The organism is Cytobacillus gottheilii, assembly GCF_900166665.1.
GTDB lineage: Bacteria > Bacillota > Bacilli > Bacillales > Cytobacillaceae > Cytobacillus > Cytobacillus gottheilii_A.
Genome location: NZ_LT800494.1, coordinates 456,739 through 514,409 on the forward strand (window position 1 = coordinate 456,739; position 57,671 = coordinate 514,409).

Here is a 57,671-nt window from a genome sequence, read left to right on the forward strand (position 1 = left end):
CCAGCTAATAAAATAAAAACAAATAAAAAGGATAAAGCCAGTAATACGGGTTTCGCCAACTTGTTCAACATAATCTCCTCATTTCTATTAAAATAATCTGTCATAATAGTTAGACGATTAGGAGATGGAAATGTTTCATAATTTTTACAAAAATATTTTATTTATATTACAAAATGTCTATTTCGCTCCCAACTAAAATAAACATATAGGTTAAGCAGTCAAAAATGATCTCGTTCCATTGCGCTGCGGACCTCGCTTTCTGTGGGGAGGAAGCGGGGTCTCAACCTTTCTTCTATGGCTCACAGGAGTCGAGTGCCTCCGCTCTTTTCTAGAATTTAAATAACAAATTAAAACCCGAATAATGAAGCAGATCATAATCTGTTCATTATTCGGGTTGATCGTAGATGGATACATGAGCAACTTTGGGAGAATAGCAAATTAGTTGCTCGTTTAGACAAAGGTATAAATGGAACTAAGCCAACTCTTTTTAGCTAATATCCGTATTTCCTATAGGCTCATTTTAGCGTTTCGATTAGGCAGGAAATTTACATATTCAGAGAAGATCCAGCCAGCACCGACGTTATACCAGCCGCCCTGATAATCGTACACCTTGTACTCACCGCCGGCTTCAATGCGCCCGATGATCGGTGTTGTGTACACAGGGCCCTCGCGGAGAATAGTGCCTTCTAGAACTTTTAATACACCCAAGTTTCCAACTTCAGGCTTTGCAGCGAGTCGTCCAGCTTCCAGTCCCATATCTTCAGCTCCCTTCACTGGCGCAGAAGCGCTTTGTTTCCTCGTTAAACCAAACGCACGTACCAGTCCATTGACATGTCCTCTGGCAACGGCATCTAAAAAAGTATTGTTTTTGAGCAGGTTCGCATCTGCTGCACGGTCAATAAATAGGTTTTCCGTTAGAATTGCCGGCATTGCTGATTCTCTCAGCATATGAAAATTGGCTGCTTTTGCACCACGGTCAACGACATTATAGGATCTGATTTCGCCCATGACACTGCGATGAATGGTAGATTGGATCATACCGGTAGAGCTGGATGCAGGCAGCGTATTGTACCGAAAATCTTCATAGCCTGTGCCGCCTCCAGCATTAATATGAACCGACAATAAAAAGTCGGCACCCCAAGCATTCGCCATGTCTGTACGCTGTTTGAGGGTTAAAAGCTGATCTCCCTCACGGCTTAATCGAACTTGAGTATTGTTGTATTGTAAAAGGAGGTCTCGGATTTTTTTTGAAATGGTAAGCGTGAGGTTTTTTTCTTGTAGCCCATTGCCGACGGCTCCTGGGTCTGTACCGCCATGTCCCGGATCAATAAAGAATTTTACCATGATAATCACCTCGTACTTTATTTATATGCAGCTTCATAAAAAGGGCTTGGATGGATAACTAAAAAAACGCCCATTTTTCATCTGAAAAATAAAGCGTTCTCCTTTAAAATGTAAAAAAGCGCAGAAGCTCATAAAAAATGAGCATTTCTGCGCTTTTGTCATGTTATCTTGTTGCTAATCAGTTTTCATAAACAGGTACATCATAATACAAAGTATATTCATCAATTAGATCATATAAGTTTTTAATGCTGCTGACTTGCTTGGCAGCCCAGCCTACATCGGTTGCATATTGATGTGATGCAGGAGAATCCGGATTCCAGCGCATTTTATACAAAGTATCTTGGCCGCGGCTAACATACTTGCTGCTGATGAATTCCGCTCCGCCGATGATCGCAGCTTCAGGGCTAAACCAGCCTTGCTTATAGGCATATTCTGCACCGCATGTGTCAGGACAGCGATCAAAAGCATTAATGCCATACATATTATAGACCACGCGAGGAGTTACCGCTTGTCCATCAACAGAAGAGACGGTAACGCCGCGAGCCAATGTTGAATTTCCGTGACCTGTTTCAAGCAATGCGTGTGAAATAAGATAGATCTCATTCACATTGTATTTTTGACTAGCTTGAATAAATGCTGCTCCTTGATTTGTCAGCGTTCCTTTGTTTGCCAGCACCTTGCTGTTTAACTCCGCAGCGCCAATTCCTGCACCTTTCGATAAAAGGAGGAATTGGAAATACTCTTTGCTGGAAGGATCGACATTTGCTGGATTCACGTAATAATGTACATCGTCTCTTTTGGCATTTCGCCAAGCAGAAAAGTTAATATCATACCAGCCTGAATGAGCCTGATTGATGTGAACCTGACTATTGTACTTCAGTGAGCCATAGATCCAGGAAGATGTATTCATCTGCTCACGCACATTTAAAGAGGTTGCATTTACTGTGCCTGAATTAGCTGTTTGCAGCGTCACATAGGTGCTGCTGACATATGCTTTTTCATTTCGATATTTATCTGTTTGCGGAGCTACATTCATCTGCTTATTGACCATTTCCTCTAAGGTAAGCCGATAGCTGGAATAAGTTATTTTAGGTCCATTGCTAAGTGCACCGCTTGGAAGGAAATAATAGGTAGTGCCATCAATAACCCATTCGCCAGTGACCATTTTGCCATCACTCTTAAGATAATAGGTTGCTCCATCGACAGTCAGCCATCCGGAATGACGATCTCCATAATAATTCAGATAATACCAATCGCCATTTTCATAATGCCAGCCTGTTAACATAAGGCCATTGTCATTCATGTAATACCATTTAGAATTTACAAGGATCCAGCCGGTTGCTAAAGTATCATCTGGGTTGATGTAGTACCATTGGTATCCATCTTTAATCCAGCCATATGTCTTTAACCCATTTTCATTAAAATAATAGGACTTTCCACCTTCTGAGTGCCAGCCGACATGAAGAGCTCCTTCTTCATTAAATAAGTAGTGGTCTGCTCCAATCTGAACCCATCCGGTTTGTTTGATCCCATATTGATTGAAATAATACTTTTTCCCATCAAGGGTGAGCCAGCCTGTGTGCATTACACCGTCAGCCTGCAGATAATAGATATTGCCATTGTCGTTAAGCCAGCCAGTTTGCATGACTCCATCTGCATTGAAATAATAGGACTTTCCATCAAGAGTCAGCCAGCCTTTTGTTGAATTTCCGTTAGCATCGTAGTAAAAGGTCTGTCCATTAATCGTTGCCCATCCTTGAACATTCTTTTCCATTATCCCTGAAGGAGCAAAATGATAAGCTTGTCCATCGATCACCATATCGCCAACTGCCATTGCGCCGCTGGATGTTAAATAATAGGTGTCGCTGTTTAAGGTGAGCCAGCCGGTGGCCATCTTTCCGCTTGGGAATAGATAGTACCATCTGCTATTATTCAGCAGCCATCCCTTAGCCATGGCACCTGATGGGTGGAGATAATAGTAAGTCCCTCGATCATTAAACCAGCCAGTTGCCATCGACCCTGATGGATGGAAGTAATACCAGGTTCCTCTTTCGTAAAGCCATCCAGTAGCCATGGCTCCCGATGGGTGGAAATAGTACCATGTGCCCCGATCGAGAAGCCAGCCGGTATCCATCGCTCCTGATGGATGGAAATAATACCAGGTGCTGTTAACCTTGAGCCACCCAGTAGCCATTTTCCCTGATGGGTGGAAATAATACCAAGTCCCTCTATCCAGCAGCCATCCTGTTTTCATGGTGCCTGAAGCGTCCATGTAGTACCATGTGCCCCGATCAAGCAGCCACCCCGTTTTATAAGATCCATTGGCTTGTGTGTAATACCAGTTGTTTCCCTTTACGGTCCAGCCTTGTGCTGCGGCGTAGGCTGGTGCAGAAACAGTCAGTAGCAGGGTAAGAGCGATCATTACAATGACTTGTTTCTTCAAAATGCCAGAAGCCTCCTTCAATTATATGATTCTTAAAAGCTATTACTATTATCGGGTGCAATTAAGACTATTTTAGTATTTTTTACTCTATTAAGATGAATTTGGTTCTTTAGTACCACTAATCATCTGGTATGATCTACCGATATATGGAGTATGAACGCACAGGGTGCCATTACATAAAGGAGGAGAGAGTGTGCTAAAAAAAGTCACCATCATGTTGATCCTGTTATCTCTATTAACTGCTTGTTCAAATCACTTTGAAGAGTATAAGGATGAGGGGATGCAATATCTGCAAGAGCAAAACTATGAAGCGGCTATTCAAGCCTTTGAAAAAGCCTTAGAAGAGGAAGAGTCCAAAGAAATAGAAGCGTTAAAAGAAGCAACGGAACTGCTGGTTAAAGCGATTGCTGCATACAAGTCAGGAGACTTTGCGAAGGCAGCAGAACTTGCAGATCAGCTGCAAAGCTTAAGCATTGATGAAGAAGGACAGGTTTGGCAGGAAGCACAAACATTAAAAGAAGAAGCCGATATAGCACTGCAGAAAATCAATGAGATGAAAGATAAAATCAGCCAAGGTAAAAAGCTGATGGAGGAAAGCGATTGGGATCAGGCTGCTGAGGCATTGAAGGAAGCAGAACAATTAGCTTCCAATACAGCTCTGAAAGAAATGGAAGATTTAAAGAAAGAAGCGGAAGCATTAGGGCAAGAGATCACAAAGCAGAAGTCGGCGGAATCGGCACAAACAGAACAGACAGAACAAACAGAAGAAACAAAACCGCCTGCACAGGAACAAAGTGAACAAAACGACACTGCTGCTGAACAGCCAAATGAGAAGGAAGACAAAGCTTCATTCCAAGAGACAGATGCAGAAGAGCTGCTGATGGGTTATTTAAATATAGAAGAAGGAACCAATGTGCATGTTCGTTATGACCATATGGACGACAATGGAAATTTCGTTCTGCAGGTATACGAGCGCATCATTGATAATCCGCAAACAAATGAAGGACATACCGCTACGATTGGATGGTATACAGTCAATCCGACTACGCAGGAAATAAAAGATTTATATTAATCTAACATTTTTAAGTACTTAATAAAGATAATTACAATAAAAACCCGATCAAGGAACAGCACTAGTTTAGCTGTCTGCTTGATCGGGTTCTTTTTATTACCTATTGAATGGCTCTTAATACCAACAGCGTTGATTTATTCAGACGGCTCACCAATAAAGAAATGGTTGATATATTCACTCCACACGATTTGTCCTTCGCTGTTAGGCGAATTTTCTTCGGTTAAATAATCAAGGAGTGCTGCATCCTGTGTTTCAGGCCAAGCTGTCCAGTGATCAAGATAGAGAAGCTCGTTCTGCTCAGCGTATTTCTTCAGTTCTTCCAGCTGTGTCAGGTAGAAGTTGGCCTGATAAATCGGCTGCGGCGGCTGTAAGACAAAGACGGTTTCAGGCTGAACTGCATGAACTTGCTCTATCCACGCTGATAGATGTGCGAGCGAATCTTCAATTCGAACTACACCATTATCTTTTAAGGTAAATGGCTCGAGCAGGATCATATCTGCTTCTGCATCTATTAAAGCTTGCACTTGGTTTTCAGTCGTGAAGTCAGCAGATGTACCATCAAAGATGCTAATTTCCACTTCTACGTGATCTGGTCCAAAGGCTTCTTCAATCGCAGCTTTTGTCATGGAAGCCCAGCCTTCTTCTTCGGTGCCAAGATATTTTGACCCAGCAATTAAGATCTTATAAGGGATCTGTTCTAGCAGTGTTACCTCAAATCGGTGTCGAGCTGTTTCTGGCCAATTTTGCGCTTTCGCCAGCAGCTCCTCAGCAGCAGCTTCAGATGAAGAGACTGTTTCTGTCTCGGTTTCTTGTGCGGCAGAATTGGATGGCTGCTGATCCGTAATCTGAACACTAGTACTTTCTTTCCAGTGATTATTTCCTAGAAACAGGACTACTGCACAGCTGATGGCAAGCAGGGTGATAAATAAATTTTTCATGACGTCCTCCAGTGATTGATTTAGAAAATTATTTCCAATTAAGAAATTGATCTTCCTTTATGACTAATTCTAGTATTAAATAGATAGAGTAATGTTTCGGAGATTACAATTTTATTTAAATTATGACAATAAATCACAATGTTAGCAATATCTTATGTTATAATACTTTTGCTTTTAGCATTTTATTAGGAGGATATTATGGAAGAAACGATTAGTCTAAAAGAACTATTTCAAACGCTAAAAAAGAGAATGGCTCTTATCATAGTCATCACATTAGTAGCCGTTATGGCGAGTGGTGCCGTAAGTTACTTTGTCTTAACCCCGGTTTACCAATCTTCAACCCAAATCCTTGTTAACCAGGCATCTGAAGAAGGTCAATACAGCACGAGTGAAGTTCAGACGAATTTGCAGCTGATTAACACATACAACGTTATTATTAAAAGTCCAGCGATATTAGAACTTGTAAACAAAGAATTAAATCTAGGTATGACTTCAGGTCAATTAAATTCAAAGATCTCTGTGCAAAGTGAGCAAAACTCTCAAGTCGTAACAATCTCTGTTCAGGATGAGAATGCCAGCACAGCAGCGAATATTGCCAATAAAACAGCAGAAGTATTTCAGCGTGAAATTGTTGAAATTATGAACATTAATAACGTTACAATACTAGCGCAAGCAGAAGTAACAGAGAACCAATCTCCTGTTAAACCGCAGCCGGTATTAAACATTGCAATTGCCCTAGTAGTGGGAGCTATGGCCGGTGTTGGTCTGGCATTTCTATTAGAATATATGGATAACACTGTGAAAACCGAGCAGGATATCGAAAAGATCGCCGAATTGCCAGTCATTGGTGTGATTGCGACGATTGACAAATCAGCTGAAACAGCAAATCGTGCCGAGCGAAATACAAGATTAAGAGGTGAGACGATTGGCTCTTAGAAAACGAGATAAAAAGATGTTACTGGATAGTAAGAGAAAGCTTATTACTAAACAGGATCCGAAGTCACCAATTGCAGAACAATACCGTACGATTCGTACAAATATTCAATTCTCAGCCATCGATGAAGAAATTCGCACCATTCTTGTTACTTCTTCTGGTCCTGGCGAAGGAAAATCGACAACAGTTGCCAATTTAGCCGTTGTCTTTGCACAGCAGGGCAAAAGAGTTCTCCTTGTGGATGCAGACTTAAGAAAGCCGACGGTTCATTATACGTTTAATACGCTGAACACAACCGGCTTAACCAATGTCTTAACGAATCAAATGCCTCTGATGGAGGCTGTAAAGGCAAACGACGAAAAGAATCTTTATATTCTTCCTAGCGGACCGATCCCGCCAAATCCATCTGAATTGCTTGGCTCAAAGGCAATGAGCCGCGTCATGCAGGAAGCATTACATGAATTCGACATCATCCTGTTTGATACACCACCGGTACTAGCGGTAACAGATGCACAGATTCTTGCCAACAAATGTGAAGGTACGATCATTGTTGTTGGAAGCGGCAAGACAGAAAAAGAACAGCTGCTGAAATCAAAAGAGATGCTGACAGCAGCGCAGGCAAAGATCTTAGGTGTTGTATTAAACAACAAAAAGATGAAAGACACCGACAATTATTATTATTACGGTGCAAACTGACAAGTTTCGACAAATTCTACTCTTTACCAGACAAAAGCGAGATGTTAGTATGACAATAGATTTGTATTTTGGGAACTTACTGGGAGCTGATGAATAGAATGATAGACATTCATTGTCATATTCTAGCGGATGTAGATGATGGAGCGAAAACAATGGAAGATAGCATCGAGATGGCGAAAGCTGCGGTTAAAGAAGGGCTAAAGACCATTATTGCGACTCCGCATCTAAATCAATCCTATCAAAACTATCGGGTAGACATTACAACCAAAGTACGGGAACTAAATGACGTTTTGGCAAAAGAGCAGATTCCGTTAACGATTCTCCCTGGCCAAGAGGTCAGAATATACGGCGAACTTCTTGAAGACCTGCAGGAAGGCAAGATTCTGCCATTGAATCATACGCAATACCTCTTTGTGGAGCTGCCTTCAAACCATGTTCCAAGATATACGGAGAGACTGCTATACGATATTCAGATGGAAGAACTCACGCCGATCATTGTTCACCCAGAACGGAACAAGCAGCTTCTCGAGCAGCCGGATCTGCTATACCAGTTTGTGAAAAATGGGGCATTAACACAAGTAACCGCCTCAAGTCTTAATGGACATTTCGGGAAAAACATCCAAAAGTTCTCCACTCAGCTGCTTGATTCAAACTTAACGCATTTTGTCGCATCTGATGCCCATAACACGATTAACCGCAATTTCCAGATGGCAGACGCATTTGCGAAGGTACAATCGGAATATGGATCGGATATGGTATACCTGCTAACAGAAAATGCGCAGCTGCTATTGAGCGGACACAACGTTTACAAAGAGATCCCAGAAAAGGTCAGAAGGAAAAAGCTATTTGGCATCTTCTAAGGTTGGACTCTCGTGATAACCACTGTCAGAAATTAAGTATCTAATGAAATCAGCTTAGGTTCTTCTTAGATACTCTTTTTTCTAACAAAAAATAGGTCAAAAAGCATAAGGAATTTCTAAAAATTCACTTGCAATTTCAGTTTGGGGGCTTACAAGTTGTCGTATCAAAAAAGAATGACCTTATTAATTTTGCTCGATTCATTAATCGTTTTATCCGCTATTTATGTAAGCTACCTCACCCTGCACCCGACACTCAAAATATTTACATTAGAAACGCTGCTTGTACTTTCAATCACCTTACTGCTTAGCCATCATATTTTTGCCTCTGTTTATCGACTGTATAGTAAGGCATGGGAGTATGCAAGCGTAGGAGAGCTAATCGTGATCGTTAAAGCGGTGAGTTTATCCATTCTAATGACAGCGATTGTTCAGCAATTCGCATTCCAGGATATATACTTCCGGGCGTTAATGCTGACATGGATGATGCATGTATTGCTGATCGGAGGGTCCCGCTTTTCCTGGCGGATGTATCGCGATCGAATCATCAAACCAGAGGTTGAACCCGAGCGGGCGCTCATTATTGGGGCCGGTGCGGCCGGTACCATGCTGGCGCGTCAGCTGCTGAACAACCCTGATGCCGGAATGAAGCCGGTGGCGTTTATCGATGATGACCGTTCGAAATACCGTCTGCAAATTCATGGCGTTTCCGTTGTAGGCGGAAGTGACGCGATCAAAGAAACAGTGGAAAGCTTAGAAGTGCAAAAGATCATTATCGCCATTCCGTCACTGAACAAAGTCGAAATGCAGCGGATCTTCGAGAAATGCGCGGGCTTAAAAGCAAAAACCGTGATCATGCCGATGATCGAAGACGTGATGCTTGGCAGAGTATCTGTGAACCAATTCCGCGATGTCCAGGTAGAGGACCTGCTTGGCCGTGATCCGGTCGTACTCGATACAGAGAGCATTTCCAAAAAACTGACTGGAAAAACGATTCTCATCACAGGAGCAGGCGGTTCGATCGGTTCAGAAATATGCCGCCAAGTATACAAGTTCAAACCGAAAAAAATGATTCTGCTTGGACACGGAGAAAACTCCATTTATACCATTGATATGGAACTCCGGAACTTAAAGAAAAATGACATTGACATTATACCTGTTATTGCCGATGTGCAAGACCGTAACCGCATCTTTGAGGTAATGGAATTACATAGTCCAGATGTTGTTTACCATGCGGCGGCACATAAACATGTTCCGCTTATGGAATACAATCCAAAAGAAGCGGTTAAAAACAATGTACTCGGCACCAAAAATGTTGCTGAAGCAGCAGATATGTTCTCTGTTGGCACATTCGTGCTTGTATCAACCGACAAAGCCGTGAATCCAACGAACGTGATGGGCTCGACGAAACGGATTGCCGAAATGGTCATTCAAGAGCTAGATAAGCATAGTACAACCAAGTATGTCGCTGTGCGATTCGGAAATGTTCTTGGCAGCCGCGGCAGTGTCATTCCGCTGTTCAAAAAGCAAATTCAAGCGGGCGGTCCAGTAACCGTTACACACCCAGAAATGACACGCTATTTCATGACGATCCCGGAAGCATCAAGACTTGTCATGCAGGCAGGAGCTCTTGCGGGTGGCGGGGAAATCTTTGTACTGGACATGGGTGAACCAGTCAAGATCGTCGACCTAGCGAAAAACTTAATTCAACTATCAGGTTATTCTATAGAAGAAATCGGTATTAAATATGCGGGCATTCGTCCAGGAGAAAAGATGTTTGAAGAGCTTCTTGGTGAAAACGAAGTGCATCCAGAAGCCATCTATCCAAAAATCTTTATTGGAAAAACCGCTAATTTGCATATCGATGAAGTGACAGAACTCATCAATCATCTTGATATGGATGAAGTAGAGCTCAGCAAAACGGTACTTGATATTGCCAATAACCGAGTAAAATCCAAGGAAGCCGTACTAGTAGCTAACTAAGGAGGCCACTAACCATGAAAGTAAGAAAAGCAATCATCCCAGCAGCAGGACTTGGAACAAGATTCCTGCCAGCTACAAAAGCAATGCCAAAGGAAATGCTGCCAATCGTTGACAAACCAACAATTCAATATATTGTTGAAGAAGCGATCGAAGCAGGAATTGAAGACATCATCATTGTAACAGGCAAAGGCAAAAGAGCGATTGAAGATCACTTCGATAACTCTTTTGAACTAGAGCAAAACCTTATCGAAAAAGGCAAGCTTGATCTGCTGAACGAGGTTCAAAAATCATCCAAAGTAGACATTCACTATATCCGTCAAAAAGAACCAAAAGGATTAGGACATGCGGTCTGGTGTGCCCGTAAATTCATTGGTGACGAGCCATTTGCTGTACTGCTTGGAGATGATATCGTTCAAGCAGAAACACCATGCTTAAAGCAATTAATGAACGAATATGATCAAACATTCTCTTCTGTCATCGGAGTCCAAACCGTGCCAGAAAACGAAACACATCGCTATGGTATTATTGACCCTTCTAGTCAAAATGGGCGACGCTACCAAGTGAACCAGTTCGTTGAAAAACCAAAGCAAGGAACAGCACCATCTAACCTGGCAATCATGGGCCGTTACGTCTTAACACCTGAAATCTTTATGTTCCTAGACAAGCAGGAAAAAGGCGCAGGCGGAGAAATCCAGCTTACTGACGCGATCCAGCAGCTAAACGAAATCCAACGCGTATTTGCCTACGACTTCGAAGGTACACGCTACGACGTCGGTGAAAAGTTCGGCTTCATCAAAACAACACTCGAATTCGCCCTGCAAAACGAAGAAATCAAGGACGATCTAGTGGAATACATGGAAACGAAACTAAATGAATTAAAAGCATTAAAAGTATAGACACTGACATTCTAGATAAGCTGTTCCTCAACACAAACAGTTTATCTAGATCTTTTTTTGTCCAAAACATGTCTCAATATGTAACAAATTGTTGAAAGAACCAATGGTGATGTCTCCTGACCACTATCAATGGAGGCACTCGGCTGCGCTGTGGGTGGGAACCTTAGACATTTTTGTCGGTGGTGTGGTGTGAGGTGGGGTTGGATGCCCTTTATTATTTAAATTTTTGATAATGTGTAAGTTTGGACTTTTTTCCACGAGAATGAGGTGCTCTGATGAGTGTATACAATAGTAAGAAAAAATAAAAAGGGTTTGACCTTAATTGAATTAATAGTTGTAACAGCTATTTTGTTAATAATAGCAGCGATTGCAATTCCGTCTATTGTAAATATTAAGAGCAATGCAAAAAGGGATGTTTTTCTTGTTAATCAGGAAGAGCTTGAGAAAAAGTATGAGGCTCATTTAGCTTTACATGAAGTTGGTCATTCAGACGTCTTGTTTGCGGATTTTCTCCATGATAATGATAGTGAAGTATGTCTTGATGATGGAGAGTTTCGATATGTTGATGGTGAGGTTAAATGTAGCATTCACTCGGATGAGGAGAATGATGAGGAAGAAAATGAAGGTGGAGTGCCGTTTTTGTGATTGGGTGGTGATGGGGAACTGAGTATCGTAGTTAGATTTGGTGCTAGAAACCATGCGGGATAAGGGTTTGAGGTGTTTTTAGTGAGAATTATAGATTGATTGAATTGTATATGTAATAGGAAGAAACTTGTTTTAGGGTGATAAATGAAAGAATATCTATTTCGTATTTGCTTGGTAGATTGAATAGATATTACGAGATGGTTTTTAACAGTTAAACATAATATATGTTGATATTTTTATCTATTTCTCATATATATTGCATATTAAATGCGAGGTGGCTACAGTAGTAGATAACAATTTTAGTGGTTTAGTAGTTGTTTAGAGGAAAAGAGCCTCTAATTAAGTCCTAATCTACTAAAGAACAAATTTTAAGGAGTGTAGCTAGATGTATATGAAGGTTAAAAGGTTAATAGATATCATTCTTTCTTTAATTGGAATTATTGTTCTATCTCCAATTTTTTTAATTCTAATTATTGCTATTAAGATTGATTCAAGAGGGCCGGTTCTGTTTAAGCAAAAACGTGTAGGAATAAACAAGACACATTTCAACATTTTAAAATTCCGTACCATGAGAATAGATACACCGAAGGACACTCCAACTCACTTATTAAGTAATCCAGAACAGTATATCACAAAGATGGGTAAATTTCTGAGAAAGACTTCACTTGATGAGCTACCGCAGATTTGGAATATCTTTGTTGGCCAGATGAGTATTATTGGGCCAAGACCAGCACTATGGAATCAGTACGATCTAATAGCTGAACGAGATAAATATGGCGCTAATGATGTACCACCTGGATTGACAGGTTGGGCACAGATTAATGGTAGAGATGAGCTTCCTATCGAAATTAAGGCTAAGTTGGATGGGGAGTATGTTGAAATGATTAACCCTTGGATGGATGTAAAGTGCTTCTTTGGGACCATCGTAAGTGTTGTGAAGAGTGATGGCGTTGTTGAAGGTGGGACTGGAGAAATATATAAAGAGAAAAGAGAAAAAATGACAAGTAAAAAACTGTAGTTGGAGACTATGTTCACCAATATAGAAATATGACTGTTATATTCCGATAATAGCCGAATGTGAAGAATGAACTTAATTTTTGTTTTGTGGAGGATAGTATGAACTTTTCTGTATTAATGTCTGTATATAAAAATGACAACCCTGAATTTTTTAAAATTGCTTTAAATAGCATTTTCGATGAACAAACATTGAAGCCAAATCAGATAGTATTAGTTTTGGATGGCCCGGTCACAAAAGAAATTTCTAATATTATAGATGATTTCGCTATGAGGAATCCTGAAACTTTAACATTGGTTCCTTTAAAAGAAAATGTTGGACTTGGAGAGGCTTTGAGGATTGGAACTACTTACTGTAAATATCAATATATTTGCCGCATGGATTCTGATGACGTTAGTGATGGTAAACGTTTTGAAAAGCAAATATCGTTTATGGAGTGTCATCCTAAGATTGATGTTCTTGGCTCAAATATTATGGAGTTTGCTAATAGTATAGATGAAAAAGAAATGATGATTAGAGAGGTTCCCCAAAGCATGGGGGATATATCAAGGTTTTCCAAGAAGAGAAACCCAATGAATCATGTAACTGTATGTATGAAGAAATCAGCACTAGAAAAGTGTGGCGGATATGAGACATGTTTACTTCTGGAAGATTATTATCTTTGGCTTAAAATGATTGCGAATGGATGTAAATTGGAAAATATGGCTGAACCATTAGTATATGTTCGTGTTGGGAATGGCTTTATATCAAAAAGGGGTTCAAAAACTCGGATAGTAGGGTGGAAGAAACTTCAGGAATACATGCTTGAACATAATATGATTACTCGTTTTGAAGCAATAATGAATATGATTTATATTTGTGCATTTGTTTTGACACCTAATGTAATTAAAGGTTCCTTGTATAAGAGGTTTCTTCGTAAATGACTGTATGTTTTATTAAATACTGAATTATAATTATACCAGTGTAAAGAATAGGAGGGATAATTATGCCGTTATTCTCAGTTATTATTCCATGCTATAATGCTAAGAAAAGTATAGTGAGATGTATAGATTCCCTGGTTAACCAGACTTTCCAAGATTTCGATGTAATATTAATTGATGATTGCTCGCAGGATGATACATTTAATTTCTTAAAGCAATATATCCAGAACGTACCCTTAGATATAAAATTATTAAAGAATATAGAAAATTCAGGGCCGGCTTTTTCACGCAATGTGGGTATTGCTGCTTCTGAATCAATATATATAGCGTTTTGCGATAGTGATGACTGGTATGAAAATAATTATCTTCAACTCATGTATGATATTGCCTCAACCCAAAATGCAGATATTGTGTTTTGCAATAGTCGTCGTGTTTTTAGCAATGGAAAGTATATGTTGTTAAATAATATATCAGGAATTCCGAAAGACGGATCAATGAAAGATGTTTTAGTAACGGGAGTGGATTCACTTGGATCAATGGTTGTAAAACGTAGTATTATTTCAAAATGCCATATTCCTAATTTGAGGAATGGTGAGGATATGGCGGTAATTCCAGTTCTAATAGCCAATTCTAAAAAGTTCGGATTCACTGAAGGTTTTATCTATAATTATTACTATACTGGAAACTCTCTTTCAACAAGAGTTTCACAAAAAGTAGTCGATTCGCTTCTTGAATCCTTTGCCTTTATTGAAAATCACTTATCAGATGACTTACGTAAAGAATGTGAATTTTTGGGCGTTCGTAATGTGCTGTATGGTGCATTATTGAATGCATTTAAAGTAAAATATCAGCCTGCTGTGGCTAAAGAAATCATTCAAAATTTTGAAAGGAAATATCCAGATTGGAACAACAATCAATATTTATACTTACTTCCAAGATATAAAAGATTATTTTTGAAGTTGATAAAAAAACGTATATACTTTGGCGTTTGGTGTATGGCTTTAATGCATACATTATTACTTAAGCTAGGGTTGGTGTAAAGGAAGGAGACAGTCCTTGAAAAATATTCAATATTTAGGAGCGAAGCTTAAGAGTAAATTATTCCGCAGCGATGAGATGATTAACAAGTATTTCCGTAAACAGGGAATTACTATCGGGAATAACTGTCACATATATTCCAATATTTTATCATCTGAGCCATATCTAATTTCAATTGGCGATAATGTTACCTTTTCCAATGATGTACAGTTAATTAATCATGATAATAGTATATGTAAAATATCCCCTGATAAGACTGATATTTTTGGTCGAATTGAAATTGGTAATAATTGCTTTATTGGTGCTAGAACTATTCTATTATATGGTGTGACTTTAGCAGACGATATTATTGTTGCAGCAGGTAGTGTAGTTACTCGCTCGTTTAGCGAATCTGGGATTATTATAGGGGGTAATCCAGCCAAAAAAATCGGAGATTGGGATACTTTTGAAAAAAAAGTAAGTCCTTATGCTTTAAATATTGAAGGTTTATCACCAAGTGAAAAAAAACAACTCATTCTAAATGATCAAACATTAATAAAAAAGTAAGAAGATAGGTGCCTATGAAAAAAATTAGTGTAATTATTCCAGTTTATAATATGGAGCAATCATTAGAGTATTGTATGCAATCAATACTGAATCAAACTTATAAAAACTTTGAAATCATTTTGGTAGATGATGGGTCAAAGGACAATAGCTACAAAGTTTGTTGTCAGTTGGCAAAAAAAGATTCTCGTATTAAAGTGGTTCACACTGAGAATCGAGGTTCGGGTCCTGCTCGAAATACGGGTATTGATTTGGCTAGTGGTGATTATGTGTACTTCCCAGACGCTGATGATATATTAGCTAGTAATACTTTGGAGAAGTTAACGAAGATTATTGAAAAGGAATCACATGATCTTATTGTATTTGGATACAAGAGTGTAAATTCCGATGGTAAGTTAATGAGTGAAAAATCATATCCATATAAGGTGGTAGATGGGGATAAGATTCGTTCATCTTATTTTTCTTATATTACAATGACATCCCCATTTGGTATTCAAGGTGCCCCATGGAATAAGTTATTTAACTTGAAACTTATAAAGGAGCACGGACTATATTTTCCAGCACTTCGTCGACACCAAGATGATGCGTTTATTGGAAAATATATGTGTTTCGCATCTAGTGTTTGTTTTATCGAGGATGTATTTTACACTTACTATACAAATGATTTATCAAAAGAGTGGGACAAGTATCCAGTTACATATTTGGATGCTGTTATTGGACTAAATCAAATTCGAAAAGAAACAATATGGTTATGGAATAAGGAAGATATGGCTACTCATAACGTGTTAAAATGCGAATTTATTTGCAATGCAATAAAGGCCCTTGAATTATCATTTTCATCAAAGATGAATTTGACAATTTCTACTAGAAAAAAGTGGATTGTACAATCCATAAAAAAGGCGCAGCTAGATGATTATACATTTCCTGATGTTTCGGGGTACAGGTATCAAAAATGGATTATGAGGCACATTTCTCATAAAAATTATTATCAATTGTATTTAGTTCTTGCTACAAAAGTATTTCTTCAAAAAAATCTGTTTTCTTTCTACATGACAATTAAGAAGCAACTAAAAAGCAGCCAATAAAATAATTTAATTTTAGTGTTTAAAGTGTTGTTGCATGAAAGGATAAAAAATATGTGTTTTGCTGATCGTCGGAATCGTATGCTTATTAATATTCTATTATTTATACTATTTCTTAATATATTTCTAAATTTTATTTCTCCTTTTATTCAAATATTTATGGGAGTATCAAGTACATCGAATATAACATTGGTTATATATACAATAACCTTACTCGTATGCTTGTATAGAATAATTCAATATAGACTTTTTACTATTAATAAAGTTCTTTTCTATATCTCTATAATGATCTTTTTTATGTTTCATTATTTTCTATTTGCAAACTCAAGATTATATCTTCTTTCTGATAATATGATATTAATATATGTATTCTTTTTGCCGTTATGTATATTTATGGTATCGAGTATAAAAGAATGGGATGAATTTATTAAAATTTCTTATAAATATTCTGTATGGGCAATTATTCTTTCAATGTTTATTCTAACACTAGGGTTAAATAGGTCATTGAACTATATGGAATTTTCATATGGACTTTTACCATTTTTGTGTTTTTTATTGTTTAATTGTTTAGAGAATTATAGGATAACAAAATTACTATATCTAGTCGTTGGAGTAATAGTTTTACTGCTATTTGGAGCAAGGTCACCTTTGTTATTTTTAATTGTACTGCTACTTTATTGGATGATAACTAACCTATCAAGAATAAAAGGGATATTTGTGACTATCGTAGTTGGATTGTGCCTTTTCTTAGTTTCCTTAAACATGGAATTTATATTTCGATATTTAAGTGGAGTTAATTCCAAAATGAATTCATATGTTTTGAGTAATTTACTCGCTGGTGAATTCTTTTCCTCTAGTAGCAGAATTCATATTTATGAAGAAAGTAGAGCAATAATTGGAAACATGGGACTAAGCATGTATGGTTTATTTGGGGATCGTAATATGTCAAGTGGTGTTTATTCGCATAACATCATATATGAAATATTAATTTCTTTTGGCTGGTTTTTTGGTGTTATTGTACTTACTGCACTATTAACAATTATTCTGAAAGCTTATTTCAGCAGCAGTAAGAACGGCAAATTGTTGGTAGTGACATTTTCACTTGCATTGTTTGCTAGGTATTTCATATCTGGTAGTTTTGTTATGGAACAAATGTTTTATATATATGTTGCAATCATGATTTCGATAATTATAGGAAATAAAAAGAAAAGGGTAGTTTAGATGATAAATTTTATAAAAAGATTTATTAAATATTTGTGGGGGCTTTGGGTATTGAAATTGCACCCAATTAAAGCTCAGATTTTGACTATAGACGAAACCATTGATTTTATAGCTGTTGAAGGAAATTCTATGGTTAGGTTTGGGGATGGAGAATTTTCGTTGATGGAAGGAAAGGACATTGAAGGCTACCAAAAATCTAATGAACGGTTATCTGAAGAATTAGCAAAAGTAATAAAGGATGTAAATAATTCAAGATTATTAATTTGTCTTCCAGAACCAATTAATGGTGTTTCGGAGTATGTATATACATCTCGATGGCATTGGGTAGCACACCTAGCACAAAATTGGAAAAGGTACAATAAAGTTTGCAAAACTGATATAGACTATGGGAACGCTTTTATTTCTCGTCCTTATATGATTTATAAGAATAAAGAACAGAGCAGTAGATGGTTTGAAAGGATTATTAGTATATGGGAAGGCCGTGATGTAGTCCTAGTTGAAGGTAAGTTTAGCCGTTCTGGTGTAGGCAATGATCTATTTTCAAATGTGAGAAGTTTGAGGAGAATCCTTTGCCCACCAAAAAATTCATTTGAACATTATGATGAAATACTTGAGGCGGTGTTAAAACTTGATAAGAAGTCTCTCATATTACTTTCAGTGGGACCAACAAGTAAACCACTTGCAAAGGTTTTGGCTGATAGTGGTTATTGGACTTTGGATATCGGACATTTAGATTCTGAATATGAATGGTATAGAGCACAAACACGTTCGAAAATTCCTTTAGTAAATAAGCATTCAGCAGAAATTACAGATGAGGGAATTGGGGAATGTGATGATGAGGAATACTTGAAATCAATAATATTAACAATTGGAAAGCGATTAGATTAAGGAGTTATATAATGTTGCCACTGATAAGTGTAATTGTACCAGTATATAATGTTGAAAAGTTCCTTGATAGATGTATTGATAGTATATTAAATCAGACTTATACAAATTTGGAAGTTATCTTAGTTGATGACGGCTCCACAGATAGGTCACTAGAAATTTGTAAAAACTATCAGGCATGTGATGGGAGAATAAAGGTTATTCATAAGACTAATGGTGGGGTTAGTAGTGCTCGTAATGTTGGATTACTTTCAACAAATGGTAAATATATCAGTTTTGTTGACAGTGATGACTACCTTGAGCCCAATTGCTTAAGTATTCTTTACGAAGCGTTAATTAATAATAATTGTGATATAGCTTGTTCAAATATTATTTGTGAATCCGTTAATGGTAAGGAGCTTAATATACTTAAGTATAATGAATCAAATGTGATTTTTGATGTAAATCATTATGATATGTATAATCGTTCAGTTTATAATAAATTATTTAGTAGTAACTGCCTCAAAACACAATATGGTCCACTTTTGTTTGATGAGTCACTATATTATGGAGAAGATGCATTATTTACTATCAGCGCTTTTTCGAACGCAAAAAACATAATAAGACTTTCAAATCCTCTATACCATTATGTAATACACGAGAACAGTGCTATGCAAAAATTTTCAATTAAATCATTAACCGAAATAGATGCTTGGAGCAAAATTGTTAATATATTGAAACCCTTTCCCGAAGCACAAAATGAGGCGCGAGCCCAATACAGTTTGAATTCACAGCGCATTTTAATAAATATCTTCAGACATCAAAGCAAAGATATTAAACTTCAGAAGAAGGTTTTAAAAAAAGTGAAAAAATATAGAAATGAAGTTTTAAATAGTAATTATATACCGTTAAACAATAAAATTTCATATTTTATATTTACTGTATGCCCAAGGACTTATACACACTTGTTAGATATTAGTAAAATTATATTAAAGCGATAAGAATAGGAGATACTTCATCATGAAAAAGATAGGAATCGTACCATTAGAATATCACAGTTATAATTATGGTGGCACGCTACAGAATTATGCTTTACAGCAAGCCTTTTTAAAAACAGGTTGCAAAGTAGAAGTATTAAATTTTGACGATAGTAAAGAAAAGAAATTATTTTCTATATCACAAAACAAGAATAAGCCAACAGTAAAAACAAATATAAAAAAAAGAATTCAAAGAGTATTAAATTTTTTGTATTACAAAAAAATAAATTCTAAAAGAACTAAGTTTGAAGAGTTCAGGGAGAAACATTTTTCAGATATGCATGATGCGACTTCATTAAATTTAGCTAAGATCGCTGATGAATTTGACTGTTTTGTTTGTGGTAGTGATCAGGTTTGGAATCCGTACTGGTGCAATTCAACCCATTTTTTGTCATTTGTCCCTAATAATATTCCAAAAGTTTCATATGCTGCAAGCATTGGTGTGGATGATTTAACAGATGAACAAAAAGTGGTTTATAAGCCATTAATTGATGATTTTACTTTAGTTTCTGTAAGAGAAACGCGAGGTAAAGAAATACTTCAGTCATTTGTTGATGCAAATGTAGAAGTGGTACTTGATCCCACAATGCTATTAACCTCAAATGAATGGAATATAATCCTGCCAAACAAAAAAATAAAAGAAAAATATATATTTACTTATTTTTTGGGTGAAGATGCCGCGCTGCGAGAATATGCAGAATCACTTGCTGAGAAACTGGGATATAAGATTGTTAATATTCCATTTTTATATGGAGAAGTTCGTAAGGCAGACCTATTATTTGGTCATATTAAATACGCTTCTGCTGGCCCAGAAGATTTTATTAGTCTTATAACAAATGCAGAAATTATCCTTACCGATTCATTTCACGCCTGCGTATTTTCAATGATATTCCACAAAAATTTCTATGCATTTGATAGAAAGGTTTATGGTAAGAGTATGTCATCCAGAATTACCGGATTACTAGATAGTGTGGGAATTGTAGGTCACATAATTGGAACTGATTATCCTATTGATAATATCTTATCCTCGAGCATCAACTATGATGAGGTAGAGGCCAATCTTAACGCTTTGCGTGAAAATTCACTTGCATTCATTAAAAAGACAGTCGAACTCGAATTAGATAGGTAGTTGTAGGTTGAAAATAAATTAATTATTATTGGAAATATTCCTATAATTATGTGTGAGTTACCTTGAAATGTTTAGTTACATCTGCAGTTTCTTCTACTAATGTATTCTTTTTATTTATTCTTAATAACTTTTGGGAACTATAGTATATTTTAATATTCCGGTTAGCATTAAATTGGTATAGCAGTTTAATAAACTGGGAATTTAAAGGAAGTTGTTCAAGTTGAATCAATTAAAATCTGGAGCAATATTATCTTATGTATCAATTTTTATTACTACTATAATTGCTCTTTTATATACACCAATAATGATTAGACTCTTGGGACAATCAGAATATGGGTTATACTCAATGATTGGTTCAATTTCAGCGTACCTTAGCATCATGGATTTAGGGTTAGGAAATGCTATTGTAAGGTATACTGCTAGGAACAGAGCCATTGGAAATAAAGAAGCAGAGTCAAGGCTTAATGGAATGTTTTTATTATTATATTCTGTAATTGGTCTTTTGACTATCTTAGTAGGCTTTGTTGTTTATAATACTGTAGACAATGTGTTTGGAGCCGGATTAACCTTAATGGAATTAGAAAAGGCAAAAATAATGGTTATAATAATAATCATAAACTTTTCTTTATCTTTTCCATTGGCAATTTTTGGTTCTGTTATGCAGGCTTATGAAAGATTTGTATTTGTAAAAGTTGTTGCAATTATCCGTTCTTTATTAGTGCCGTTAATTACGTTGCCATTTTTATTTATAGGTTTTGGTTCAGTAACTATGGTTATTGTATCTACATTAGTAAATATAATTTGCTTGCTTTTTAATGTATTTTACTGTTTTAGATACTTGAAAATTAAATTTCATTTTGGGAAACCAGACTATCGGTTAATGAGAGAAATATTAGGATACTCATTTTTTATTTTTTTGGGAATTATAGTTGATCAAATTAATTGGAATACAGGACAAATCATATTAGGAGCTGTGGCAGGGACAACTGCAGTTGCTGTTTTTGCTATCGCTATCCAATTTATTAGATTGTACTTACAATTTTCAACTTCACTCAGTGGTTTATTTTTACCAAGAGTATCTATGATGGTAGCAAACAATGCAAGCTCATTTGAATTAACAAATATGATGATTAAGTACGGTAGAGTTCAGTATATTATCTTAGCATATATTTTAAGCGGCTTTATTTTATACGGACGTCCATTTATTGATATATGGGCCGGTACAAGTTACTCGGGCGCTTACTATATGGTTATAATTATTATGATTCCTATAACAATTCCATTAATACAAAATATTGGTTTATCGGTCTTACAGGCTAAAAATTTACAAGGTTTTAGATCTGTTGTTTTAATTATGATAGCTATATTAAATGTAATAATTTCAGTACTTTTAGCAAAAAGTTATGGCGGTGTAGGAGTAGCTCTTGGTACCGGGATTTCCTATATAATTGGTAATGGAATTATAATGAATTTTTATTACCATTATAAAATTGGGATTAATATACTTCTATTTTGGAAAAATATACTGTTAATGTCTATCCCAGTTTTGACTTCTTTAACTCTGGGAATTGGTATGGATTTCGTAATAACAAAAGATAGTTTGTTATTTTTAATTAGTAAAATAGTTTTGTTTTCAATTGGCTATTTTTTATTAATGTGGTTTTACGGATTTAATAATTATGAAAGAAGTTTATTTAAGTCTTTTACAAAAGCATTAAAGCGTTTTTTATTAAAGTTAAATATTCGAAATAGAAACAACGATTGTTAATATAAATTAGAATAATATGTTTCTTAACAAGGTAGGTGTGGATTGTAACATGAGTGAAATTGAGGAGTTATATAACACTGTAATTAAAAATGATTACTCCTATGGCACAGGGGCATGTGCTGTTTTAAACAAGAAGATAACAATGGAGTTAAATGAATATGGAGAATACAAACCTAATATACAACACGCATTAATGGATGATGCAGACACTCCTTTACAACTGGTCTGTCCTAATTCAAACACCAGTCCAAATGAGGATGAAATAAGTAGAGAATTATATGGAAGAATACCAGGTATTAAATATGACAATAGAATTGGCTATTATAAAGAGCTATATGCTGGGCATGTTTTAGAGGGTGATTACCGTAAGAATGCTAGTTCGGGAGGATTTGGTACATGGATTTTTAAAGAATTATTTGATAGGGATTTAATTGACGGTGTAATTCATGTAAAGGAAAATAATGACAAGGAAGATCCGATACTTTTCAAATATGATATTTCTAGAACTATTGAAGAAATAAAAGCTGGTGCTAAAACAAGATATTATCCTGTAGAATTTTCACAGGTAATTAATAAAGTAAAAGAAATACCAGGTAGGTATGCAATTATAGGAATTCCTAGTTTTATAATGTCAATTAGGCTATTAGCTCAACAAGATTCGATTGTTAATGATAGGATAAAATATACAGTTGGCTTAATTTGTGGACATCAAAAAAGTGCAAAATTTGCAGATTGTTTAGCTTGGCAGGTTGGAATTGAACCAGGAAATTTAAAGTCTATCAATTTCAGAAAAAAGTTACCTAATGTTCCCGCAAATCGTTATGGTGTAGAAATGACGGGTATTGTGAATGGAAAAGAGGTTACAATTACTAAAAGTATGAGTGAACTGCTAGGACATAATTGGGGACAAGGTTTCTTTAAGAGTAATGCATCTGACTTCACAGATGATGTAATGAATGAAACCGCTGATGTTACACTAGGTGATGCGTGGTTACCTGAATATTCATTTGATAGTAATGGTAACAATGTTATTCTTGTTAGAAATGAAACAATAGCAAATATTCTTGAAGAAGGAATAACAACTAAGAAAGTAAAACTAGATACAATAAGCGTAGAAACTATAGTAAAGTCACAGGCTAGTCATTTTCAACACACACAAAAAGAGCTTGGATATAGATTATATAAAAAAGATAAACTGGGAAAGTGGCGTCCTAAAAAAAGGGTTCCTGCTTCAAAAGACATCCCCTTTTTTAGAAGAAAAATTCAAGATTTAAGAATAGAGATTTCAAAACAAAGTCATATTAGTTTCCTTAAGGCGGTAGAGTTAAGGGATTTGAATTACTTTATTAACGATATGGAAAAATATACAAAAAGGTATGATAGAATTTATTATCTCAGTATTGCTTTCAAGAAAGGCCCTAAAGAAATATTAATGAAAGTATTTAATAAAATATCGAGAAGTTTAAAAGGTAGGTAACAAATAAATTTAGGCTGAATTTTATGCATTCTAATGATGTGAATAAATTATTAGTGAGGATAAGTTGATTATTTAAGAGCAATTAACATGTAGATAGGCTAATTTTTAATAAAATACCTACATATAAGGAGAGAGCATTTCAAAAATGAAAATTACAATTGTTGGTACAGGTTATGTAGGATTATCTAATGCAATTTTACTTGCTCAAAATAATGAAGTTATTGCCCTTGATATAATTCAAGAAAAAGTTGATATGATTAATAATAAGAGATCTCCAATTATTGATAATGAAATTGAAGAATATTTAGCAACAAAAGAACTAAATCTAACTGCTACTACAGATAATTATAAAGCTCATAAAGATGCAGACTATGTAATCATTTCTACGCCGACAAATTATGATCCAGAGAAAAACTACTTTAATACTAGGACTGTTGAAGCGGTTATTGCTAATGTACTATCTATTAATCCAGAAGCGATAATGGTAATTAAATCTACAGTTCCAGTTGGTTATACGGAAAAAGTAAAAGAAAAGTTCGAAACCGAAAATATTATCTTTTCGCCTGAATTTTTACGTGAAGGAAAGGCTTTGTATGATAACTTGTACCCTTCGCGTATTATTGTTGGTGAACAGTCTAATAGAGCCGGAGTGTTTGCTAACTTGTTAGCTGAAGGAGCGATAAAGGAAAAGATTCCCGTATTATTTACAAATTCAACAGAAGCAGAAGCTATTAAACTATTTGCCAATACTTACCTTGCGATGAGAGTCGCATTTTTTAATGAGCTGGATTCTTATGCAGAGGTAAGAGGATTAGACAGTAAGCAAATTATTGATGGCGTGGGTTTGGATCCGCGAATTGGTAATCATTATAATAATCCTTCCTTTGGTTATGGTGGTTATTGCCTGCCTAAAGATACAAAGCAGTTATTAGCTAATTACGAGGATGTTCCTAATAATATTATGACAGCTATCGTTGATGCAAATAGAACAAGAAAAGATCATGTTGCTGAAATGATTATTAAAAAGAATCCTAAGATTGTTGGTATTTATAGGCTTACTATGAAAATGGATTCAGATAACTTTAGACAATCAGCTATTCAAGGAGTTATGAAGCGCATTAAGGCTAAAGGTATTGAAGTTGTTGTATACGAGCCAGCACTTTATGAAGAAACATTCTATAATTCGAGAGTAATAAATGATTTTGAAGAGTTTAAAAGCGTATCAGATGTAATAGTTGCAAATCGATTGTCTGATGATTTACGTGATGTAGAGGATAAGGTGTATACTCGGGATTTGTTTAGTAGGGACTAGTATATTTTAAAAGGATTATTACCCAGAAGAAATAGGAAAGGAGGTTTTTATTCTGAACATACTAGTAACCGGGGGTGCTGGATATATAGGCTCACATACCTGTATTGCTCTTTTGGAAGCAGGACATTCAGTCATTATTGCGGATAATCTTTCGAACAGTAAGCGTGAGACTGTTATGAAAATCATGGATATAGCTGATAAAGAAGTTACTTTTTACGAGATTGATGTAACAGATGCAGAAGCTGTTGATATTATTTACAGAAATTATAATATAGATGGTGTTATTCATTTTGCTGGTCTTAAAGCAGTTGGCGAATCAGTAGAAAAGCCATTAGATTATTATTACAATAACATTGTGAGCACGCTGGTTCTTACAAAGGCTTGTCAGAAATATGGTGTCAATCGATTTGTATTTAGCTCATCAGCAACCGTGTACGGCGATAATAAAGTACCTTTTGTAGAAACAATGGATCTCTTACCAACGACTAATCCTTACGGTGAAACGAAAGCCATGAGTGAGCGGATACTTACTGATATTGCAAATGCAAACCCTGCTTTTTCATTTTCAATTCTTCGATATTTCAATCCAGTAGGTGCCCATGAGAGTGGACAAATAGGTGAGGCTCCTAACGGAATTCCAAATAACCTTATGCCATATGTAACTCAAGTAGCAAAAGGTAAACTTGAGAAATTACGAGTGTTTGGAAATGACTACCCTACGGTGGATGGTACTGGAGTTCGCGATTACATTCATGTAGTCGATCTTGCTGAAGGACATGTTGCTGCATTGGAAAATCTAACTGAAGGTGTCCGTGTTTATAATTTAGGAACCGGTAAAGGAACTAGTGTACTAGAATTAGTAAAAGCCTTTGAAGAAGCTAACGATATTGAAGTTCCTTATGAAATCGTAGATCGGAGGCCTGGGGATATCGCTTCATGCTATGCCGATGCTTCAAAAGCAAAGCAAGAACTAGGTTGGGCAGCCAAACGTGATCTCATTGCTATGTGCCGGGATGCTTGGCGATTTGAGAAGAAGTATAAAGAATAGTGTGATTTAGTAAATTACCCGCTGGGCTTAATGGCTCGGCGGGCATATTTGTCGTGCTATTTATTATTCATTTAGAATTTGGGTGCCTGTCACCACCCAGATTTTGTCAAATAAAAAGTGTTGTATATGGGCAAAGTGATAGCGGTTTAGTTCCCCTATTTGAAAAGTTTCTGTTATACAAGATTGTTTATGGTTAGGGGCAGGTGCCTGGATTGTTTTAAAATGCTAATTTCTATCAAAAGGATGAAATGGCTGTTTTTGTACTAATGTTTTTTTATTTTCGTATAAGAAAAATTTGATTTTCGTTATTAATTAGGCTTTGAGATTTAAATTTTGTCCTTTCGTCTTTTTCGATCCATTCTGCTATACTATCAGAAATTTACTGAATAACGAGTAGAGATGAAAAAGGAAAGGATTATGTGTAATGGCTACTGTAGTATCTAGTATTGGGCTTAAAGGGATGGAAGGGTACAAAGTTCAGGTGGAGGTGCAGTTGCTTCCTGGTGTGGAGAGTGTGAGTATTGTTGGTTTGCCGGATGCGTCTGTGAAAGAGTCGAAGGACCGGGTGATGGCTGCTTTGTATGCGAATGGTTGTGAAGTGCCAGATAAGAAGATTGTCATTAATCTTTCACCGGCTGAGCAAAGGAAGAACAGTCCTATTTTTGACTTAGCAATGGCAATAGGTATTATGAAGGAGGTTAATTACATCAAGGATCCACTGCCAAATCATGCGGGTTTTCTGGGGGTCTTGTCCTTAGATGGAACAATTAAGCCTGTAGACGGTATGCTGCCAGCTATTTTAGCTGCAAGGAAGGAAAAATTGAAAATATTGTACCTTCCTCAAATCAATAATTTTCCACTTGAATATGTAGAGGATATCGAACTCCGATTTGTGCAAACGCTAAGTGATGTTATCGAATCATTTTCAGGTCAGCTATCGGCATTTTCAGCTGTTTTCCCACCGAGCCGAACAAAGCCTCCTATGAAGCCATCCTACGATAAAGATTATAAACACATACTTGGACACCCCCAAGCGAAGCGAGCATTAGAAGTAGCCGGTGCAGGCGGACATAATGTCTTAATGTCGGGACCACCTGGCTACGGCAAGAGCTTGTTAGCTGAGACATTTTCATCCATATTACCCCCATTGACACAAGAAGCACAGTATGAAGTGATGAGTATTTACCAACTATCTGGTGTTAGTCAACCAGCAAATAATCAATTAGCCCCTTTTCGCAACCCGCATCATTCTTCGTCAGCTGTATCACTCATCGGCGGTGGATCGAATCCAAAGCCTGGTGAGGTATCACTTGCACATCGCGGTGTGCTATTCCTCGATGAAATGGCTGAATTTCCAAAGAAAACGTTAGACATGCTCCGCCAACCTATTGAGACAGGAAAGATTACGATAAGTCGAGCGGCATCAACCGTAACTTATCCAGCACAATTTATATTATTAGGAGCGATGAACCCTTGTCCCTGTGGTTATTTGGGGTCGGGGCATTTTTCCTGCACGTGCACACCAAAGCAAATTACGGCATACACCAATCGTGTATCTGGTCCCATTCAGGATACAATGGATATTATATTATTTCTTCAAGCAGTTGCACTAGATAAAGAGTCAACAGAACACAATGAAACCTCAGAGACAATTCGTGCACGCGTAACTGAAGCGCGATTGCGTCAATACAACCGATATGGTAAAGGCATCACCAATGCCATAGCAGCTCCAGAATTAATTTTGAAAGCTGCTGAACTTAAACCTGAGCAACAGCAGATGATCCAACAAGGAGCAAGCAAGTACCATTGGAGCACGAGGGTTCAAATGAAAATACTGCGGATTGCCCGAACCATTTCAGATCTGAATGGAGATCAAGTGGTAACAAATCAAGCCTTGTGGGAAGCAATGACACTGCGTCGAACACAAATATGGAAACAAAATAACAAGAGGATGAGTAATTACAATGGGTAGGAAAAAGCGAATTTGGCTGCCTGATTATTTTTATCATATTGTCTGCCGCGGGAATCGACGTGATTTCTTATTTAAAGAGGAAACTGACTTTGTTGCTTTTTTATATATTTTGGAACAGGTGTATCATAAATACCCATTTGAGCTGATCAGCTATTGTTTCATGACGAATCACTTCCATTTACAATTAAGATCTCAAAACCAACCAATATCTAAAATTATGTCGCTAGTCAATAAAAGGTATGCCACCTATTACAATACCAAGTACAACCTAACCGGACATGTATTTGAAAAACGCTATTATGACAAGATCATCACAAACAAACAGGGAATGCTAGAGGTGAGTAAGTATATCCATAAAAGTTCGTGTGCCTGTCACCACCCAAGCAGAAATATCTATTCTGGGGAGCGATCTTCGCAGGAACCATCAGTATGTTAGTTGCATGGTATTTAATTAGTGCTGTTGCGGTAACGAATTATGGGATATGGATTGTAAGAGCGTTCGATTCTTTTCTCATTAGCTTGTTCCTTATTTGTATTATATACAGAGTAAAATTTAATAGTATGAGAGCTAAGAGACCCAAAGAACCATCAATGGTATTTTGGGTCTTTTCATCTTACCTGCTGTTATAAATCTTCAATCAAGATTGCATTAGGTTTATGTGCAATAATCTCTAAACTTAAGGAAGTAAAACTTCCAATATACTCTTTATTTACATAAGTATCGGGACTGAATGTAAAATTGCCGTCTTCATCTAAAGTTAACCGATATCTTATATAAGTATGATATAAAAGGTTTTCAGCTTCCTCAGGAGCTTCAGTCATACCGATTTGTGGCGCAGCATCTGCCAGCTCATTTGGTGATACCTGCTTGAATTCAAGATATATATATGGAGTTATTTCATGAAAAAGAGAGTAATCGAGCTTCTGTGAATCTATTTATTAAAATAGGTTGTTTTCATCTGCTCATCCGTGAATGGCAGTCGCCAGTTCTCTGAACCCTGCCCTGCTAATTTCTTCACCACTATGCTTTTTACCTCACAATGCATGAAAAAATTACCCTTAGAAAGTCTTGTGGAGAAAATAGGGGCTGCAAGACTTTCTTTCATTTAAGGTGATATTTACCTACTAGTATTTTAATTTTAGTAGTTTCCCTAACTAAAGACTTAGTCCATTCCACTCATTTTAGCCTGTTAACACAATATTTACACAAATGAAATTGTCCTGACAATTAGCAAGTGTTTAACTAGTGTAGTAGAAACGATTAATATCTAAACGAGAAGAGGAGCGATGAAATGAGCAAAGGGAATGGGAGGAAATTTACTAGTTTAATCATGGCATTTGTTATGATTATTAGTTTATTGGCTCCTTATCAGCAGGTGGAGGCCGAGGAAATCATTTCAGTGACAGACGCGATCGCCAATAATAGCGGAAGCGCGACCGTAGAGGGGTATATTATTGGTACGGTAACGAATGGACCAACTTATAAACATGAAGGGCCATTTACAGTAACTACGAATCTGGCTATTGCCGATTCACCAGACGAAACTGATGAGGCAAAGGTGTTGCCTGTTCAGCTCCCAAACAACTTTATAAGAGCTGAGTTGAATTTAGTAGACAACCCGGATCTTCTTGGAAAAAAAGTTCAGATCACAGGATCGCTTGAGGCTTATTTTGGTGCGCCAGGTCTTAAAAGTCCATCAGCATACAGTTTAGTAGTAGAAGGGGATCCGAATGCAGCTGCACCTGTGACAGCTTCTCATGAATCTGGAGCAGTAGCAAATGGAACTGAAATCACTTTATCTACTGAAACGGATGGTGCTGTGATTCATTACACTGTGGATGGCAGTGATCCAACGGTGAGCAGTCCAGTATACTCTAGTCCAATTCCAGTTTCCGAACAGCTGACGATTAAAGCTGTGGCGGTTAAAGAAGGACTGGAAAACAGTTCAATTTCAAGCTTCACATATTCAATTTTAGAAGGACAAACAATCGCTGATGTGCGTGCTCTGCCATTAGATAGCATGGCACTAACGACAGGAACAGTTACTGCCGTATTAGGTTCAGCTACATATATTCAGGATGAGACAGCAGGAATTGTATTATATGGTCCACGGCTTGATGTACAGCCGGGTGACGTTGTTCGTGCAAGCGGCAAATTAGTTGAATATTCTACGCTGCTTGAACTTGATGTGAATGCAGAAGATGTTGAAGTGATTTCTCAAGCAGAGGTACCGGCGCCAGAGCTTGTCACTGCGGCACAGCTTCAAGAGGATATAGAAGCAACATTGGTGACGGTTGAAAATGTTACAGTTCAATCATTATCAAATGGAAACTTTACTGCAGTTGATGAAGAGGGGACGTCTTTTGAAATACGTCCAGGCACAACATCATGGATTTCAGCGGGGCAAACCTATGATTCTATTACAGGTGTTCTCGGTGCTTATGGCGGGAAACATCAGCTGATACCGAGAAATGAAGCGGATATAGTTGCAGATGCAAGCAAGGTGCTTCCAATTGCGGCATCACCTGGGGAAGGTTTAATCCAAGAGGGTGAAAAGGTTAGCTTATCAACTTTAACAGAAGATGCAAGCATCTACTATACGACTGATGGTTCGGAGCCTACAACGGAAAGCACGCTGTATAGCAATCCAATTGAAATAACTGAAAATACAACGATTAAAGCTATAGGGATTAAAGAAGGCTTGTCCCAAAGTGATATAGCTTCTTTTGACTACATCATTCAGAAAGATGAAATCCGTATTCACGATATTCAAGGAGCAGGGCACTATTCTCCATATGAAGACTTAAACGTGAATGAAGTGGAAGGTATTGTTACAAAGGTTGTCAACGGCAGCAATTTGTATATTCAAGATCAAGAGCCTGACAATGATCCGCACACTTCTGAAGGTATTTTAGTGTATAAATCCAATCATGGCATGGAGGCCGGAGATGTAGTTTCTGTCAGCGGAACAGTTAAGGAATATGTGATGGAAGGCTACGGAGAAAGGTTTCAGACAGATTTGCCTGTTACAGAAATCAGCGCATCTTCAATTGAAAAAACAGGAACTGGCGATTTGCCTGATCCAGTGATTATTGGAGTGGACCGCATTGCTCCAACAGAGATTATCGATAATGACAGCTTCGGACAGTTTGACCCTGAGCAGGATGGCATTGATTTTTATGAAAGCTTAGAAGGAATGCTTCTGCAAGTTAATAATCCGAAGGTCGTTGCACCACAGAATTATGGTGAGGTCGTAGTCGTACCAGAGAATGTTGCAACAAATAGTGATGGAGGCGGACTGCGCATCTCTGCCGATGATTATAACCCAGAACGAATTCATGTGGATGTGAATGATGAAAACTTTGTTGCGAAAATGGGAGACCATTTTGATGGCAATATCCAAGGTGTTTTAAGCTATGGCTATAGTAACTATAAGCTATTAAGCAACCAGGACGAGCTGCCGCCGCTTGTAGAGGAAGAAGTTGTTCGGGAAGAAACGTCTATTTCTCCAGAGGAAGATAAACTGACGATTGCTTCTTATAATGTGGAAAACTTTTCAACACAAACAGATGATGAAAAGGTAACGCGTTTAGCAAAGGCGATTGCTCAACAAATGAAGCAGCCTGACATTGTAGGCTTAACTGAGGTTCAGGATAATGATGGACCGACAGACAGCGGAACAACAGAAGCAGATGAAAGTGCACAGGTGCTGATTGATAAAATCGCCGAATTGGGCGGTCCGCAATATGTGTACACTGACATTGCTCCGATTGATAAAATGGATGGCGGACAGCCTGGCGGAAATATCCGTGTTGGCTTCTTATACAATCCAGAACGCGTTACATTAACAGAAGCACCAAAGGGCACTGCTACAGAAGCTGTTGCATACGAGGATGGCAAGCTTACAGCAAATCCTGGTCGGATTGATCCTGAGAATGAAGCATTCGCGGAAAGCAGAAAATCACTTGCTGCCCAGTTTGAATTTAATGGAGAAAATGTGATTGTCATTGCGAACCATTTCAATTCAAAAGGCGGAGATTTCCCGCTGTTCGGGAAAGTGCAGCCTCCTGTTTTAACGAGTGAGATTCAGCGTATGAACATTGCGAACGTTGTAAACGGATTTGTAGGAGATATTCACGAGCAAAATCCTGATGCGAATGTCGTCTTAGTCGGTGATTTCAATGATTTTGAGTTCTCAAATCCTATTCAAGCTTTAAAAGGCGATGTGCTGACAAATATGATTGACAAGGTTCCTGCAGAAGAGCGTTACACATATACGTATCAAGGGAATTCTCAGGTGCTGGATCATATTTTCGTCTCTAACAACCTTGCCGAAAAGACAGTAGTTGATATCGCACACATTAACTCAGGCTTTATGGAAGAGCATGGCCGTGCAAGTGACCATGACCCAGTTCTAATCCAGACGGTTTTAAACGAGACAGCTCCAGAACAGCCTGAGCCTGAACCAGATTATGATCATATTATTCACCTGAAAGATGTTGTAAAGAAAAAAGTAGTCGTTGGCCAGCCGAATGCGCTTGTGATCGTCGATGAATCTGCAACAATCAAAGATGGAATTTGGTTAAAGAAGAAGGCAGCGATAAAAGGTGAGGGCTTGAAAAAGACGAGGGTTGTCATCAGCTCCGCCCAAAAAGGTACAGTCGTGAATTTAATGGGCTCTGAGATTAAAGAAGTTATGATCGAAAGCAATAAAGTAACGGAAATCATTGGTGCTGAAAACGTGCAAAAATGGACACTTGGGAAGAAAGCAAAGCCTGCTGGAATTGTCTTTAAGGATTCAGAAGGCAACATCATGCATTCACCATATGATCCAAAGAAGAATAAAGCTCCTATTGCTTTGGATAGAGGCAGAAATATAACTGTATCTGAGGGCGAAACGACAACTCTTGACTTAAATGATTACGTCAGAGATCCAGATGGCGATCCTTTAACCTTTACAGCAACTTATGGCACTGTAGAAGGGTCTACGCTAACGCTCCCAGCTGAAAAAGAGGGAACCCACCTCATTGCTGTGACAGCAAATGATGGTAGAGGCGGGCAGGTTGTTATTCGTTTTTCCCTGACTGTTAAAGCAGATGAAAAGCCGCTGACAGGTTATTATGCAGATGCTTCAGGGAAAAGTGGCGAAGAGCTAAAGGCGGTACTTCATGATATTATTTCGGAGCAGACGAAAATCTCCTATGGCGATGTGTGGAATGCACTGAGAGAAACAGATGAGGATCCAAATAATCCGAATAATGTTATTCTGTTGTATTCTGGTCAATCTCGTTCCAAGGATCGCAATGGGGGAATGGTTGGCGACTGGAACAGAGAGCATGTTTGGGCAAAGTCACATGGCGATTTTGGCACTCGAGTAGGACCAGGAACGGATGTTCATCACCTCCGTCCGACAGACGTACAAGTAAACAGCAGCCGCGGCAACCTTGATTTTGATAATGGAGGGAGCCCGGTTAACGGCTGCAGTGAATGCCTAAGAAGCTCGAACTCTTGGGAGCCGCCAGACCGTGTGAAGGGTGATGTTGCACGGATGCTATTTTACATGGCAGTTCGATATGAAGGTACAAATGGTGAACCAGACCTTGAATTGAATGAAATGCTGAATAACGGTTCAAACCCTTATCACGGAAAGCTATCTGTTCTGCTTGAATGGCATGAACAAGATCCAGTAGATGAATTCGAACGAAACCGCAATAACATCATTTTTGAAAAATGGCAGCACAACCGCAATCCGTTTATTGATCATCCGGAGTGGGCGGGAGAGATTTGGGATCATTAAAGAGCAAAAGGGGGAGCGGGAAACTGCTTCCCTTTTCTAATTTTCTTTTTTTTTCGGGGCGTCACAGGGACGCCCCGAAACGCCCCAATAATATCGATTTTTGTCGAATTAAAATTATTTAGAAACCATATGTTTGCGTGCATTTCGGGGAAGCTGTCCTTTCATTCTTCTCGAATCCGCTAAAATACTCTCTTCATCACTCACCACACTAAAAACGCAGATCTTTATTTGCCATAAACACAGCCACATGTTCCACTTATTCATTTGAACGATCCACAAAAAAAATCTCACCTAAAAAGGTGAGACTAATCACTATTGCAGCAGTTCTAAGTGGTCACCAATAAATGGTTAGGTACTTGGACCGCTAACTCAAACTGACAACCTGTTTATTCAGATCATTAAATGATATATTAAAACCAATCCACTTAAGAAGAAGCAATAAGGAGGCAGGACAAACAAATCTGTCCCCACATCCATGAAAAGATATAAACTGAAAAATGACTTCAAAAATCTAAAAAAAGGCACACACTTCTACCTAGTTGCCGAATCAGAATTCATCGGCATCAAAGAATTCGTTCTTCGGACAATAGACTTATCAACTAGAATCGCCATCAATGAAAGAGAACTAGAAAGAAACTTTGTGATAGTAGGGACAGGTCCCTAAAACCCATTTGGGTCGAGGGACCTGTCCCCGCGACCCACAACTGAAGAGGAAAAAGCCCCCGCCACCCAATTCCTACTCAACAACAGGGATTCTTACAATACTCTGATCGGTAAAGATGTCATTTTCATCTGTGCTTTTTGTTGAAAATTCAGATACGATCGCGCCTTCCTCTCCTGCTTGGAACCAATGAGGTGTATTTGGAAATAGAGTATATTGCTCTCCTGGGTTTAAGATAATCTCATTCCAAACGGTAAAAGTGTCTTTTTTATCTGCTGGAAGAACAGCTTTAGGATGCTCAGTTTTTGGACCTGATACATATAAGTAAACGGTTCCAAAACGGCATCTGAAAGTTTCCTCTTTTCCAGGTGAATCGCCAACAGGAGGATGTAAATGTTCAGGGCATGTTTGTCTTGGTAAAAGGATAAGATCCTTAGCGCAGCATCGATCAGTATTTATATATTCGATTAACTGTAAACCCAATTCTCTAATTCTATTTAAGCCAAAGTCTGCAATTTCTAATTTTTCTTTCTCCTCATCGGTTAATACAATTTTTGCTCTCTCGAAATATTCAAGTGTTTCCCGCTTTATTTGATCATATTCCTCACGTGGTATCATAAAAACCCTCCATTCATTTAAGTGAACTTACTGAAATTCTAAAATAGAACAGAAAACGCTTCCATATCGAAAACAAACAATTTCTTATCCGAAATTCAGATATCCCCCTATAACTCTTGAAAAAACCTATAAAAACCCCCTAAAAATCAAGGCGATTCTTCATTTATATCTGTCCATACATTTTAGTGAATCTGAATATTGGATAAATGTTATTGAATTATAGTCATAGAAATAAACAAATTTCTGACCTATAGTAAAGGAGAAATGTAAGTGCTTACAAAAAACTAAAATAGTAAGGGGAGTAATCCTATGGTAAGAAAAATGACAGTACCTCCAATGAATTTAGTGGATCATGATGGTCCTGGAACTCAACTTTGTGCAGTTATGTCAGATGTGGAAAAGATAGAAATTAAACGCGCAGAGATCCCTGAGCCCGCTGAAGGGGAAGTACGCATTAAAATCAAGTGGGTTGGCATCTGCGGCAGTGACGTTGAAGTATATCGTGGAGCACGTGAACCTGAATTTATTAGCTATCCGACACGCTTAGGACATGAGGTTGCGGGAGTGATTGATAAGGTAGGAGAAAACGTATTAGGTCTTCAAGTAGGAGATCATGTAGCACTTCGTTATATATGGGGAGCATTCGCAGAGTATGTCGTTTGCAGTCCTTTCTCAGTTAAAGTGTTACCAAAAGAGTTGCCACTAATTGAAGGCTCTCTAATCGAAGTGGTACCAGCATTAATATCAGCAGCAGAAAATGCGGATATATCTCCTAATAAAAACGTGCTAATCATGGGACAGGGAGTAAGTGGTCTGGCACTAACACAGGTTGTGAGTCTATACAGCCCGAAGAATCTTGTAGTAACAGATTTATTTGATGAAAAGCTGGAGCTGTCCAAAAAATACGGAGCTACACATACGTATAAATTGCCGTCAGCTGATACAAAGACAATGGATATAGTGGGAGAAGATTTCCCTGAAGGGTTTGATATTGTGATTCCATGTCTGCTTGAAGGTTCCGGTATGGTCGATGCGATTGATGCCGCTGCTCAAAATGGAAGAATTGTCATGTACGGTTGTATTGGTACATGTCATGAACCAGTAGACTTCTTTAAAGTTCATAAAAAACGTTTAGATATTTTTTCGACAGAACCAAAGAGAGATATCGATAACCGCCGATATTTTGACGAAGGCCTAAAGCTCGTTATGGATGGTCTCGTAAATACAAAAGAAACCATTACACATATTTACCCGCTGGAAAAAGTAGATGAAGCTTTCAAAAAAAGGAATCATCATAGCGGCGACACAATCCATGTGATGATCGATTGTGAGGTAAAAGGAAAGAATGACTAATTCATGCTTTTACTGCGAAAAGAATACAATCTTACAAGACTTAATGATAGAAATTGAAACACTCAATTCTTCAACCTTCTACTTAAATAAAGACCAGACTCATCCTGGAAGATGTATTCTCGCATTCAACGCTCATAAAAATGAATTATTTCAATTATCAACAGATGAACTCCATCTTTTTATGGATGATGTAGCTCTTGCAGCAAAAGCCATACAAGATGCTTTCCAGCCTCAAAAAATAAACTATGCGATTTATGGCGATATCGTTTCGCATCTTCATTTTCATATTGTGCCTAAATATATTAATGGAGCAGATTGGGGAGATGCCTTTACAAATAATCCTGAAATAAAAAAGGAGTTACTAGAATCACAATATAATGAGCTGATAAGAAAAATAAAAGTGCAATTAAACCAAGAGGGGGTTGCAAAATGAAAAAAAAGACAAATGGGAAATTTGCTTTCATTGGTGCTTTCTTGCTGATCGTTTTAACTTTAGTTGGTTGTTCATCGGGTGCTTCAGGTGAAAATGGTGACGGAAATGATAGTGGTTCAAAAGATCAAATCGTATTGCGTTTATCGGAGCCTCAAGTAGATGACTATCCAGATTCAATAGCAGAAAAAGAGTTTGCTAAAAAGGTTGAAGAGCTTTCAGATGGCCGGATTAAAATTGAAGTATACACAGGCGGTCAATTAGGGGATGAGACGACAACCATTGAGCAGACTCAAGTAGGCATTATCGATATTGGCAGAGCAAATGCCGGACCACTAACACAATTTGCTGAGAGTCTCGGTGTTTTCAGCTTCCCATTTCTTTTTGATAGCAGAGAACATATGTGGAACGCACTTGATACCTCCTTACAAGAAGAATTATTTGAAGATTTGGAAGGTTCTGACTTAGTTGGGCTTGCATTTTATGATGCTGGAGCTAGAAGCTTTTACTCTACTGAATCGATTGAGACTGCTGATGATGTAGAGGGGATGAAAATCCGTGTCATGCAGAATGATATTTTAATAGATGCTTTTGAAAAAATGGGTACTTCTCCTACCCCATTAGCTGCTTCAGAAGTCTATAGTGCGCTGCAAATGGGTGTCATAGAAGGCGGAGAAAATAATGTAAGCACATATGTAGCGGATGGTCATTTCGAGGTTGCCAAAAATTTCACCTTATCCGAGCATTTACGCATTCCTGGTGTTCTATTTATGAGCAAAACTTCATGGGATAAACTTTCAGAAGAAGATCAGAAAATCATTAAAGAAGCTGCAAAAGAATCAGAAAAGGTCCAGCTGGAAGAATACGATAAATTTTCTCAAGAGGCTATGGATCGGGTAGAGGAAGCAGGAAATAAAGTAATTGAACTCTCGGAAGAGGAACGTAACGCATTTAGAGAAAAAGTTCAGCCGCTGTTTGAAGAATATCATTCAACATATGGTTCTCTTTTTGAAGCAATAGAAGAAGCGAGATAATTTAATTTCTCAGGCAAAGGAAGAATGATCTCTTTGCCTGAGGAAAATATATAAAACCATTTGGGAGGAGATCCTGTGACAGCCAAAATGCTCTTGCATATCAGAAAGCTAACCGAATCTTTTGTCTTGCTAATGATCGTACTTATGACGATGATCATCAGTTACCAGGTTATCTCAAGATTTGTATTTAACACAACACCTCCTTGGATTCAGCCATTGTCATTATTATTAATGGTTTGGATTGGCTTTATCGGAATAGCAATTGGTATACAAGATAACAGTCATATTAAAATCAACTTATTTGTTGAGAAAATGCCGAAAAAAATACAAACATTATTAAACTACACACAAAGGGTTTTAGCGGTTTTATTTGGATTATTTATGGTCATTGAAGGCGGAAAATTCTCATTAAGTATGCTAAGTTCCTCCATTCCTGGATTAAAAGTGCCATCAGCGGTTTTGTATATTGCTGTCCCATTAGCCGGATTACTTATAATTGTTTACCTGATATGTGAGTTTTTAGGGAAATGGGAAAGCTTATCAGAAGAAAGTGAGGTGGAATAATAATGGTCATTGCCACTTTGATTATTGTGTTTTTGATTCTGTTAGTAATAGGAGTTCCCGTTGCATTAGCTATGGGATTAACCTCTATAGTAGTAGCCTTTCAGCTGGATATCTCATTATCTGTTCTTGCTCAAAGAATGGTAGCTGGAATTAATAGTTTTCCATTATTAGCGATCCCCTTTTTTATTCTGGCAGGTGAAATTATGAACACTGGCGGAATTTCACAGCGACTTATTAAGCTTTCTGATGTGATTGTTGGGAGATTTCGTGGCGGTCTTGGAATGGTGAATGTTAGCTCCAGTATGCTCTTTGGCGGGATCTCAGGCTCCGCTTTAGCTGATACTTCTTCCACTGGTTCTGTAATGATCCCGATGATGAAGAAGAAAGGCTATGATGCAGACTACTCTGTAGCTGTAACTGTAACCTCTGCGACACAAGGAATAGTCATTCCGCCAAGTCATAATATGATTATCTATGCGCTGGCGGCTGGAGGTGGAATTTCAATAAGCTCCTTATTTCTAGGCGGTATTATACCTGGAATTTTACTCGGTATTGGGTTAATGGTTACAGCCTATATAATTGCAGTGAAAAGGAATTATCCTGCGGAAAAACCTTCTTCTTTTAAAGAGATCATCACAGCATCACGACAGGCTATTCCAGGTCTGCTCACTGGTGTCATAATTATTGGCGGTATTATGTCGGGAATTTTTACAGTTACAGAGTCTGCGGCCATAGCAGTTGTTTATGCTTTTATAGTAAGCTTTGTTTTTAATAAAGATGTTCCGATCTCAGCAATTGTACCTGTGTTACAGCGGACTTTTAAAACGCTCGCACTTGTTTTATTTCTAATTGCTACATCAAGTGGATTTGCCTGGTTATTGGCAGTGCTTCGAGTCCCTGCCATGATTTCAGAGGGTTTGCTAAGTTTGACTGACAACCCGATATTCATCACTCTTATTCTCATTCTAATACTACTGCTTTTAGGAACCATTCTTGATGTTGCACCCATTATTCTGATTACAACTCCGATCTTGCTGCCCATTGCTACAAGCATCGGAATGGACCCAATTCAGTACGGCATCATGATGATGATATGCATGGCGATCGGATTGGTTACACCCCCTGTAGGAGGAGCACTGTTTATAGGCAGTGCGATTGCAAAGATACCAATTGAAAAGGTTGTGAAAGGAATACTTCCTTTTTATATCAGTATGATTATCATTTTGCTCCTTGTAGCTTTCATACCGCAGCTTTCGCTTACGATACCAAGTTTATTTGATAACTAGCTAATCTACCAAGATCATCATTAGAGATCATCTGAAATCTTTGGCTGTCTCTTTAAAATCGGAGAAAACTCTTTCTCTAGAAGAATATGTTTTCCGACCACAGTTCGAGCCTGTTCCCGATAATCTGTTGGAGAGATGCCCTCCTTCATACTGAATAGTCTTGAAAAATAGGGAGCTGATAATCCAACAAGTTCGGCAATCTCCGTGATTGTAAAATTGCTGAATTCAAGATACTCTTTTGACTTTTCAATCCTTAATTGCTGTAAAAAGTTCATCGGAGTTGTATCAAACTTTTTCCGGAACAATTCAATAATATAATGTGGATGAAAATTGAATTCCTTAGAGATATCAGCAAGCGTGATCTTAGATTGCAGATGATCAGATAGATATTGAACCACTGGAAAATCCGGGTGAAACTCCTTCTTTATGGAATAAAGGAAACTTTGATTTGTATTTTCAGTAACATCATTTTCTTGAATGCTTGAAAGTAATATGTCTTTAAAGCCCACATCGATGCGATAGGGAATTAAGAAGTTTGATTGCTTCAAGTTCATGACAGAAAGCTTAAATAGCTCTTTTAATTTTGGCGAGTCTCCCATAAAGTATGGGAACGGCAGTTGATTTTTATGAAAAAGTTCCTCAACTTCAGTACTAATAATATCGAATTTAATATCAATCGTAGAAGACGTTGTTTTAAAATAGAAATTATGTTCATATCTCTTGGAAATAAAATAGGCATGCTTGGGGATAAGGTCATATGTTACACCGTTTAATTGAATGATCCCCTCTCCGTCTATTATAAAAAGAAGCTGATAAAGATCCTCATGGTAGTGATTTTTTACTCCGGTGTTTTTCTCATAATCAATTCGGGAAATCCAAAACACTCTTAGTTGATCATCGCGCAGCATATTTACACCACCTTATATTGATAGGGCTTTAATCATATTATATAGAAATAAATCTATTAAGGAAGGATCCGTTTTAATATTCTGTCATTTATAAAGTCTAATGTATTCATAGTCGGGAGGACTTATTATGAAGTATGTGATTGGGATTGACTTAGGAACAAGTGCTGTAAAGGCAATATTGGTTGACTATGGCGGAATTGTGCATCAAACAGTTTCCAGGTCTTACCCTTTAATCCAAGAGAAATCAGGATTTAGCGAGCAAGACCCGGAGGAATGGTATAAGAAGACCAAAGAGGCGGTAGCAGAACTTATAACCAATTTTGAAGGAAAGGCGGATGAGATTGAGGGTATTAGCTTTTCGGGCCAAATGCATGGTCTTGTTCTATTAGACCAACACCTCAATGTATTGCGGAACGCCATTCTCTGGAATGATACTCGTACAACCAAACAATGTGAGGAAATCTATTCCGTTATTGGGGAAAAGCAATTGATCGCTATTACGAAGAATACAGCGCTCGAAGGGTTTACGTTGCCGAAGTTATTATGGGTAAAGGAACATGAACGTGATACCTTTGATAAAATAAACCTTTTTATGCTTCCAAAAGATTATCTTCGTTTCCGAATGACAGGGACAGTACAAACAGATTATTCCGATGCAGCAGGCACACTGCTTTTAGATGTGGCTGAAAAAAAATGGAGCCAGGAACTTTGTGAAGCGTTTGGGATTGATATCAAAACATGTCCTCCGCTGGCCGAATCTCATGCTTATACTGGTACTATTAAGAAGGAATTCGCAGAAGAAACGGGTCTAACTGGTACAACAAAGGTTTTCACTGGAGCAGCTGATAATGCTTGCGGAGCAATTGGAGCAGGAATCCTTTCTGAAGGGAAAACATTATGCAGTATTGGGACATCTGGTGTTATTCTATGCTATGAGGAACCGCAAAAAAGAGACTATGATGGAAAAGTTCATTACTTTAACCATGGCCAGGAAGATGCCTATTACAGCATGGGTGTCACCTTATCAGCTGGTTATAGTCTAAGCTGGTTTCGTGATTTCCTTGGAGGAGAGGAATCCTATGATTCACTTTTAAAGGGAATTGAACATATTCCTCCTGCCGCAAATGGTCTTCTCTTTACCCCATATTTGGTAGGGGAAAGGACACCGCATGCTGATGCATCCATTCGCTCAAGCTTTATAGGTGTAGATTCAAATCATACCAAAGTGAATTTTGTTCGGGCCGTTTTAGAAGGTGTAACCTTCTCTTTGAAGGAAACAATTGATATATTAAGAGACAATGATCATGAAATCAATACCATCATCTCTATCGGCGGAGGAGCGCAAAATAAAACCTGGCTGCAAATGCAAGCAGATATATTTAATGCGAAGGTGGTTAAATTAGCAAGTGAACAAGGTCCGGCGATGGGTGCAGCCATACTCGCGGCTTATGGGTGTGGCTGGTATAGTTCCCTGCAAGAATGTTCAAGAGTATTTATTTCCTATGAAAAAGCATATGACCCTATCCCATCAAACGTAGAAGTATATGAAACGTTATACGAAATTTATAAAAAAGTGTACATACAAACGAAGAATCTAAATAAGGAATTGGAACATTTCAGGTAGAATGTTTAAGTGGGGGTCAGACCCCCGCTGGTTTAAAGTGGTATTGTGTTAAAGTAATTACTCTTTAATGGGGGCCAGTCTCCGGTTGGTTCTATTTGCCACCTAATGACATGGTAAACGGTGCGTTTTGGGGACAGGTTCCTCATCCCAAAAGAATGCGCAATTAGGATTTGAAAGGACCTCACTTGTTTGGTGGGGTTTTTTCGTGTGTATTTGGAGAAATTGCGCTTTGCCTAATTTGTGTTTTGCTTTTCTGTGACAAGTTGTCCAATTATATGCCAATTTACTCATTGTAATGGTAAAATTATCAAGTGTCACTATTTGAAAGGAGTGTTTATCATGAAAAAAGCATTGCTAATCATTCTAGGCATCATTCTTCTTTTACCGGTTCTAATCATCTTAGCTCCCTTTGCTATTCCGTTCTTGCTGCTAGCCGGTATCCTCGTCTTGAAAAGACAGTATCCGGCTATTAAAGGGGCAGTAGGGGAGCGGTATGTGAATAAAGAGCTAATTAAACTCGGCGAGAATTATAGAATCTATCATGATCTGTATGTGCCAAATGGAGAAGGAGGAACTTCGCAGGTGGATCACGTTGTGACATCACCATATGGGATCTTTGTCATTGAAACCAAGCATTATGAAGGCTGGATTTTTGGCGGGGAGAAGCAGAAGCAATGGACACAGACCATCTATAAACGAAAAGAGAAATTCCTTAATCCGATCTGGCAAAACTATGGCCATATCCAGACCATAAAAAAATACATCGATCAAGAAGACTTTGCTTATATTCACTCAATCATTGCATTCTCTCAGAATTCAACTTTCAAATTTAAAGAAGACTTTCACTCTGCAAAAGTGATTCAATTTCCGCAATTAATACAAGCCATCAAGGAATGGGATTCTCCAGTTTTAAATGAAACGCAGCTGAAAAGTATTGATGCAGCGCTTGAAAGATTAATCATTATAGATCAGAACGCAAAGAAAGAAATAAAGAGAAAGCATGTGGAAGATATTAAACATAACCGCAAAGCAAAGGTACGGAAAGAAAAAGAAGAAACTAAACAGCAAAAATGCCCGAAATGTGGTGGAGCATTGTCATTGAAAAAAGGGAAATATGGCTCCTTTTACGGATGCAGCAGCTACCCAAAATGCAGATATACATCGAAGGTTTCTTAAAAACAACAAAAAAATGACCATCCTTATGTGATGGTCGAAGACGCTTATCCTGAATAGTTGTACTGTTTTCTATGCTTTTCTTTCACCTTAGCAGAGGCCAATGTATATGGTTTTAACATGTCATAAAGTGCATCAATCTCTTTCTTATTCAAATGCTTCGGACTATTGGCATTTTCATATCTCATAAACGTTGGCAATACATCTCGGTTTATAACAGAAGTGTTGAGATTGTCATATGTAATACTTTTCAGCTCACACCGTTCGCTGAAAACAACGATATTAAAGATGAATTTATCTGTTAGCGCATATAACACCTTCATCACGGCTTTTATATGTGTTTGGTTCTGCTTAATCGGATTATAGAACTTATTTTTCTTCCCATTCTTTAAAACCTGTGTCCAATATTGATCCTTCTCATGCCCGAAAATCCAACCGCTATAATTCTTTGACTCCATAATATAAATACCGGTCTCATGAATAAAAACAAGATCGATCTCGCTAATATAGCCGTTATCTCTCTCAATATATAAATTGCATAAAGTTCGCGAATACCCAGGCGCATTATGCAAATACTCATACGTCAAATATTCACCATAAATGCCATCATCCTCATCCAAATCTTTCTTTGTATAACCTGTCTCCTCAAAATACTTAGCCATGATTTCCGGATTTCCTAGACTTTGATGCCTAATGAATTCAAAAATTCTGTCGATATCCATTTTCATAGAATTTCACACCGTTTCTATTGAATTTTGGTTGGGGGGAGTAAATGCAGAGATGGCTTTTAACAGTAAAACAGCTTTGCTACTACTGTAATGATCCAATCCATTTTATAATCAATTCTTCATAGCAATTTTATGTATTGATAGAATATACTTATTTTCCTTTAGAAAGGTTTCGTACTAGAAAGGATTTTTAAGAACTTTTTTATTCTAGAGTAGAATCAATATTTCGGATCAAACACATTATTTACATCGCCAAATACTTTATAGATTAATATTTTTCTAGGTTATGGGAATTGGACAATTTAGATGCTGAATACCCATTTATAAAACGAAATGGGTGGTTCAACTTGACCAAGCAGCCAAAGAAGATCAAACTTTCCCAGATCAGAGTGGAAACAAGTTATCGAAAAGATGAGAAGTATTTAAGTCTGGAATATAGTATTAACAGGCACGGATTAGAAGTGCCGCTAATTGTTGAGGAAGAAAGTAAGAATAGAATATGTACTAGTGGATGGATACCGTCGTTATAATGCCCTTGATTTTTAGGCAAAACCGATGCTGACTGTATCGTTGAGCAGCACTCATCAGTAGAAGAAAAAATAATTAAAAGGTTAAGGATAGAACTACACACCAAGAAGAGAACTGCATATCAGCTGGAAAGAATGATTAAGCGCTTATTAGAAAATGAAGAGTATACGATCAAATTGATTGCAAGCCTTTGTGGAGTTAAAGAAGCGACAATTAAGAAATATGTACGGGGTGCTGATGTTAAAGAAGAGTGGTTGAGAAAAGGAGAAAAAAACAATGCAGGCAGGCATGCTTATACAGATATTAAGCATTTGAATGTCAGTGAAGAAAACAAAGATCATATTGCTGATATATATGGTGAAAAGAAGATCAATAAAAATACGGTTGGCGTCATTAAAAAGGCGACGAGTGAAGAAGCATTTAAAGATATTCCGGAAGAACATGTCAAAGAGTGGGTAAATCAAATTATCGAGCAGCAAACGAAAAACTATGAAAATGTGAAAGAAATAGTCTATGAAAATAGTTTGCAAGCGAAATATACAATAAGAGCACATACATTTATGTATAATCTAACATTGACTTTAATTAAAAGAATTGAAGGAATATTTAGCATAACGAATTTCACGGCAAACTTATCACCTAAGCAAAAAGAAAAGCTGTCTCAAGGCTTCACGAACGTACTGTTATTGTTGAACCCGCCATTAAAATGGTCAGACTTTCCCAAGGATGAACAGTCTCGTAAAAACATAGAAGATGATGATGAGAACGTGGAGCATTGAGGATATTGAATCAGCTGGTTAATTCGATTAGGGCTCATAACCTATATTGGTGGTGAGCCGTTTTTGCGTTGTGAGAACTAATCATTTCTAAGAACATTATCCCAACATATTGGGTGTATTTACCATTATTAAGTCTACTCATCGTTATTTGAGAATGCTATTATTATATCGGACAGGTGTCTAAATATGAAAAAAACTAGTAAGAGTTACAGCATATATCAAAACTTTAGATTGAAATGAAATGATAGTTTAAAGTTTAATTAACAAACTCCTACGTTAACAGATAACTGACCAACTACAAGAATAAACGTATAGGAGGAGATTCAGATGGATGATGAATCATATGATGGATATGACGGTGGGATGTACACCGGTGGTGGTTCTAAAGGATATAGAGGCAAGACGAAGATCCCTCACTTTAGGAGAATAGGATATCGAAAAAGACGTTCAAGAAGAAATATGGGTGCCAATCAGCTTGAGCCAGTAGAGTTTTTTGCAATTAGTGTGGTTATTACTATGCTGGTGACTGTACTCTTTCAAATTGAATGGTTATTCGCGTCATTTTATGCGGTATTTGTCTTTTATACAATGCTCACTAAGAATGTAAATCCAATTAGGTTTATATCAAAGGTTCTTACAGGAATGGGTATGTTATTCTTTGCAGCCATTACCTTCGTTTTTATACTTGATATTATGGTCGATGGAAATGTAGATCCAACTATACCGATTGCTTACGGATATATTATAAGAATTCCTTTGTTAAGTTGGTCTATCGTTTGGCTACTAGAAGGCTGGATCAATTGGCTTAGAACAAGGAAAATGGCAAAAGAGAACTTTAAAGAGAAAGAGAAATCGACTAAACTCTTATTACTGAAAATAGCTAAGATTAGTTACATTGCTTCTATAGCAACTATAATATATGGGATAGTAAATTTCCTTCATCTTTCATATACTTTAGGTTTTCTATTGTTTGGTGTGTTGCTTCATTTAGATTTTTGGAATGTAGATTTAATGATAGGATTCATATTGTTAGGGAAGTTTTTACAGTGGGTAGCGTATAAAAAGTAGTGAGTAGTGGGGCCAGACCCCCGCTGGTCCGAACCCAAAAAACACAAAAGTCTACGATAACTTATACCGGGAATACGAAACCCTCTATCATTATTTTGGCGTTGAATTTAAGGGGATTATGAAGAGATTGAAGGGACTGCGGTCCAATGAAACTGCAGGGGTTTTTTAAACCTTTGAGATTGATACGAAGAAAAAAACTAACATTAATAGCACAAACCAAACCGTGGTTTGTGCTGCTTTTATATAATAGATAAAAATTCATCGACATATTTCGTGGCGTCACAGAAGTGACGCCCCGGATTTTTGTTTACTTCCCAAGATTATTATTATGCTCCACCCAGTACTCAATAAACGCACTAGCCGGCACTGGTCTGCTATAGAAGAAACCTTGTATTTCATCGCACTCCCATTCATGAAGACATTGCAGCTGATCCTCGTTTTCTACTCCTTCTGCTGTTACTTGGATCCCAAGGTTTCTTGCTATTGTTATCAAAGATTGGACAATAGCGGCATGCCTTTGATGGTTTGGAAGGTCTCGAATAAAGGATTGATCAATCTTAATTCGATCTAATGGGAATTTTGATAAGATCGTTAAGGATGTATAGCCTGTGCCAAAGTCATCCATCGTAATTTGCACACCTAAACTTTTAAGAATTTTGATTTTTTCAATGGTGAGTTCAGTGTTCTCAATCGCCAAACTTTCGGTGATCTCTATATCTATTTTGCTGGGAGTAACAGAGAATTCTTTCAAGCTTTTCATAAGAAAAGGAACAAAGTTTGGATCAAGGAATTGCTTGGGAGATATATTTATGGATATATGACACTCGGTTGCAGCTCCTTTTACCCAATCACTATATTGCTTAAGCGCTTGTCTGATAATCCATTTGCCTAATTGAATGATTAAATCTGTTTCTTCTGCTAAAGGGATAAACTCGCCTGGGCTGACAAAGCCTTTAGTGGGATGCTGCCAGCGTATCAATGCTTCTGCACCAACAATTTTCTTATCTTTAGAACTGTGTTTAGGTTGATAATATAATTCAAATTGCTCCTCTTCAATCGCAATTTTCAATTCCTCATACATCGTAATTTTGGAGAGCATATTTTCCTCTAGAGATTCTTTATACTCTGAGTAATTATTGCGTCCAGCTTTTTTTGCAGCATACATGGCCATATCTGCATGTTTAATTAATTTATGATAGTCTTGTCCATCTTTCGGATAATAGGAAATGCCCATACTTAACGTAATTTCCTTCTGCTGTCCTTCTAGATAAAAGGTTTTCTGCATCTCTAGCTGAATCTCTTCTATTATTTTTTTTACTTCGTTAGCGTTTGTGACCTCGGTTAAGCAGACTAGAAATTCGTCCCCGCCAAGTCTGGCAATTAGACCTTTTTTCTGGATGGCATATTTTAATCTCATCGTAATTAATTTTAACAACGTATCCCCTGCAGCATGACCGAGATGGTCGTTAATAACTTTAAACAAATCCACATCAATGAGTATGGTCGCAAAAAAGCTGTCTTTTTTAATCTGGTCGTCTACTTCTTTATATATTGCCCGTCGGTTCAGTAATCCGGTGAGTTCATCATGATACGCCAAGAAGTTCACCCTTTTTTGAACTTTATTTTGTTCTGTAACATCCTGAGCAATGACATATATGCCTGTAACAGAATCATCTATGTTGATTTGTGTTGCTGTCGCTTTGAGATTTACTATTTCATTATTTTTAGCAATGATAAAAGTCTCAAAACTAATGCTGCTTCCTTTTTTTATCTCATGAAGGAGTGTTCTTATTCTCTCTGTTTCATCCTTATATAATATCTCATTTATTTTGAACTGCAGAATTTCCTCTGAGGTGTAGCCTGTTAAAGAGAAAACGGAGGGGTTCACATCTTTAAGATTCCCTTCCAAATCTAAGATGAAAATAGCATCAGGATTGTATTGAAATAATGATCTATATTGCTGTTCCTTTATTTTTAATTTCATATTTTGATTCTCTACAAGGCCATGCTGATAGATCATCTGGTTTTCAATATAATTGATGGTGATAATAAACAATATAAGCAAACTGCTTAAAGAAATTATTGTCATAGAGTAGTTTAATCCATGAATTAGACTTTCTATAAAAAGATAAATAGTAGAAGCGTACGAAATACTAAATATGATAAAGAAAACAGAACTCTTTGCATGAGTGGTTGTTCTATTGAGCATTAATCTGTCTATATGAAGGTGCTCGAAAATCCTTGCAATATTATAAATAGATGCTGATAAGAGTACGAAAGAGTAAGCAATTATTTTCCCGTTCATATGAATGGAGATAGAATAAACACTACCCAGCAAATGATGTATATAAAGTAAAATAAAGGAAGAAACAATCCCGCTTAATAAAAGATAGGAGAGAATTCCCTTCTTTCGATTGGTTACGACTTTTGATGGGTTTATAGTAAATTTTCCAATTGTATTCAATAGCATGAGGCTAATGAAGCTAAAAATAGTTATATAAATACTAGTCTGTAAAGTAAGAAATATACTTTCTTCTGATAGTTCAATGACTTTCATACTCAAAAGAGATATGTATGGAATAAAGGGAATAATAACGCTACATAGGAGTGCTAAAAATAGCATATAAAATATCTCATACAACTTCTTCCCAGCACTTGCACTTGCTACATATATATTTATATTCAATATAAGAACACAAATCACACAGCAAACAAGTAAATAAAATATTAAATTCACCATGGACGATCCTCCTGGTCTTAGATGCGAAAGTGGTACTTTTGTCCTTAGCACATTATATAATTAATTTAGCGATTTGTGCGGGAATTCGGGGTGGAAGATTATTCCTGTTTTATTTGTATTTGTGTGTATGTGCGTGGAAAGGCGTCACAGTGGTAAATTGGGGTCAGACCCCCGCTAGTTTAAAGTTATAAAGCGATAAAGTGAGTATTGTCTATTGCAAAATAATAGTGCAGAGCTTGCAAAATGAAATTCAGAGCCTGTACTATTTTTATATGGGAATAGAAAGAGACTTGCCAGTCACCTCAAGTCGCTCATCTTTTTTCGATGCCGTAAAGATTTATCTAGACCAGGCTATTTGTGTTTGTTATAGACAAAAGAAAAAGCACCAGCGAATATAATCACTAGTGCTTCCTGTAATTTCTTATTTTACTACTCTTACATACTCTGCTTTAATCCATTTACCTCCACCAATTCCATACCAGCCATCCTTAGCTGCATATGTTTTAAAAGTGTCGCCTGGATCAACTCTTCCTGCATACGCACCGCCTGGAGCATCATAAACATTTACAGCATGTTTAAAATCAACAGTCGCTCTATAAGGTGTTACATCAACATGAGTTTCTAAAATCCACCTGCTGTTCCCAACATCGAAATATCCGTGCTCCTTATTCGCGTCTAACTTTTTATTATAAACTTTATATTGCCCACCATTAGGAAGTGTTCCTTTTAATCCATAACCTGGTCCGCCAAAATAATTAACAGGTCCACCACTTGCAGTGTTTATTCTTAATGTAGCCCACGTTCCATCATAGGTATGTGGCGTTGTAGGATTAGTTGGTTCTCCTACATTTGTTCCAAGATAGTTACGAGGATTCTGAGCGTTTGTTTTATCAGCATTCCAAGTACCTTTATGCACTTCGAAATGTAAATGTTGTCCATAAGATTGGCCAGTATTACCCATATAACCTAATCTTTGACCTTGCTGAACAGTTTGGCCAGCTGAAACCGTTCTTGACCCCGATCTCATATGAGCATAAACCGTTTCATATACTTGACCATTAATATTATGACGAAGAATAACAGTCTCACCATACGAGCTAGAACTATATGAACGTGTCACTGTTCCAGATGCTGAAGCAATAATGGGTACCGTTCCGCCCATTGCAATATCTATCCCATCATGAAAGTCAGGTTGACCATTTAGTGTCCTCCAACCATATTCTGAAGATACTCTTCCATCAGCAGGCCATATAAAAGTTGCTGCTGCACTAGCGCTACTTCCCCCAAATGGTATAACTGAAGTTACTAAAACCAAAGTCAAAAGATATACGATTGATTTCTTTAATTTTAAAATCAAATGTTTTTCCTCCTAGAATGTTTTAGAAGCTAGTAATAACCACTTTGAAACTATTATGTAATATATTTACTACCATCTGCCATAATTCTACAAATCTAGTAATCTTGAGTCAACAGAGTTGCGGTAATTACCAATATGTACCTGTTTAATTTTATGAAAAGGGGTCAGACCCCCGCTAGTTTAAAGTTGTAAAGTGTTAAAGCTATTGCAAAATGAAAAGACAGATCCCTTCACAACTTTAATAGACAAATAAAAAAAGACTTGCCAGTCACTGCAAGTCTCTTTAGTGTCATTGTTTTCTAATCAACTTAATATTGAAGATAAAGAAAGGTACTGGCAAGGGAATGAATACTAATCCTCAAGCCGTCTCTGTATCCGCTATTTCCTCCAATACAGCTTTCAGTCCCTGTCTCATTGAATCTTCAGAAGGTAAGTGTACCTTTTTCCGTTTTTTCACTTCCTCTTCAACAGAGCTTTGCATTAGGTTACGTGCAAAAGCGTAGCGGTCCGGGCTGGCGAACATGTCTTTTAAAGTTTTCGCATTTAATAATTCTTTTAGTGAATCAATGCTATTTTCTGCTTCTTTTTTTGTAAGCAGATAGTCTTCTGCCATTTGGGTGAAGACTTTTTCAATAATACGGACCATTTCATTGGCATCGTCTTCGATAAAGTTATTCAAAACGACATTTGAGACTTTTCCAGCTGCGCTTCCAGCTGCAAACGACCCAAGCAGGCCGCCAACAAATCCGCCAACAGCTGTTCCAACAACTGGAATAACAGAACCGATGGCTGCTCCAGCTGTGGCCCCTCCAAACCAGCCAGCTGTGCCGCCAGCTACGGCAGAGGTAGTATTTGCGACATTCTTAAATAATTGAGCACCAGAAACTCGACCTCTAAAAATATTGACCACATCTACTGACGATAAAACTACAACAGAAACCGCCCCTGTAATAGCATTGCCTCTTAGCAGTTTCGCAGCGCTTTTCATAGCTGCAGCGCCGTAAATATTCGTACCGCTGCGAAAAGCATTGACTAAAGCAGCCGAAGCTTTTGGACCAATGATTTTTACAACTGCCTCAGAGCTTCCTACGAGTGCACTATTTAATCCAGCTTTCGAAAGCTGACTTGCTAATACGGCTGTTACAAAAGTAGTTCCACCAACTTTTAATCCAGAGTAAGTGGCTGTCTTCAAAGCCTTATCAAATTCTTCTCCATTCCAAATAGAAGTTGCAAATGTTAAAGCAGTACTCACACCAAACGCCGTTGTAGAGATAATTGCCCCATTTGCTGCATCAAAAATAATGGATTCTACTGTGCCAGCTCTAGCAATATTTCTTGCCTGTTCATATGTAAAGTGACCTTTCCTAACAATGTTTTTTGCCTCAGCAATGTCTGAGACACCAGGCACTTCACCCTTTCTAATGCGATTTTCCATAGCTTGCACAGCTGCATCATATTTGTCAGAAGGGACTTCAATATTCATGGGCGATCCATCTGTATTCCAATATTTAAATTTTCCATCCTGAAAACACTCTTGAATACATTTAGAGCCTGAATTGCAATATTTTGATTGAATCGACACTCCATCCACAATGCGGTCAGCCCCATATTTGGCATTATCATCACCAATGATCGCAGCATTCTTTCCTGTCAGCTTATCAAAAAGATGATTCGCTCTCTCTGCAGCGAAGCCATGACCCCTTGGTGTATTAAATTTATCCATCCCGTATATGGTGCTGGCATTGCTGACATTTCCGTATATGATCCCAGCTACTGACTCTCCGGCTAAAACATCGTCCCCTAAGACTTGCTTTTGAACATGAACCTGAAGGGAGTGTAACGAGTTTACAAATTGCTGTCTGGCAGTATTTAATGAATCCATCATGATTACCTTCTTTACTTTGTAATATAGGATTTTAGTTATGGTTATATTTTACCATATTTTATGGGGGCCAGACCCCCGCTGAATTAAAGTTATACAGTGCTAAAGTTATTATTAAATATACTATTCTGTTAGGCCGATGATTACTGGTTATAGCCAATGAAATGGCCACTCCAAAACGGAGGGGGACGGGCCACGAAATTCAAATAATATTGGGGATTTGGTGAAATAAACATTTGCACTTAAGCTCAAATTATATGCGAATAAAGCATAAACACACGAAGACTTTCCGATCGTCTTGCTTTCATACTCAAATAAAGTATAGTTGAAGCATGAAAGTAAAAGAGGTCGGATAATATCAGTGATCGTGAACACAAATAACTACGAGATTGTGTGACGGGTGAAGCGGGAAAGCGAGGTTTCCCCGAGCCATTATCGGAAATCTGGAGACTGCACCCAAGATCTCCTATATAGCACTTAAGAATAAAAGAGGAGGTTGAATCGAGGAACCGTTCTCATAAACTTATGAAAAAATACAAACTAACTAATGACTTTCGAGATTTTAAAAAAGGTACACACTTCTACTTGGTTGCCGAATCGGAATTTATTGGGATCAAAGAATTCGTTTTTCGGACAGCAGATTTATCAATTAGAATTGCAGTAAATGAAAGAGAACTGCAAAAAAACTTTACTCTAGTGGCGGACATACACCACTAGAGTAAAGTTTTACTGTGTTTAATCATTTGTGGAAGAGGCAAGAATTTTACGATTATTAATGTTTAATTACAGCTAATAAATATACCAACCAATGACTCTCTATTTACCACATAATGACAAGGCGTATCAGCAAATGACAAGATTTTACCACTTATGATTTAGGTAAGAAAGTTGAATTTTTATCCGTGGGAGAGCAATTGCTTCTCCACCTGCTTGGATTCCGATTCCTTCCATTTTACCACCTACATCACCTGCCAACCCCAACTACTTGTGTTTGTTTTAGACAGAAGAAAAAGCACCAGCGAATATAATCACTAGAGCTTCCTGTAATTTTGTTATACTACTCTTACATATTTAGCTTTAATCCACCTATGGTCACCTATCTCGAACCATCCTTCCATAGCACCGTTTGTCTTAGATGAATTGCCGCCTGAATCAACTCTTCTTGGATAAGTCCTTTAGGAGCATAATATACATTTACTACATGTTTAAATTTAACAGTCGCTCTATAAGGTGTAAAATCAACTCTTGTCTCTAAAATTCAACTGCTGCTAATTATTTTTAATATTTTCAGGTATTGATAGGAAATGTTTTTGTAAAATAATGTTATAAAATGATTATACTTTTAGATGGGGATTGCTTTATTATTATTGTAGTATAATTGATAATATAATCCTTGATTTTGTATTAAGGTTTCATGTCTTCCAATTTCTTCTATCATTCCTTCGTTCATAACAATGATTTTATCAGCATTTTTTATTGTCGATAATCTATGAGCGATTATAATTTTGGTGCTTTCTAGCTCTGAGAGACTATCATGTATTATCCTTTCAGATATATTATCTAAAGCGCTCGAAGCCTCATCTAATACAAGTATAGGAGTTTTTCTTATTAATGCTCTTGCAATTAATAAGCGTTGGATTTGACCACCAGATAGATTATTTCCAGCTTCAGATAACTTTGTACTAAAATTCATAGGAAGTTTCATAATATCTGAGTAAATATTAGCTTGTATAGTTGCTTTTATAATATCATGAATATCTATATCTTCTTGGAACATTGTTATATTTTCAAGAATTGTTCTATTGAATAATTTGGAATCTTGAAGAACCGAGCTAATTTGTTTTCTTAAAGTAACTTTAGATCTTGCATCCATCTTATAATCATCTAAAAGAATTTTACCTTCAGTGGGTGTGTAGAAACCTAATAGCAGTTTTGCTAGAGTGCTTTTTCCAGATCCTGAAGGCCCAACAATTGCAATAGTTTCACCTTTATGTACTTTAAATGATAAATTAGAGATAACTTGTTTAGAATATTTGGAATACTGAAAAGACACATTTTGAAACTCTATTTCTCCTTCTAGTTTTATACCTTCAAATTCATTGTTGTAATCTTCTGTTTTTGAAGTAATGACATCCTTAATACGTTGGAAGTAAGATCCTATACTTAATATTTGAGTATAACTGCTGCTAAGTGAAACGATTGGACTAATGAATGAGGAGGAAATTGTACTGAAAGCAACTAGAACCCCTAGTGTGATATCGCCATTAATTAAGTAAAAACTGCCAAACCATAGCATAGCTAGAGGAACAATTAATTGAATAGAACTTGTTATTGCTTGTATCCCTCCACTCCAAACATTTAACCTTTCTGATGTTCTAACCTCTTTACTAAACTTTTCTAACCAGTTATCAAACATCGTATTTTCTAGTCCAAGCATTTTGATATCTGATATACCGTTTATACTATCTGCTAAGATAGTTTGTACATCTGCTTGCTGAGAGACATTTTCATCGGAAAGGGTTTTAATTATCCGAGTATTAAAAATTAACATTGTAACAATTATAAGGCTAATCGTTATTAAAATTAAACTTAGTGGAACTGAATAAGTTAACATTATTATCATATAGCTAATAACCAGTAGAACATCAATAAATAAGGATATGCTTGTGCTTGATAGTAATTGTTTTATTAAAGCATTAGAATTTGCTCTAAATATTAGGTCTCCACTAGCTCGATTTCCAAAGAAAAGATACGGCAATCGTAATAGTACACTCATGAATTTTGACATGATGTTAACATCTAAAGTTGATTGGAATTTAGCAATAACGATCGATCTAATAATAGATAGAAGTAAATTACTAATGAATACGAATAGTAATATCAACCCTGTACTATATACAAAATTAAACTCAGTAACACCTAATACATTATCTGTGAACCTTTGTGTAATGATAGGAATTGAAATGGCCAGTGCTTGCAGGAGCCCTGTTAAAAAGATCAAGGTAAATATATATCTTTTAGACTCTTTGAGAAAAGACAAAAAAACATTATTTTTTGATTTTTTTCTTTTAATAAATGTCTCATTAGGAGTTAAGTTTAAAACCTTTCCCGAGAATAACTTAGAAAATTCTTCTTTTTTTACCTTTTTTCTCCCCTCGGATGGATCCACAATAAAAAAGTAATCTTTCTTTATTTTTTCAAGAATAACATAATGGTTTTTATTCCAATGTAATAGTATAGGAGAATGAAATTCCTTTAAGTCTTCAATATCAACTCCATACCCTTGACTCTTCATGTCCATCTCGTTTGCCATACAAGCTAAATCATAAAAAGAATAACCACTCGATAATGAACCAAACCGTTCCCGTAGTTCAGATAGAGAAACGTGATATCCATAATAACTTAATAGCATAGCCAAACACGCTAAACCGCACTCACTATGTTCCATTTGACTTATATAGGGTACTCTTTTTTTAAGTTTTATTAGTATCAATCCTTTCTAATAGTATTTCAAACTTTCTAATCCCCCTAGGATATATATTCCATTTTGGATGTAAAATATATGGTAATTATATAGTTATGCAAGTATTCATTCAACCAAATCATGATTAATATAACTATATTCTTAAATATATAGAGAATAGTAGAAATTGTAAGTAAATATCTATTAAGCGGGGATTTTCAACTTATAACTGCGCTTATATTGTTTGTATTTTCAAAAAATTAATTGAATTTCGTTATTTCATAAATTAATATTATTATTGCATTAAAAAGTTAAATTTTAGGAGGTAGTTAAATGTCAAACGAAGCATTAATTAAGGCTTGGAAAAATCCGGAACAGAGAGGGAATGCTAATCATCCTAGTGGCAGAAGCTTCAATGAATTAAGTATCGACGAAATGATAGCTGTAAACGGAGCAGCTGAGACACAAGCAACACCATCAATTATTTCAGCATTAACCTTACCTACAGCTACACAGTGTATTTCTGCAGCAGCTTCCCTTGTAGGCAGTGCTTCTGTAAGTGGAATTGTTAGTTATGTAACATTTAGAAAGTGTTTCGGATAAAAGGAGGAATATAGTATGAATTCTGAAGAAATCATTTCTAATTGGAAAAAAACAGAAAATCGTTCTAAGTTGGAAAACCATCCATCAGGCTCAAGTTTTAATGAGTTAGCTTATGAAGAAATGTTAGCAGTTTGTGGAGGAAGTGGAGTTGCTGAACCGCAAGCAACACCAACAATCGCTTTAACTTCTGCTCTTGTTGGTGCTCCAGTTAGTGCTTTTGCTTCACTGACTATCACTGCAGTTTTTTGTAAATAATTGTACAGGAGACGAAATGCATCTAGCGCTTTTGTCTCCTTTCTCTATAACAAGGAGGGTTACCATGAAAACTGAGATAAAAATTGATATCCTAAATTATTTGAAGGCTCTTACTTTAAACGAACGCTATAAAATTATGGAATTAACTAAAAAAATTACTTTTGATGATGAGAGCTTTTCAAATTGGAGAGAAAGAAAGAATATATTACACCCTCAAACATTTGATAAAATGCTGGAGCTAATGAATTACAATAAAAATATTTTTTCTCATTCTGTTAATCCAACTGCATTAATGGATGTAGATCTAGAACATTTACATAACTTTTTAAATAACCAAACATGGTATACAGTTTTACAAGATTCCTTACATCTTTTAAGTGAGGATAATAGTGAGTATAACAATTCTAAAGGTTTTACTTTTATTTTAAGGCCATTTATTTTGTATGTTGAAAAAGAAATAACCTCTCAATTTGAGAAATACAATTCCATATTTAATAAAGAAGTCATTAAAGACATTTTGGACGCTTTTATATTTAATTCAATTCAAATTGCTATGAAAACTATTTTACTCGAATTAAATGTTTC

General features: G+C 37.0%; 48 protein-coding genes and 1 pseudogene (2 of these 49 only partly in view). 37 read left to right on the top strand and 12 right to left on the bottom strand.

What is annotated here, in order from left to right:
- The 3 genes from B7E07_RS02380 to B7E07_RS02390 all read right to left on the bottom strand — a co-directional run.
- Positions 1 to 71: the 5' portion of an N-acetylmuramoyl-L-alanine amidase family protein gene (locus tag B7E07_RS02380; protein WP_176215094.1), read on the bottom strand. The gene continues 1,009 nt to the left of window position 1, outside the view; 71 of the gene's 1,080 nt are visible here — the first part of the coding sequence; the start codon lies at positions 69 to 71; its stop codon lies beyond the left edge, outside the window.
- A 436-nt stretch (positions 72 to 507) separates the two neighbouring features.
- Positions 508 to 1,344, bottom strand: coding sequence for an N-acetylmuramoyl-L-alanine amidase (locus tag B7E07_RS02385; RefSeq protein WP_080843887.1), 837 nt, complete (start codon positions 1,342 to 1,344; stop codon positions 508 to 510).
- A 178-nt stretch (positions 1,345 to 1,522) separates the two neighbouring features.
- A complete protein-coding gene (locus B7E07_RS02390) occupies positions 1,523 to 3,787 on the bottom strand; it encodes a glucosaminidase domain-containing protein (RefSeq protein ID WP_080843888.1) in 2,265 nt (754 codons plus the stop codon).
- A 193-nt stretch (positions 3,788 to 3,980) separates the two neighbouring features.
- Between B7E07_RS02390 and B7E07_RS02395 the strand changes: the two genes are divergently transcribed.
- Positions 3,981 to 4,859: an outer membrane protein assembly factor BamD gene (locus B7E07_RS02395; protein ID WP_080843889.1), complete on the top strand. Its 879-nt coding sequence runs from the start codon at positions 3,981 to 3,983 to the stop codon at positions 4,857 to 4,859.
- 134 nt (positions 4,860 to 4,993) lie between these two features.
- On the opposite strand, the gene B7E07_RS02400 is transcribed toward B7E07_RS02395, so the two are convergent.
- Positions 4,994 to 5,797: an SGNH/GDSL hydrolase family protein gene (locus B7E07_RS02400; protein ID WP_080843890.1), complete on the bottom strand. Its 804-nt coding sequence runs from the start codon at positions 5,795 to 5,797 to the stop codon at positions 4,994 to 4,996.
- 198 nt (positions 5,798 to 5,995) lie between these two features.
- On the opposite strand from B7E07_RS02400, the gene B7E07_RS02405 reads away from it, so the two are divergent.
- From B7E07_RS02405 to B7E07_RS02505, 21 genes and pseudogenes are all read left to right on the top strand, one after another.
- Positions 5,996 to 6,733, top strand: coding sequence for a YveK family protein (locus B7E07_RS02405; protein ID WP_080843891.1), 738 nt, complete (start codon positions 5,996 to 5,998; stop codon positions 6,731 to 6,733).
- Between the two features lie 16 nt (positions 6,734 to 6,749).
- Positions 6,750 to 7,427, top strand: coding sequence for a CpsD/CapB family tyrosine-protein kinase (locus tag B7E07_RS02410; protein ID WP_080849083.1), 678 nt, complete (start codon positions 6,750 to 6,752; stop codon positions 7,425 to 7,427).
- Between the two features lie 98 nt (positions 7,428 to 7,525).
- Positions 7,526 to 8,287, top strand: a complete 762-nt coding sequence (locus tag B7E07_RS02415; protein WP_080843892.1) for a tyrosine-protein phosphatase — start codon at positions 7,526 to 7,528, stop codon at positions 8,285 to 8,287.
- 156 nt (positions 8,288 to 8,443) lie between these two features.
- On the top strand, positions 8,444 to 10,267 hold the full coding sequence (locus B7E07_RS02420; protein ID WP_080843893.1) for a polysaccharide biosynthesis protein: 1,824 nt from the start codon (positions 8,444 to 8,446) through the stop codon (positions 10,265 to 10,267).
- A 14-nt stretch (positions 10,268 to 10,281) separates the two neighbouring features.
- Positions 10,282 to 11,163: a UTP--glucose-1-phosphate uridylyltransferase GalU gene (gene galU / locus B7E07_RS02425; protein ID WP_080843894.1), complete on the top strand. Its 882-nt coding sequence runs from the start codon at positions 10,282 to 10,284 to the stop codon at positions 11,161 to 11,163.
- 279 nt (positions 11,164 to 11,442) lie between these two features.
- Positions 11,443 to 11,808 (top strand): prepilin-type N-terminal cleavage/methylation domain-containing protein, encoded by a 366-nt coding sequence (locus B7E07_RS02430; protein WP_080843895.1) that lies wholly within the window; start codon positions 11,443 to 11,445, stop codon positions 11,806 to 11,808.
- 385 nt (positions 11,809 to 12,193) lie between these two features.
- Positions 12,194 to 12,826 carry a sugar transferase gene (locus B7E07_RS02435; RefSeq protein ID WP_080843896.1) on the top strand — a complete coding sequence of 211 codons (633 nt, stop codon included), beginning with the start codon at positions 12,194 to 12,196 and terminating at the stop codon, positions 12,824 to 12,826.
- Positions 12,827 to 12,924: 98 nt separating this feature from the next.
- Positions 12,925 to 13,746: a glycosyltransferase gene (locus tag B7E07_RS02440; RefSeq protein WP_080843897.1), complete on the top strand. Its 822-nt coding sequence runs from the start codon at positions 12,925 to 12,927 to the stop codon at positions 13,744 to 13,746.
- Between the two features lie 62 nt (positions 13,747 to 13,808).
- Positions 13,809 to 14,783 carry a glycosyltransferase family 2 protein gene (locus B7E07_RS02445; RefSeq protein ID WP_080843898.1) on the top strand — a complete coding sequence of 325 codons (975 nt, stop codon included), beginning with the start codon at positions 13,809 to 13,811 and terminating at the stop codon, positions 14,781 to 14,783.
- Between the two features lie 16 nt (positions 14,784 to 14,799).
- The gene (locus tag B7E07_RS02450; RefSeq protein WP_218970390.1) at positions 14,800 to 15,327 is read left to right on the top strand and encodes an acyltransferase; all 528 of its coding nucleotides are present in this window, start codon (positions 14,800 to 14,802) and stop codon (positions 15,325 to 15,327) included.
- Positions 15,328 to 15,341: 14 nt separating this feature from the next.
- Positions 15,342 to 16,409 (top strand): glycosyltransferase family 2 protein, encoded by a 1,068-nt coding sequence (locus B7E07_RS02455; protein WP_080843899.1) that lies wholly within the window; start codon positions 15,342 to 15,344, stop codon positions 16,407 to 16,409.
- A gap of 759 nt (positions 16,410 to 17,168) precedes the next feature.
- On the top strand, positions 17,169 to 17,627 hold the full coding sequence (locus B7E07_RS23180) for a hypothetical protein (RefSeq protein WP_218970391.1): 459 nt from the start codon (positions 17,169 to 17,171) through the stop codon (positions 17,625 to 17,627).
- Positions 17,628 to 18,515 carry an SP_1767 family glycosyltransferase gene (locus B7E07_RS02465; RefSeq protein WP_080843901.1) on the top strand — a complete coding sequence of 296 codons (888 nt, stop codon included), beginning with the start codon at positions 17,628 to 17,630 and terminating at the stop codon, positions 18,513 to 18,515. It begins immediately after the preceding gene.
- A gap of 11 nt (positions 18,516 to 18,526) precedes the next feature.
- Positions 18,527 to 19,492, top strand: a complete 966-nt coding sequence (locus B7E07_RS02470) for a glycosyltransferase family 2 protein (protein ID WP_080843902.1) — start codon at positions 18,527 to 18,529, stop codon at positions 19,490 to 19,492.
- 19 nt (positions 19,493 to 19,511) lie between these two features.
- Positions 19,512 to 20,657 carry a polysaccharide pyruvyl transferase family protein gene (locus B7E07_RS02475; RefSeq protein WP_080843903.1) on the top strand — a complete coding sequence of 382 codons (1,146 nt, stop codon included), beginning with the start codon at positions 19,512 to 19,514 and terminating at the stop codon, positions 20,655 to 20,657.
- A 220-nt stretch (positions 20,658 to 20,877) separates the two neighbouring features.
- The gene (locus B7E07_RS02480) at positions 20,878 to 22,425 is read left to right on the top strand and encodes an oligosaccharide flippase family protein (RefSeq protein ID WP_080843904.1); all 1,548 of its coding nucleotides are present in this window, start codon (positions 20,878 to 20,880) and stop codon (positions 22,423 to 22,425) included.
- 49 nt (positions 22,426 to 22,474) lie between these two features.
- Positions 22,475 to 23,902, top strand: coding sequence for a Coenzyme F420 hydrogenase/dehydrogenase, beta subunit C-terminal domain (locus B7E07_RS02485; RefSeq protein WP_080843905.1), 1,428 nt, complete (start codon positions 22,475 to 22,477; stop codon positions 23,900 to 23,902).
- Between the two features lie 145 nt (positions 23,903 to 24,047).
- A complete protein-coding gene (locus B7E07_RS02490) occupies positions 24,048 to 25,214 on the top strand; it encodes a nucleotide sugar dehydrogenase (RefSeq protein WP_080843906.1) in 1,167 nt (388 codons plus the stop codon).
- 52 nt (positions 25,215 to 25,266) lie between these two features.
- Positions 25,267 to 26,262: a UDP-glucose 4-epimerase GalE gene (gene galE, locus B7E07_RS02495; RefSeq protein WP_080843907.1), complete on the top strand. Its 996-nt coding sequence runs from the start codon at positions 25,267 to 25,269 to the stop codon at positions 26,260 to 26,262.
- A 424-nt stretch (positions 26,263 to 26,686) separates the two neighbouring features.
- Positions 26,687 to 28,234: a YifB family Mg chelatase-like AAA ATPase gene (locus B7E07_RS02500; RefSeq protein WP_080843908.1), complete on the top strand. Its 1,548-nt coding sequence runs from the start codon at positions 26,687 to 26,689 to the stop codon at positions 28,232 to 28,234.
- A pseudogene (locus tag B7E07_RS02505) lies at positions 28,227 to 28,610 on the top strand (transposase); the annotation flags it as partial. The gene B7E07_RS02500 and the pseudogene B7E07_RS02505, both read left to right, overlap by 8 nt.
- Positions 28,611 to 28,858: 248 nt before the next feature.
- Here B7E07_RS02505 and B7E07_RS23875 read toward each other — a convergent pair.
- Positions 28,859 to 29,056, bottom strand: coding sequence for a hypothetical protein (locus B7E07_RS23875; RefSeq protein ID WP_080843910.1), 198 nt, complete (start codon positions 29,054 to 29,056; stop codon positions 28,859 to 28,861).
- A 470-nt stretch (positions 29,057 to 29,526) separates the two neighbouring features.
- Here B7E07_RS23875 and B7E07_RS02520 point away from each other — a divergent pair, with 470 nt between their 5' ends.
- Positions 29,527 to 34,032: a chitobiase/beta-hexosaminidase C-terminal domain-containing protein gene (locus tag B7E07_RS02520; protein WP_080843911.1), complete on the top strand. Its 4,506-nt coding sequence runs from the start codon at positions 29,527 to 29,529 to the stop codon at positions 34,030 to 34,032.
- A 475-nt stretch (positions 34,033 to 34,507) separates the two neighbouring features.
- Complete coding sequence (locus B7E07_RS23880; protein WP_080843912.1) at positions 34,508 to 34,696, top strand: hypothetical protein; 189 nt, start codon at positions 34,508 to 34,510, stop codon at positions 34,694 to 34,696.
- Positions 34,697 to 34,768: 72 nt separating this feature from the next.
- On the opposite strand, the gene B7E07_RS02530 is transcribed toward B7E07_RS23880, so the two are convergent.
- The gene (locus B7E07_RS02530) at positions 34,769 to 35,311 is read right to left on the bottom strand and encodes a D-lyxose/D-mannose family sugar isomerase (RefSeq protein ID WP_139785556.1); all 543 of its coding nucleotides are present in this window, start codon (positions 35,309 to 35,311) and stop codon (positions 34,769 to 34,771) included.
- A gap of 309 nt (positions 35,312 to 35,620) precedes the next feature.
- Here B7E07_RS02530 and B7E07_RS02535 point away from each other — a divergent pair, with 309 nt between their 5' ends.
- The 5 genes from B7E07_RS02535 to B7E07_RS02555 all read left to right on the top strand — a co-directional run bounded on the left by B7E07_RS02535 (position 35,621) and on the right by B7E07_RS02555 (position 39,978).
- A complete protein-coding gene (locus B7E07_RS02535) occupies positions 35,621 to 36,664 on the top strand; it encodes a zinc-dependent alcohol dehydrogenase (protein WP_080843913.1) in 1,044 nt (347 codons plus the stop codon).
- A gap of 43 nt (positions 36,665 to 36,707) precedes the next feature.
- On the top strand, positions 36,708 to 37,097 hold the full coding sequence (locus B7E07_RS02540; protein WP_257391380.1) for an HIT family protein: 390 nt from the start codon (positions 36,708 to 36,710) through the stop codon (positions 37,095 to 37,097).
- On the top strand, positions 37,094 to 38,128 hold the full coding sequence (locus B7E07_RS02545) for a TRAP transporter substrate-binding protein (RefSeq protein ID WP_080843915.1): 1,035 nt from the start codon (positions 37,094 to 37,096) through the stop codon (positions 38,126 to 38,128). Before B7E07_RS02540 ends, B7E07_RS02545 begins: the two co-directional genes overlap by 4 nt.
- A gap of 75 nt (positions 38,129 to 38,203) precedes the next feature.
- On the top strand, positions 38,204 to 38,692 hold the full coding sequence (locus B7E07_RS02550) for a TRAP transporter small permease (protein ID WP_080843916.1): 489 nt from the start codon (positions 38,204 to 38,206) through the stop codon (positions 38,690 to 38,692).
- A 2-nt stretch (positions 38,693 to 38,694) separates the two neighbouring features.
- Positions 38,695 to 39,978: a TRAP transporter large permease gene (locus B7E07_RS02555; protein WP_080843917.1), complete on the top strand. Its 1,284-nt coding sequence runs from the start codon at positions 38,695 to 38,697 to the stop codon at positions 39,976 to 39,978.
- A gap of 20 nt (positions 39,979 to 39,998) precedes the next feature.
- On the opposite strand, the gene B7E07_RS02560 is transcribed toward B7E07_RS02555, so the two are convergent.
- Positions 39,999 to 40,886 carry an AraC family transcriptional regulator gene (locus B7E07_RS02560; protein ID WP_080843918.1) on the bottom strand — a complete coding sequence of 296 codons (888 nt, stop codon included), beginning with the start codon at positions 40,884 to 40,886 and terminating at the stop codon, positions 39,999 to 40,001.
- Positions 40,887 to 41,013: 127 nt separating this feature from the next.
- Between B7E07_RS02560 and xylB the strand changes: the two genes are divergently transcribed.
- Both xylB and B7E07_RS02570 read left to right on the top strand, forming a co-directional pair.
- On the top strand, positions 41,014 to 42,510 hold the full coding sequence (gene xylB / locus B7E07_RS02565; protein ID WP_080843919.1) for a xylulokinase: 1,497 nt from the start codon (positions 41,014 to 41,016) through the stop codon (positions 42,508 to 42,510).
- 339 nt (positions 42,511 to 42,849) lie between these two features.
- Positions 42,850 to 43,686: an NERD domain-containing protein gene (locus B7E07_RS02570; RefSeq protein ID WP_080843920.1), complete on the top strand. Its 837-nt coding sequence runs from the start codon at positions 42,850 to 42,852 to the stop codon at positions 43,684 to 43,686.
- Between the two features lie 44 nt (positions 43,687 to 43,730).
- Here the strand turns inward: B7E07_RS02570 and B7E07_RS02575 are convergent, their stop codons facing one another.
- On the bottom strand, positions 43,731 to 44,411 hold the full coding sequence (locus B7E07_RS02575) for a nuclease-related domain-containing protein (protein WP_080843921.1): 681 nt from the start codon (positions 44,409 to 44,411) through the stop codon (positions 43,731 to 43,733).
- Positions 44,412 to 44,758: 347 nt separating this feature from the next.
- Between B7E07_RS02575 and B7E07_RS02580 the strand changes: the two genes are divergently transcribed.
- The 3 genes from B7E07_RS02580 (at position 44,759) to B7E07_RS02590 (ending at position 46,786) form a co-directional block, all read left to right on the top strand.
- Positions 44,759 to 44,941 (top strand): hypothetical protein, encoded by a 183-nt coding sequence (locus tag B7E07_RS02580; protein ID WP_080843922.1) that lies wholly within the window; start codon positions 44,759 to 44,761, stop codon positions 44,939 to 44,941.
- Positions 44,942 to 45,073: 132 nt separating this feature from the next.
- Positions 45,074 to 45,718 (top strand): hypothetical protein, encoded by a 645-nt coding sequence (locus B7E07_RS02585; RefSeq protein WP_080843923.1) that lies wholly within the window; start codon positions 45,074 to 45,076, stop codon positions 45,716 to 45,718.
- Positions 45,719 to 46,045: 327 nt separating this feature from the next.
- Entirely contained in the window at positions 46,046 to 46,786 is a 741-nt protein-coding gene (locus tag B7E07_RS02590; protein WP_080843924.1) for a hypothetical protein, read from the top strand.
- 307 nt (positions 46,787 to 47,093) lie between these two features.
- On the opposite strand, the gene B7E07_RS02595 is transcribed toward B7E07_RS02590, so the two are convergent.
- The 4 genes from B7E07_RS02595 to B7E07_RS02615 all read right to left on the bottom strand — a co-directional run bounded on the left by B7E07_RS02595 (position 47,094) and on the right by B7E07_RS02615 (position 56,258).
- Positions 47,094 to 49,526: a sensor domain-containing protein gene (locus tag B7E07_RS02595; protein WP_080843925.1), complete on the bottom strand. Its 2,433-nt coding sequence runs from the start codon at positions 49,524 to 49,526 to the stop codon at positions 47,094 to 47,096.
- 421 nt (positions 49,527 to 49,947) lie between these two features.
- Positions 49,948 to 50,883, bottom strand: a complete 936-nt coding sequence (locus B7E07_RS02600; protein ID WP_080843926.1) for a M23 family metallopeptidase — start codon at positions 50,881 to 50,883, stop codon at positions 49,948 to 49,950.
- A 358-nt stretch (positions 50,884 to 51,241) separates the two neighbouring features.
- Positions 51,242 to 52,768 (bottom strand): hypothetical protein, encoded by a 1,527-nt coding sequence (locus B7E07_RS02605; RefSeq protein ID WP_218970392.1) that lies wholly within the window; start codon positions 52,766 to 52,768, stop codon positions 51,242 to 51,244.
- A 1,339-nt stretch (positions 52,769 to 54,107) separates the two neighbouring features.
- Positions 54,108 to 56,258, bottom strand: coding sequence for a peptidase domain-containing ABC transporter (locus B7E07_RS02615; protein ID WP_080843928.1), 2,151 nt, complete (start codon positions 56,256 to 56,258; stop codon positions 54,108 to 54,110).
- A 303-nt stretch (positions 56,259 to 56,561) separates the two neighbouring features.
- Between B7E07_RS02615 and B7E07_RS02620 the strand changes: the two genes are divergently transcribed.
- From B7E07_RS02620 to B7E07_RS02630, 3 genes are all read left to right on the top strand, one after another.
- Positions 56,562 to 56,831 carry a mersacidin family lantibiotic gene (locus B7E07_RS02620; RefSeq protein ID WP_080843929.1) on the top strand — a complete coding sequence of 90 codons (270 nt, stop codon included), beginning with the start codon at positions 56,562 to 56,564 and terminating at the stop codon, positions 56,829 to 56,831.
- Positions 56,832 to 56,846: 15 nt separating this feature from the next.
- On the top strand, positions 56,847 to 57,086 hold the full coding sequence (locus B7E07_RS02625) for a mersacidin family lantibiotic (protein WP_080843930.1): 240 nt from the start codon (positions 56,847 to 56,849) through the stop codon (positions 57,084 to 57,086).
- A gap of 64 nt (positions 57,087 to 57,150) precedes the next feature.
- Positions 57,151 to 57,671: the start of a type 2 lanthipeptide synthetase LanM family protein gene (locus B7E07_RS02630; RefSeq protein WP_176215095.1), read on the top strand. The gene runs 2,605 nt beyond the window's last position; 521 of the gene's 3,126 nt are visible here — the first part of the coding sequence; the start codon lies at positions 57,151 to 57,153; the stop codon falls past the right edge of the window.

What these genes read in the sequence shown, in the direction of transcription:
- B7E07_RS02385 (WP_080843887.1), bottom strand. Translation starts at nt 1,344, where the DNA reads ATGGTAAAATTCTTTATTGATCCGGGACATGGCGGTACAGACCCAGGA.
- B7E07_RS02400 (WP_080843890.1), bottom strand. Translation starts at nt 5,797, where the DNA reads ATGAAAAATTTATTTATCACCCTGCTTGCCATCAGCTGTGCAGTAGTC.
- B7E07_RS02405 (WP_080843891.1), top strand. Translation starts at nt 5,996, where the DNA reads ATGGAAGAAACGATTAGTCTAAAAGAACTATTTCAAACGCTAAAAAAG.
- B7E07_RS02410 (WP_080849083.1), top strand. Translation starts at nt 6,750, where the DNA reads ATGTTACTGGATAGTAAGAGAAAGCTTATTACTAAACAGGATCCGAAG.
- B7E07_RS02415 (WP_080843892.1), top strand. Translation starts at nt 7,526, where the DNA reads ATGATAGACATTCATTGTCATATTCTAGCGGATGTAGATGATGGAGCG.
- galU (WP_080843894.1), top strand. Translation starts at nt 10,282, where the DNA reads ATGAAAGTAAGAAAAGCAATCATCCCAGCAGCAGGACTTGGAACAAGA.
- B7E07_RS02435 (WP_080843896.1), top strand. Translation starts at nt 12,194, where the DNA reads ATGTATATGAAGGTTAAAAGGTTAATAGATATCATTCTTTCTTTAATT.
- B7E07_RS02440 (WP_080843897.1), top strand. Translation starts at nt 12,925, where the DNA reads ATGAACTTTTCTGTATTAATGTCTGTATATAAAAATGACAACCCTGAA.
- B7E07_RS02445 (WP_080843898.1), top strand. Translation starts at nt 13,809, where the DNA reads ATGCCGTTATTCTCAGTTATTATTCCATGCTATAATGCTAAGAAAAGT.
- B7E07_RS02455 (WP_080843899.1), top strand. Translation starts at nt 15,342, where the DNA reads ATGAAAAAAATTAGTGTAATTATTCCAGTTTATAATATGGAGCAATCA.
- B7E07_RS23180 (WP_218970391.1), top strand. Translation starts at nt 17,169, where the DNA reads ATGGAATTTATATTTCGATATTTAAGTGGAGTTAATTCCAAAATGAAT.
- B7E07_RS02465 (WP_080843901.1), top strand. Translation starts at nt 17,628, where the DNA reads ATGATAAATTTTATAAAAAGATTTATTAAATATTTGTGGGGGCTTTGG.
- B7E07_RS02470 (WP_080843902.1), top strand. Translation starts at nt 18,527, where the DNA reads ATGTTGCCACTGATAAGTGTAATTGTACCAGTATATAATGTTGAAAAG.
- B7E07_RS02475 (WP_080843903.1), top strand. Translation starts at nt 19,512, where the DNA reads ATGAAAAAGATAGGAATCGTACCATTAGAATATCACAGTTATAATTAT.
- B7E07_RS02485 (WP_080843905.1), top strand. Translation starts at nt 22,475, where the DNA reads ATGAGTGAAATTGAGGAGTTATATAACACTGTAATTAAAAATGATTAC.
- B7E07_RS02490 (WP_080843906.1), top strand. Translation starts at nt 24,048, where the DNA reads ATGAAAATTACAATTGTTGGTACAGGTTATGTAGGATTATCTAATGCA.
- B7E07_RS02500 (WP_080843908.1), top strand. Translation starts at nt 26,687, where the DNA reads ATGGCTACTGTAGTATCTAGTATTGGGCTTAAAGGGATGGAAGGGTAC.
- B7E07_RS23875 (WP_080843910.1), bottom strand. Translation starts at nt 29,056, where the DNA reads ATGACTGAAGCTCCTGAGGAAGCTGAAAACCTTTTATATCATACTTAT.
- B7E07_RS02520 (WP_080843911.1), top strand. Translation starts at nt 29,527, where the DNA reads ATGAGCAAAGGGAATGGGAGGAAATTTACTAGTTTAATCATGGCATTT.
- B7E07_RS23880 (WP_080843912.1), top strand. Translation starts at nt 34,508, where the DNA reads ATGAAAAGATATAAACTGAAAAATGACTTCAAAAATCTAAAAAAAGGC.
- B7E07_RS02530 (WP_139785556.1), bottom strand. Translation starts at nt 35,311, where the DNA reads ATGATACCACGTGAGGAATATGATCAAATAAAGCGGGAAACACTTGAA.
- B7E07_RS02535 (WP_080843913.1), top strand. Translation starts at nt 35,621, where the DNA reads ATGGTAAGAAAAATGACAGTACCTCCAATGAATTTAGTGGATCATGAT.
- B7E07_RS02540 (WP_257391380.1), top strand. Translation starts at nt 36,708, where the DNA reads ATGATAGAAATTGAAACACTCAATTCTTCAACCTTCTACTTAAATAAA.
- B7E07_RS02545 (WP_080843915.1), top strand. Translation starts at nt 37,094, where the DNA reads ATGAAAAAAAAGACAAATGGGAAATTTGCTTTCATTGGTGCTTTCTTG.
- B7E07_RS02555 (WP_080843917.1), top strand. Translation starts at nt 38,695, where the DNA reads ATGGTCATTGCCACTTTGATTATTGTGTTTTTGATTCTGTTAGTAATA.
- B7E07_RS02560 (WP_080843918.1), bottom strand. Translation starts at nt 40,886, where the DNA reads ATGCTGCGCGATGATCAACTAAGAGTGTTTTGGATTTCCCGAATTGAT.
- xylB (WP_080843919.1), top strand. Translation starts at nt 41,014, where the DNA reads ATGAAGTATGTGATTGGGATTGACTTAGGAACAAGTGCTGTAAAGGCA.
- B7E07_RS02570 (WP_080843920.1), top strand. Translation starts at nt 42,850, where the DNA reads ATGAAAAAAGCATTGCTAATCATTCTAGGCATCATTCTTCTTTTACCG.
- B7E07_RS02575 (WP_080843921.1), bottom strand. Translation starts at nt 44,411, where the DNA reads ATGAAAATGGATATCGACAGAATTTTTGAATTCATTAGGCATCAAAGT.
- B7E07_RS02585 (WP_080843923.1), top strand. Translation starts at nt 45,074, where the DNA reads ATGATTAAGCGCTTATTAGAAAATGAAGAGTATACGATCAAATTGATT.
- B7E07_RS02590 (WP_080843924.1), top strand. Translation starts at nt 46,046, where the DNA reads ATGGATGATGAATCATATGATGGATATGACGGTGGGATGTACACCGGT.
- B7E07_RS02595 (WP_080843925.1), bottom strand. Translation starts at nt 49,526, where the DNA reads ATGGTGAATTTAATATTTTATTTACTTGTTTGCTGTGTGATTTGTGTT.
- B7E07_RS02605 (WP_218970392.1), bottom strand. Translation starts at nt 52,768, where the DNA reads ATGATGGATTCATTAAATACTGCCAGACAGCAATTTGTAAACTCGTTA.
- B7E07_RS02620 (WP_080843929.1), top strand. Translation starts at nt 56,562, where the DNA reads ATGTCAAACGAAGCATTAATTAAGGCTTGGAAAAATCCGGAACAGAGA.
- B7E07_RS02625 (WP_080843930.1), top strand. Translation starts at nt 56,847, where the DNA reads ATGAATTCTGAAGAAATCATTTCTAATTGGAAAAAAACAGAAAATCGT.